The organism is Mesorhizobium sp. WSM4814 (genome assembly GCF_055811595.1).
In genome coordinates, this window is record NZ_JBVVQT010000003.1 from 327,103 (window position 1) to 384,773 (window position 57,671).

The 57,671-nt window shown below is 58.6% G+C and carries 48 protein-coding genes and 3 pseudogenes (2 of these 51 only partly in view); 23 read left to right on the top strand and 28 right to left on the bottom strand.

Annotated features, from left to right (window positions below; all coding sequences use genetic code 11):
* A pseudogene (locus AC0L2V_RS07915) lies at positions 1-540 on the top strand (FGGY family carbohydrate kinase); it begins 920 nt to the left of the window's first position.
* Positions 537-1,229, top strand: coding sequence for a class II aldolase/adducin family protein (locus tag AC0L2V_RS07920; RefSeq protein WP_287175330.1), 693 nt, complete (start codon positions 537-539; stop codon positions 1,227-1,229). Before AC0L2V_RS07915 ends, AC0L2V_RS07920 begins: the two are co-directional and overlap by 4 nt.
* A 26-nt stretch (positions 1,230-1,255) precedes the next feature.
* Here the strand turns inward: AC0L2V_RS07920 and AC0L2V_RS07925 are convergent, their stop codons facing one another.
* Positions 1,256-1,729: a phosphatidylglycerophosphatase A family protein gene (locus tag AC0L2V_RS07925; protein ID WP_473519826.1), complete on the bottom strand. Its 474-nt coding sequence runs from the start codon at positions 1,727-1,729 to the stop codon at positions 1,256-1,258.
* 331 nt (positions 1,730-2,060) lie between these two features.
* Here AC0L2V_RS07925 and AC0L2V_RS07930 point away from each other — a divergent pair, with 331 nt between their 5' ends.
* Positions 2,061-2,612: a CDP-alcohol phosphatidyltransferase family protein gene (locus AC0L2V_RS07930; RefSeq protein WP_473519893.1), complete on the top strand. Its 552-nt coding sequence runs from the start codon at positions 2,061-2,063 to the stop codon at positions 2,610-2,612.
* Between the two features lie 62 nt (positions 2,613-2,674).
* Here the strand turns inward: AC0L2V_RS07930 and AC0L2V_RS07935 are convergent, their stop codons facing one another.
* Positions 2,675-3,349 carry a protein-L-isoaspartate(D-aspartate) O-methyltransferase gene (locus tag AC0L2V_RS07935; RefSeq protein ID WP_473509634.1) on the bottom strand — a complete coding sequence of 225 codons (675 nt, stop codon included), beginning with the start codon at positions 3,347-3,349 and terminating at the stop codon, positions 2,675-2,677.
* A gap of 456 nt (positions 3,350-3,805) precedes the next feature.
* On the opposite strand from AC0L2V_RS07935, the gene AC0L2V_RS07940 reads away from it, so the two are divergent.
* Positions 3,806-4,798, top strand: a complete 993-nt coding sequence (locus AC0L2V_RS07940; protein ID WP_473519827.1) for a glycosyltransferase family 2 protein — start codon at positions 3,806-3,808, stop codon at positions 4,796-4,798.
* 190 nt (positions 4,799-4,988) lie between these two features.
* Here AC0L2V_RS07940 and AC0L2V_RS07945 read toward each other — a convergent pair whose 3' ends face one another.
* Entirely contained in the window at positions 4,989-6,287 is a 1,299-nt protein-coding gene (locus AC0L2V_RS07945) for a polysaccharide biosynthesis/export family protein (RefSeq protein WP_473519828.1), read from the bottom strand.
* A 483-nt stretch (positions 6,288-6,770) separates the two neighbouring features.
* Here AC0L2V_RS07945 and AC0L2V_RS07950 point away from each other — a divergent pair, with 483 nt between their 5' ends.
* From AC0L2V_RS07950 to AC0L2V_RS07965, 4 genes are all read left to right on the top strand, one after another.
* Positions 6,771-7,553, top strand: coding sequence for an FkbM family methyltransferase (locus tag AC0L2V_RS07950; protein ID WP_473519829.1), 783 nt, complete (start codon positions 6,771-6,773; stop codon positions 7,551-7,553).
* Between the two features lie 357 nt (positions 7,554-7,910).
* Positions 7,911-8,126: an exopolysaccharide production repressor protein gene (locus tag AC0L2V_RS07955; RefSeq protein ID WP_473519830.1), complete on the top strand. Its 216-nt coding sequence runs from the start codon at positions 7,911-7,913 to the stop codon at positions 8,124-8,126.
* Positions 8,127-8,706: 580 nt separating this feature from the next.
* Positions 8,707-10,575: a Wzz/FepE/Etk N-terminal domain-containing protein gene (locus AC0L2V_RS07960; RefSeq protein ID WP_473519831.1), complete on the top strand. Its 1,869-nt coding sequence runs from the start codon at positions 8,707-8,709 to the stop codon at positions 10,573-10,575.
* Between the two features lie 80 nt (positions 10,576-10,655).
* Positions 10,656-11,792 carry a glycosyltransferase family 4 protein gene (locus tag AC0L2V_RS07965; RefSeq protein ID WP_473519832.1) on the top strand — a complete coding sequence of 379 codons (1,137 nt, stop codon included), beginning with the start codon at positions 10,656-10,658 and terminating at the stop codon, positions 11,790-11,792.
* Between the two features lie 7 nt (positions 11,793-11,799).
* Here the strand turns inward: AC0L2V_RS07965 and AC0L2V_RS07970 are convergent.
* Positions 11,800-11,901, bottom strand: a pseudogene (locus AC0L2V_RS07970) (IS110 family transposase); the annotation flags it as partial.
* Positions 11,901-12,101 (bottom strand): hypothetical protein, encoded by a 201-nt coding sequence (locus AC0L2V_RS07975; RefSeq protein WP_473519895.1) that lies wholly within the window; start codon positions 12,099-12,101, stop codon positions 11,901-11,903. The gene AC0L2V_RS07975 and the pseudogene AC0L2V_RS07970, both read right to left, overlap by 1 nt.
* Between AC0L2V_RS07975 and AC0L2V_RS07980 the strand changes: the two are divergent.
* Positions 12,003-12,258 (top strand): annotated as a pseudogene (locus tag AC0L2V_RS07980) (transposase domain-containing protein); the annotation flags it as partial. The gene AC0L2V_RS07975 and the pseudogene AC0L2V_RS07980 sit on opposite strands and share 99 nt — an antisense overlap.
* A gap of 114 nt (positions 12,259-12,372) precedes the next feature.
* Here the strand turns inward: AC0L2V_RS07980 and AC0L2V_RS07985 are convergent.
* From AC0L2V_RS07985 to AC0L2V_RS08000, 4 genes are all read right to left on the bottom strand, one after another.
* Positions 12,373-13,332, bottom strand: coding sequence for a class I SAM-dependent methyltransferase (locus tag AC0L2V_RS07985; RefSeq protein ID WP_473519833.1), 960 nt, complete (start codon positions 13,330-13,332; stop codon positions 12,373-12,375).
* A gap of 2 nt (positions 13,333-13,334) precedes the next feature.
* A complete protein-coding gene (locus tag AC0L2V_RS07990; protein ID WP_473519834.1) occupies positions 13,335-14,300 on the bottom strand; it encodes a glycosyltransferase family 2 protein in 966 nt (321 codons plus the stop codon).
* The gene (locus AC0L2V_RS07995) at positions 14,297-15,577 is read right to left on the bottom strand and encodes an O-antigen ligase family protein (protein WP_473519835.1); all 1,281 of its coding nucleotides are present in this window, start codon (positions 15,575-15,577) and stop codon (positions 14,297-14,299) included. The genes AC0L2V_RS07990 and AC0L2V_RS07995 overlap by 4 nt, the downstream gene beginning before the upstream one ends.
* 288 nt (positions 15,578-15,865) lie before the next feature.
* A complete protein-coding gene (locus AC0L2V_RS08000) occupies positions 15,866-17,920 on the bottom strand; it encodes a hypothetical protein (RefSeq protein ID WP_473519836.1) in 2,055 nt (684 codons plus the stop codon).
* A 512-nt stretch (positions 17,921-18,432) separates the two neighbouring features.
* On the opposite strand from AC0L2V_RS08000, the gene AC0L2V_RS08005 reads away from it, so the two are divergent.
* On the top strand, positions 18,433-18,888 hold the full coding sequence (locus AC0L2V_RS08005) for a hypothetical protein (protein ID WP_473519837.1): 456 nt from the start codon (positions 18,433-18,435) through the stop codon (positions 18,886-18,888).
* A 151-nt stretch (positions 18,889-19,039) separates the two neighbouring features.
* Here the strand turns inward: AC0L2V_RS08005 and AC0L2V_RS08010 are convergent, their stop codons facing one another.
* The 7 genes from AC0L2V_RS08010 to AC0L2V_RS08040 form a co-directional block, all read right to left on the bottom strand.
* On the bottom strand, positions 19,040-20,179 hold the full coding sequence (locus AC0L2V_RS08010) for a hypothetical protein (RefSeq protein WP_473519838.1): 1,140 nt from the start codon (positions 20,177-20,179) through the stop codon (positions 19,040-19,042).
* Between the two features lie 207 nt (positions 20,180-20,386).
* Positions 20,387-21,868, bottom strand: a complete 1,482-nt coding sequence (locus AC0L2V_RS08015) for a lipopolysaccharide biosynthesis protein (RefSeq protein WP_473519839.1) — start codon at positions 21,866-21,868, stop codon at positions 20,387-20,389.
* A gap of 314 nt (positions 21,869-22,182) precedes the next feature.
* Complete coding sequence (locus AC0L2V_RS08020) at positions 22,183-22,320, bottom strand: hypothetical protein (RefSeq protein WP_473519840.1); 138 nt, start codon at positions 22,318-22,320, stop codon at positions 22,183-22,185.
* Positions 22,317-23,555 (bottom strand): glycosyltransferase, encoded by a 1,239-nt coding sequence (locus tag AC0L2V_RS08025; protein WP_473519841.1) that lies wholly within the window; start codon positions 23,553-23,555, stop codon positions 22,317-22,319. Before AC0L2V_RS08025 ends, AC0L2V_RS08020 begins: the two co-directional genes overlap by 4 nt.
* Before the next feature lie 61 nt (positions 23,556-23,616).
* Positions 23,617-24,864 (bottom strand): glycosyltransferase family 4 protein, encoded by a 1,248-nt coding sequence (locus tag AC0L2V_RS08030; RefSeq protein WP_473519842.1) that lies wholly within the window; start codon positions 24,862-24,864, stop codon positions 23,617-23,619.
* Positions 24,865-25,444: 580 nt separating this feature from the next.
* Complete coding sequence (locus AC0L2V_RS08035; RefSeq protein ID WP_473519843.1) at positions 25,445-26,422, bottom strand: nitroreductase family protein; 978 nt, start codon at positions 26,420-26,422, stop codon at positions 25,445-25,447.
* Between the two features lie 24 nt (positions 26,423-26,446).
* Entirely contained in the window at positions 26,447-27,613 is a 1,167-nt protein-coding gene (locus AC0L2V_RS08040; protein ID WP_091590114.1) for a polysaccharide pyruvyl transferase family protein, read from the bottom strand.
* A 657-nt stretch (positions 27,614-28,270) separates the two neighbouring features.
* On the opposite strand from AC0L2V_RS08040, the gene AC0L2V_RS08045 reads away from it, so the two are divergent.
* From AC0L2V_RS08045 to AC0L2V_RS08065, 5 genes are all read left to right on the top strand, one after another.
* Positions 28,271-30,940, top strand: a complete 2,670-nt coding sequence (locus AC0L2V_RS08045; protein WP_473519844.1) for an SGNH/GDSL hydrolase family protein — start codon at positions 28,271-28,273, stop codon at positions 30,938-30,940.
* Complete coding sequence (locus tag AC0L2V_RS08050) at positions 30,937-31,197, top strand: acyl carrier protein (RefSeq protein WP_292545968.1); 261 nt, start codon at positions 30,937-30,939, stop codon at positions 31,195-31,197. Before AC0L2V_RS08045 ends, AC0L2V_RS08050 begins: the two co-directional genes overlap by 4 nt.
* A gap of 8 nt (positions 31,198-31,205) precedes the next feature.
* The gene (locus AC0L2V_RS08055) at positions 31,206-32,768 is read left to right on the top strand and encodes an amino acid adenylation domain-containing protein (protein ID WP_473519845.1); all 1,563 of its coding nucleotides are present in this window, start codon (positions 31,206-31,208) and stop codon (positions 32,766-32,768) included.
* A complete protein-coding gene (locus tag AC0L2V_RS08060; RefSeq protein ID WP_473519846.1) occupies positions 32,768-33,916 on the top strand; it encodes an acyl-CoA dehydrogenase family protein in 1,149 nt (382 codons plus the stop codon). Before AC0L2V_RS08055 ends, AC0L2V_RS08060 begins: the two co-directional genes overlap by 1 nt.
* A 259-nt stretch (positions 33,917-34,175) precedes the next feature.
* Positions 34,176-35,327 carry a glycosyltransferase gene (locus AC0L2V_RS08065; protein ID WP_473519847.1) on the top strand — a complete coding sequence of 384 codons (1,152 nt, stop codon included), beginning with the start codon at positions 34,176-34,178 and terminating at the stop codon, positions 35,325-35,327.
* A 368-nt stretch (positions 35,328-35,695) separates the two neighbouring features.
* Here AC0L2V_RS08065 and AC0L2V_RS08070 read toward each other — a convergent pair whose 3' ends face one another.
* On the bottom strand, positions 35,696-37,063 hold the full coding sequence (locus AC0L2V_RS08070) for an exopolysaccharide biosynthesis polyprenyl glycosylphosphotransferase (RefSeq protein ID WP_473519848.1): 1,368 nt from the start codon (positions 37,061-37,063) through the stop codon (positions 35,696-35,698).
* A 392-nt stretch (positions 37,064-37,455) separates the two neighbouring features.
* Between AC0L2V_RS08070 and AC0L2V_RS08075 the strand changes: the two genes are divergently transcribed.
* The 3 genes from AC0L2V_RS08075 to AC0L2V_RS08085 all read left to right on the top strand — a co-directional run bounded on the left by AC0L2V_RS08075 (position 37,456) and on the right by AC0L2V_RS08085 (position 40,181).
* Positions 37,456-38,178 carry a Crp/Fnr family transcriptional regulator gene (locus AC0L2V_RS08075; RefSeq protein ID WP_473519849.1) on the top strand — a complete coding sequence of 241 codons (723 nt, stop codon included), beginning with the start codon at positions 37,456-37,458 and terminating at the stop codon, positions 38,176-38,178.
* Positions 38,179-38,673: 495 nt separating this feature from the next.
* Positions 38,674-38,967, top strand: coding sequence for a hypothetical protein (locus AC0L2V_RS08080; RefSeq protein ID WP_473519894.1), 294 nt, complete (start codon positions 38,674-38,676; stop codon positions 38,965-38,967).
* Between the two features lie 242 nt (positions 38,968-39,209).
* Positions 39,210-40,181: a Vgb family protein gene (locus AC0L2V_RS08085; RefSeq protein WP_473519850.1), complete on the top strand. Its 972-nt coding sequence runs from the start codon at positions 39,210-39,212 to the stop codon at positions 40,179-40,181.
* Positions 40,182-40,404: 223 nt separating this feature from the next.
* Here AC0L2V_RS08085 and AC0L2V_RS08090 read toward each other — a convergent pair whose 3' ends face one another.
* From AC0L2V_RS08090 to AC0L2V_RS08100, 3 genes are all read right to left on the bottom strand, one after another.
* Positions 40,405-42,555, bottom strand: coding sequence for a GDSL-type esterase/lipase family protein (locus AC0L2V_RS08090; protein ID WP_473519851.1), 2,151 nt, complete (start codon positions 42,553-42,555; stop codon positions 40,405-40,407).
* The gene (locus AC0L2V_RS08095; protein ID WP_473509673.1) at positions 42,552-42,962 is read right to left on the bottom strand and encodes a hypothetical protein; all 411 of its coding nucleotides are present in this window, start codon (positions 42,960-42,962) and stop codon (positions 42,552-42,554) included. Before AC0L2V_RS08095 ends, AC0L2V_RS08090 begins: the two co-directional genes overlap by 4 nt.
* Positions 42,963-43,493: 531 nt before the next feature.
* The gene (locus tag AC0L2V_RS08100; RefSeq protein ID WP_473509675.1) at positions 43,494-43,898 is read right to left on the bottom strand and encodes a hypothetical protein; all 405 of its coding nucleotides are present in this window, start codon (positions 43,896-43,898) and stop codon (positions 43,494-43,496) included.
* Here AC0L2V_RS08100 and AC0L2V_RS08105 point away from each other — a divergent pair.
* Together AC0L2V_RS08105 and AC0L2V_RS08110 are read left to right on the top strand one after the other, a co-directional pair.
* Positions 43,878-45,161, top strand: coding sequence for a hypothetical protein (locus AC0L2V_RS08105; protein ID WP_473519852.1), 1,284 nt, complete (start codon positions 43,878-43,880; stop codon positions 45,159-45,161). The two genes, AC0L2V_RS08100 and AC0L2V_RS08105, sit on opposite strands and share 21 nt — an antisense overlap.
* A 402-nt stretch (positions 45,162-45,563) precedes the next feature.
* Complete coding sequence (locus tag AC0L2V_RS08110; RefSeq protein ID WP_473519853.1) at positions 45,564-46,907, top strand: SGNH/GDSL hydrolase family protein; 1,344 nt, start codon at positions 45,564-45,566, stop codon at positions 46,905-46,907.
* Between the two features lie 65 nt (positions 46,908-46,972).
* Here the strand turns inward: AC0L2V_RS08110 and AC0L2V_RS08115 are convergent, their stop codons facing one another.
* Entirely contained in the window at positions 46,973-48,013 is a 1,041-nt protein-coding gene (locus AC0L2V_RS08115) for an EscU/YscU/HrcU family type III secretion system export apparatus switch protein (protein WP_473509680.1), read from the bottom strand.
* 84 nt (positions 48,014-48,097) lie between these two features.
* Here AC0L2V_RS08115 and AC0L2V_RS08120 point away from each other — a divergent pair, with 84 nt between their 5' ends.
* The gene (locus AC0L2V_RS08120; protein WP_473519854.1) at positions 48,098-48,901 is read left to right on the top strand and encodes a tetratricopeptide repeat protein; all 804 of its coding nucleotides are present in this window, start codon (positions 48,098-48,100) and stop codon (positions 48,899-48,901) included.
* A 493-nt stretch (positions 48,902-49,394) separates the two neighbouring features.
* On the opposite strand, the gene AC0L2V_RS08125 is transcribed toward AC0L2V_RS08120, so the two are convergent.
* The 7 genes from AC0L2V_RS08125 to AC0L2V_RS08155 form a co-directional block, all read right to left on the bottom strand.
* The gene (locus AC0L2V_RS08125) at positions 49,395-49,844 is read right to left on the bottom strand and encodes a hypothetical protein (RefSeq protein WP_473509684.1); all 450 of its coding nucleotides are present in this window, start codon (positions 49,842-49,844) and stop codon (positions 49,395-49,397) included.
* A gap of 13 nt (positions 49,845-49,857) precedes the next feature.
* Positions 49,858-51,207 carry a type II and III secretion system protein family protein gene (locus tag AC0L2V_RS08130; RefSeq protein WP_473509686.1) on the bottom strand — a complete coding sequence of 450 codons (1,350 nt, stop codon included), beginning with the start codon at positions 51,205-51,207 and terminating at the stop codon, positions 49,858-49,860.
* 57 nt (positions 51,208-51,264) lie between these two features.
* A complete protein-coding gene (gene sctV / locus AC0L2V_RS08135) occupies positions 51,265-53,427 on the bottom strand; it encodes a type III secretion system export apparatus subunit SctV (RefSeq protein WP_473509688.1) in 2,163 nt (720 codons plus the stop codon).
* The gene (locus tag AC0L2V_RS08140) at positions 53,424-53,735 is read right to left on the bottom strand and encodes a tetratricopeptide repeat protein (protein ID WP_473509690.1); all 312 of its coding nucleotides are present in this window, start codon (positions 53,733-53,735) and stop codon (positions 53,424-53,426) included. The genes sctV and AC0L2V_RS08140 overlap by 4 nt, the downstream gene beginning before the upstream one ends.
* Before the next feature lie 17 nt (positions 53,736-53,752).
* The gene (locus AC0L2V_RS08145; protein ID WP_091590145.1) at positions 53,753-54,151 is read right to left on the bottom strand and encodes a hypothetical protein; all 399 of its coding nucleotides are present in this window, start codon (positions 54,149-54,151) and stop codon (positions 53,753-53,755) included.
* Positions 54,152-54,189: 38 nt separating this feature from the next.
* Positions 54,190-55,164, bottom strand: coding sequence for a SctD/MshK family protein (locus AC0L2V_RS08150; RefSeq protein WP_473509694.1), 975 nt, complete (start codon positions 55,162-55,164; stop codon positions 54,190-54,192).
* A 119-nt stretch (positions 55,165-55,283) separates the two neighbouring features.
* On the bottom strand, positions 55,284-55,466 hold the full coding sequence (locus tag AC0L2V_RS08155; protein WP_135901656.1) for a hypothetical protein: 183 nt from the start codon (positions 55,464-55,466) through the stop codon (positions 55,284-55,286).
* Positions 55,467-55,677: 211 nt separating this feature from the next.
* Here AC0L2V_RS08155 and AC0L2V_RS08160 point away from each other — a divergent pair, with 211 nt between their 5' ends.
* Positions 55,678-56,538, top strand: coding sequence for a MurR/RpiR family transcriptional regulator (locus AC0L2V_RS08160; RefSeq protein ID WP_473519855.1), 861 nt, complete (start codon positions 55,678-55,680; stop codon positions 56,536-56,538).
* Positions 56,539-56,626: 88 nt separating this feature from the next.
* Positions 56,627-57,671, top strand: partial view of a LysM peptidoglycan-binding domain-containing protein gene (locus AC0L2V_RS08165; protein WP_473519856.1) — the 5' portion only. The gene runs 10,319 nt beyond the window's last position; 1,045 of the gene's 11,364 nt are visible here — the first part of the coding sequence; the start codon lies at positions 56,627-56,629; its stop codon lies beyond the right edge, outside the window.

The window sequence follows — 57,671 nt, forward strand, 5'->3', positions numbered from 1 at the left end:
AGTCATGTGGCAGGGCAGGGGCAAGAAGGAACTGCGGCCGACGCTGCGCTGGTCAGTTTGCTGATTGAGCGCGGCACCTTCGCATTGCCGTCGTTCGGCGACGATGACGGCCTGTTTCCAGGCAGCGCCGGGCGCGGCCGGTTTGAAGGGCCGCCTGCAGAAATCCCTGCAGAGCGCAAGGCGCTCGCGGTGCTCTACGCCGCGCTGCTGACGGTGGAATGTATCGATGCGCTGAGCGAAACCGGGCTGGTTGCATTGGATGGCACCTTCCTGCGAGACCCGCTCTACGCCACACTGGTTGCGGCACTACGGCCAAACGCCGAAACGGTCTACAACCTCGACTCCTATGGCACCGCCTCGGGTGCGGCGCTGCTTGGCGAACACGAAACGCGTGACACGCCGGCTCCGATCGCGCTCAGCCTGCCGACTGCCTTTGCCGGCGATCGTGAGACGCTCGCAGCCTATGCACAGCGGTGGCGCGACCTGGCGAAGCGAAACAACCTGCAACGGGCCAAGACCAGCAAAAGGAACGATCGATGACTGATGACAGCGCTCTGCGCCGCGAGATGGTGGATGCTTGCCGCCGGATGAACTCAAGCGGCATCAACCAGGGCAATGCCGGCAATTTGTCGGTGCGCTCTAGCGACGGTTTCCTGATCACGCCCTCGTCGCTGCCCTACGAAACGATGACGCCCGAAGACATCGTCGAGATGGGCTTTGACGGCACCTATGTCGGCCGACGGCCCTCCTCGGAGTGGCGCTTCCACCGTGACATTTTGAAAGAGCGGCAGGAGATCGATGTCGTGCTGCATTGCCACTCGCTCTACGCCACGACGCTGGCCTGCCATCACAAGACGATCCCGAGCTTCCACTATATGACGGGAGTGGCTGGCGGCACCACCATCCGCTGCGCGGAGTACGCAACCTTTGGCACGCAGGCCTTGTCCGACAATGCCTTGGTTGCGCTTAAGGATCGCCTCGCCTGCCTGCTCGGCCAACACGGCCAGATTTCGCTCGGCAAGACCATGGAAGCGGCGTTGTGGCTGGCGAACGAGGTCGAAACCCTGTCGCGCATGTATGTCCAGGCGCTTAGCCTTGGCGAGCCGCCGGTCCTTTCCGACGAGGAGATGGCGCGGGTGATCGAGCAGATGAGGAAGATGAGCTATGGCCAAGCGCCGGACCCGGAGGGAACGAACGACCTGGCGCGGCCACGCGACGCTGCGGTCTAGCGCTGCTCCGGCAGATTTTAGTGAAGTTACGGCAAACGGTGAATCAAATCGTTCAGCAAAAGCAGCGACGCGCCGGCGAAGACAGCCGCAGCCGCGTCGTCCAGCATGATGCCGAGTCCACCCCTTACCTTCTCATGCACGATGCCGATGGGCCAAGGCTTGGCGACGTCGAAGAACCGGAAAGCAAGGAAACCTGCTGCCCACCAGACCGGGTCGAGCGGCAGCATGGAAAGCGTTGCGGCGGTGCCGAAGGTCTCGTCAATGACGACGATCTGCGGATCCTCCGTCCTGGTATGGGCGACGACATGCGACGACGCCCATACTCCCACGGCGAAAAAGGCGAAATAGGCGAGCACGATCAGCCAAGGCGATGCAGGTATCAGGACCGCGGCAACGGCCACTCCTACGCCCGCGCCGGCGGTGCCCGGCCATACCGGAGATAATCCCGCGCCGGCAGAGGTCGCGAGCAGGTAAGCAAGCCTGGGCAGTAATTTACGCATGGCGTTTCGAACGGCTTCCCGGTGAATTGCGGATATGCGTTGTATCAGTCCTTCCGGTTACTTACGCTAATGCGGTCGCGCAAAAGCATGCCCTCGGGCGTGACCCGGTCAGGCCGCGACGCTTAGACCGCCAGTCGATTTGCGACAGCGGACACAGACGGACATTGCGCCGACCACCTCGATCGGCGCCGACCGGCTGGAACGAACCCTCAATTTGCCGGTTAAACGTCGATATCATCAGAGGAGCCAAGTCATCATGATCGCCGGTCTCATGAAACGCCGTATCGACCCGCTATGGGAGCACGCCGCCTCTCCGTTGATCGGGATCGGCATGACCCCGAACCAGGTTACGTCAGGCGGGCTGGTGCTCGTCGCCCTGTCGTGCGCCGCCTATCTGTACCACCAGTCGAGCCTCGCCTTTGGCCTTTGCCTGGCGTTTGCCTTCACCTTCGACGCGCTCGATGGGGCGGTTGCCCGTCGCAGACATCTGAGCACCAAGGCGGGTGGCTATTTCGACGCCATGGCCGACCGTTATCAGGAACTTGCCGTGTTTGCGGCAATAGGCTGGGTCGCCGACCTGTGGGCGATCGCCATGATCGCGTTCGCCGGCGGACTCCTCACCAGCTACGCCAAGGCGCGGACGGCGATCGAAATCCCCATAGAAAACCACGCGTGGCCGGATTTCTTCGAACGGATGGAACGCCTGGTGTTCATTTGCGTGCTGTTGGTCGCCGACGGCTTGGCGACCGCCATGGGCGCCGCTTCGCCCTGGATTCTGACGGGCGGGTTCGCGCTGTACGCACTCGTGGCCAACGCGACAGCGCTGCAACGGATCAATCGCGCATTTGCGATGCTCAAACGAGCCGACGCGAAGCAGCCGTGAGACGGCGAAATCCCATAAGGATGAGGCGCCTGGCGCTCCCTGCGTGCCCGTTGTCCCCCTCGTTAGACCGTTTCGAGCCGGCTGAAGCGAACCGGGATGATTTTGCGGGTCTTCAGTTGTCCTGCCGAATCCTTGTCGATGACCGTCAGCAACTGCCCTTGTTCAGGGCCTACAGGCATAACCAGGCGGCCCCCCGGCTTGAGCTGCTCGAGCAAAGCCGGCGGCGCCCGCCCCGCCGCGACGCTGACCAGGATCTTGTCGAATGGGGCGTGCTCTGGCCAGCCGCGAGACCCGTCCCCGACACGAATGCTAACATTGGATAGACCGAGGTCCTGCAGCAGAGCCTCGGCATGGCTTGCGAATTCCTCGATGATTTCGACGCTCCAAACGTGCCCGGCGAGTTCCGCGAGGATTGCGGTTTGGTAGCCCAGGCCGGTGCCGATCTCGAGCACCGCCTCGTGCGGTTGGAGAGCAAGGAGATCGGTCATGAGCGCGACGATGAACGGCTGCGAGACGGTTTTGTCGAAGCCGATCGGCAGTGGCATGTCCTGGTAGGCATAAGGCGCGACCGAGCTTGGCACGAACAGATGGCGCGGCACCTGCTGCATCGCTGCCATCACCCGTTCATCGAGCGCCGCCTTGCCGAGCTCCTCGCTTGCAAGGTCGGTATGGATTGCAATCATCTCGACCATGTGCCTGCGCAGCACTGCGAGGTGCTCTTCGTTCATTGGCTTCATGACCGTCGGGCTTTCTTCAACCAGGCTTGCTGCCAGATACGCTTATATCCTGTTCGTCACAGCAACGCCCGTCATCGTTTCCAGTTGCGGGTGGCACACGGCGACCGGAGGCAATTTTGGCCTTGCGCCTGGTCGATATCGGCGGCGGCCCTGGAGATCCGATGACATGCCGCCATAACGGTATGTCCTGGATCGCGGTGATTGAAGGATGAACGGCTGAATCGCGTGCTGCGTGGGCAGCCGGCGATCTCGACTGGGGCGGTTCCTAAATATCCAGCTAAAGTCCGGAAGCCGCTACTTTATCGCTTCCGGGAGTGCTGAGTGGAACTCGCCGGGGCCTCTGCCTTGCCGCTGGGCCGCCGCGGTTGAATCCTCATCAGCTAAAGTAGTGAAATCTGATGGAACTACCGGCCCTGATGTGCCATTTTACCACGTCGTGAGAGAAGACTAAGGCAAATGAGCCAGCACAATGCCACTATGATAGGCGTCGTGGTGCCCATGTTCAATGCCGAGAGAACCATTCTCCCGACGCTGACCAGCATCTGCCAGCAGAGCCACCAGGCGCTGGACATTATCGTAGTGGATGATGGGTCGACGGACCGGTCCGCGTCAATCGTGGCCGCCTATGCCGAGCAAGATCGGCGTATAAGCCTTTTCAGGCAGCCGAACGCAGGTGTTGCGCACGCACGCAACAGCGGCGCCGCTGCCACCGATGCGGAGTTTCTAGCGTTCGTGGACGCGGATGATCTTTGGGCTCCATCCAAAATCGCACTGCAACTGCGCGTCCTGCAGGAAGGAGGCTCGTCAGCTGGCCTGGCATATTGCTGGTTTGCGGAGATCGACGAGCACGGTCGGATATTTTCCTTCAAACAGCCCGATGCTGAGGGTCGCGTGCTGCAACGCATGTGCAGAAACAACTTTGTCGGTAACGGAAGTTCGATGCTTGTACGTCGCTCCGCATTCGAGCGGGCAGGACAGTTTGATCCTTCCCTGAGGGCGAGGAACGCACAAGGCTGCGAAGATTTTCTAATGTGCCTCAGAATAGCGGAGAATTACGAGTTTCGTGTCGTGCCACAACATCTAGTGGGTTACCGGAGGACGATCGGCAACATGTCGAGCGATGTCATGCAGATGTTTCGTTCGTATGAAATTGTCATAGCCGAGTTTCGTGAGAAATATCCGCAATTTGGGAGCGATCTCAATGCCCATCTGCTTGACACGATCAATGGGCTTGCCGTGAGAGCTTTGGTTCAAGGGCGGCTTTCCGCAGCCTGGTGCCTGTCGAAGAAGCTCTTTGTCCTGGAGCCGCGCACGGCCATTTCACGTCTGCCTCACACGGTCGACGTCTTCTGCCGGGGGCTGGTTCCTCGCTGGATCAAGGTTCGAGTGAAACGGATGCGAAACGCCGAGCCTCGGCCTCTTTATGAAAAGATTTACCTGGAGAGGTGAGCGCGTCCCTGTTCGGGCGTGCCGAGCCCGAACTGTGTGAGGCTAGATGCTTGATCCCAGGCTTTGATGGCGCACGCGGCAGTCACGTCATTGCGCGGACCCTGAGCGGCCACCAAAACGATCTTGGCCCGGACCACATTTCCATAGGACACGTGCAACTACGCGCCGCCTCTATACAATATTTAATTGTTTAGTTCGCGACCGCCGCTCCTGGTGGGGCCTCCAGCGTAATTGTGATGGTGTCACCCGGAGCAAGCAGAGTATCTTCAGTCGCCTCGGTCGTCGCTGCCCGTCCGTCAGTGGAGCGGGTTACACCGATCGTAATTCGGTCCCCTTCGCCTACAAGGTCGCTGCGCATCTGCATCACGTAGGCGATTTGTTTGGTCAATGAATCCATCTCAGCGCGCATTTGGTTCATCGCCGCGCGTTCAGCCTGCAAGTCAGCCAACAGGTCGATTCGACCCTGGTCGATAAACTTATCAAGACTGCGCTGCAAATCCCCTTGGTCGCGTTCAAGTTGAGCGATCTCAGCGTTGGTTTGCAAAGCGCGGGTCGCTGACAAGAGCACTGCGCGTTGAGCATTGTTGACACTAGTGATCTGGATCAGACCTTTTTCGAACAGCTTCTTGAGGCGAACAAGTTCCGCCGCATCTGCGGCTGCGCCCGCTTGATCCGCCTTCTGCTGCTCCTTCAAATAGCCCATTCGTTCCGCCGCCTTGGTTGCGGCCAACTTAATTGAAGCGCGCTCCTTCTCCTGATCCGCATAGACAGCTTCAAGATGCTTCCCCTCCTGCTGCAAAGCTTCGTCGCGACGAGGTTCGAGGCTCGGGTCACGTTCTGCGTCCGGAAGCTCAATCGCTCTGGCGCCGCTCAGCTGCGCCTCTATGCGAGCAGCTTTGATTTCGCTTTCCTGGTACCTGATACGCAGAATGTGGAGGCGGCCGCCAAGGTCCGCTGCTGTCATTTCAGGGTTTTGAAGCTCACCGCGACCGAGCTGGTAGCCGCCGCCAGCCGCCACGGCCTGTCGGACAGTCATGCCTGGTCTGAAGGGCTGAATCCCAGGAGAGGCAATGTCCCCGTCAATATAGACGGGTCGGTATTCCTCAATATCAACTACAATCTGATCCGGGTAAAAACCAGTCCAAGTCTCAGTGCCGTCGGCGGATCGTTGCGGAAGGGATTTTGGTTTTAAAACCTCAATTACCTCCTTGCGAACATCCTCTATTGTCTTCCCGAGAACGTTTAGGGGGCCTAAGGCGGGCAACACAATTACACCGCTTTGGTCGATCACAGCTCGCTTTTGCATCTCGGGATAGCCTATGACAGCGAAGCCGATCACGTCGCCAGTCTGCAGACGGTACTCGCTGACGTTGTACTCCTCTGCTCGGGCAAGGCCATTCGACGGATTCGCGTATGCGAACAACAAAAACACGCATGCGAGCGCAGCGCAGCTGCCTGCCCGTATCCAGCGCACCGATCTATTCAACATTCGCGATCACCCCGCAATGCTCAAGCATGACATCGACGCAGACCTTTTTCACAACGCCATTCCTTTGAGGCGAATTTACGCTCTGAACAACGGCAACAAGGCAGACGATATTACCAGATCGCACACTCTGATCGTCATCCGGCTGCAAGAATACAACTTCCGGCGGCCACCGCGATCGCGGTGATCACGCTTTTGCTATCGTTCGCGATGCTCTTGGTGTCGTGCTGCTTATTGGGGGACGCAGATGACAAGCCTAGAATTCATCCGCCGAGGCGAAGTTGCGCCATTTGCGCGACGTGATGAACAACCTATCCCGTATTTCGCGGTCGGAGGTCGACCGGATATCAGGCGGGCGGGTCATGCTAATGATAGTTTCGTCAAGACCCTAATGCTACTCTCCTTCGGAAGGGTGATTTAGGCAGAACGCGGGCCAACTTATTAACTTAATACCTTGCTTTGACCTCATCTCCTTAGGAGGGCAACGTGGACCGCGACTTGGTTTATGACGTCGGCATGCATAATGGCGATGATACGGCGTTCTATATGAGCCAAGGCTATCGTGTGGTGGCGATTGAGGCAGACCCTGCGCAAGCGGAAGCAGGGCGAAAACGGTTTGCTGCTGAGATCGAAAAAGGCCAAGTTCACGTCGTGGAGGCTGCGATTGGGCCAAGTCACGGACAAGCCTCATTTTGGATCAGTAGCAATCCCGAGCTCAACTCGTTCGATAGGCAAAATGCGGAGATGTGCAACAACACGTCTCATGAGATCCAGGTCACTTGCCGACCGATGAACGACATCTTGGCCGAGTTTGGAACACCCTATTACCTCAAGGTTGATATCGAGACTGCAGATCATTTCTGCTTGGAGGCACTTGACCCAAACGATCTCCCTCAATTCGTCTCGTTTGAGAAGAGCCGTTTGGAGGATCTGTTCTTTATGCACAATCTCGGCTATTCGCGTTTCAAACTGATTGCGCAGGAGGATCTTCGGCAGCTAAGCTATAGCCCCGATCAGGCAAAAAAATGGTCCCGAAATCTAAGACCATTGCGAAGTCGTGTTCGACGTATGCTGGGTCGCCGTGCACCAGAGAATGTTGCAAAGAAACAGTCTGCCTACGGCTCCTCGGGTCCATTCGGTGATGAGACTGATGGCCCGTGGCGGCAAATGAAGGAAGTTGCATTTACGTGGCTTGCCTTTGATCTTGGCCACACCGGTGATCCTGACCCTGTCTGGCATGATTGGTTTGATGTGCATTGCGCACGCTAACAAGGTATGGCCTCGGAGGGGATCCGTATGAAATAGCCCCCGAATGAACCGGACACGATCTCCATCTTGATAAGGGATAGGAGTAATGTCGTGTCTATGACTGGTAGCATTCCGAAGATTGAGATCCTGAACGGCCGCGAGCGACGGCGGCGGTGGTCGACGGCCGAGAAGCCGTGGATGGTCGAACGGGAGTTGGTCGCCTGGAAGCAAGCGTCCTGGCACCGTTTGGTGTGGCTTTATTCGCACCTGCTAATATATCGGTCGCTCTGACCCGTTCCGATATGTTATGATGGTTAACGCGCTGAGGCCTGGATAGCCAAGGAGCGCGTCACGTCAGCGGCTGCGAGTGGGACGGCGATGTCCTTTTTGCCTTTTTTGCGAGGCCTTATCATAGTACTGTTGGCATTCGGCATCACTACATATTTGCTCACCGCCTCCCTCTGGAGCACGTTTGTCCAAACGTTAATTTGTGGGATCTTGATACAGATCGGGTACTTTGTTGCTGTCATAGTGCTAGTGTGGCGCTCGGTCTCCAAAGAATCGGTGACTCCGAAATCACGCATCGCGCGATGAGCCGAAAGGGAACAACTGCCGAGCCACTTAGTAAGTGAGGCGGGCCCCCTCCGCCTTTATAGGCTCTGGCTGCTAGAGCAGGATGATCACCAAGATGACACTCCAAACCACGAAACAAAATGTGACTGCAGCCTGTCTTATTCTGGCATCGGAGAGGCTTTCCGCGAGGCGCCAGATGCGCGCAGGACCCTTGCGGTGATCGTTATCGCGCGCCTGTGATCGACGAGCCATTCCAATCGACATCCTTGTTTCCCGCAGGATAGGCTCAACCTGAGCCCCGGAATCTCTTGCTCAGATGTTTTGCCATTTGGCAACACGACTCAATTTCTTCCTTCAATTGGAGCTTACGACATGCAGCGGAATTGCGGCAGTCCGAGCATGGGCCGCGTGAGGTTTCGTTTATTGCATCGAGGTCAGGAGTCACGCCTTTGGCGAAGAGCGGGCTGATGCCCGCCCCGAGCGGTGTGGCTGTGCTCCGCGGGCATCGATACTGAATTTGCAGACATTCAGCCAGACAATGTGGTATGGTGTTCGTTACTGCCAATGCGCTGCCAGTCTCATCGCACGGGTTTGAAGGCTTATGCTCCGCGAAGTTGAAAAGCACCCGGATTCTGCCTTCACATTCGGCGGTCCTCAGTGGGGAACGATTGATCTCGAAACACTCGTGGCGGCAGCGCGACGGCAGTTGAGGTTCGTCCTTACATGCGCGCTCGCAGGACTTGTGCTGGGGCTGGCGTATCTTTGGGCCGAGGTGCCCTTGTACGAGTCGTCGGCCAGAATCCTGATCGACAAGAACCAGCCATCCATCGTAACGCAGTTGACAGAGAGCGGAAGCTCCGCACAGCTTGACCCGATGATGCTGAGTCAGGTCGAATTGTTGCTTTCCGATCGCATCGGGCTAAAGGTCGTTGACAGCCTCGGTCTTGCTACCAATCGCTCTTTCTTGTCGGCGCCATATTCATTGCTCAACAGTCTCACAGGATCGGTCGCTCGGTGGCCATTCATCGGCAGTTCCGAAGCAAGTGGAGCGCCGGTGAAATCGAGTGCCGCGCAAGGACCCGATCCTCGATGGCAGGCATTTGGCATTCTGGCTGAGAATATAACGGTAGCTCGTGTAGGGCTTTCATACATTCTGGAAGTCCAATTTCGGTCGCCTAGCCCCGAAATGGCGCAAAAAATAGCCAGTAAGTATGCAGAAATCTATATTTCTGACCAAGTCGGAGCCAAAGACGAATCGATTATCCGAGCTCGCGGCGCACTGGCGGAAGAGCTCGAGACGGTGCGGAAGCGATCGGTCGATGCCGAGCTCGCAATCCACAGGTTTCGAACAGACAATACGCTGACCAAGGAAACGCTGGTTACCTTGCGCCAGCTCGAACTTGAGGCGTCCTCTCTCAAGTCGCAATATGAGCAGGTCCTGCAGCAGTACCAAGCGAGCCTGCAGAACCTTTCGATGGCGTTGACGGAGGCGCGGACTATCTCGGAGGCACCAACCCCCAGCAGTCCGAGTTCTCCGAACAGGAGTCTTACGTTGGCGTTCTGCGTCGTGGCCGCCGGCATGGTTGGCGCCGGTGTGGGCGGAATTCGGGAGTACCGTGAGCGCTTTTTCCGCACGACGGCTCAAGTGCGCGATGAGCTCGGACTTCAGACGCTCGGAATGATCCCCTTGCTGGATGGGAAGCCAATTCACCGAGAGAAGCACGATCGTGCTGCCGGAGAGCCGTCATTCATCGAGGTGGGGAACAGCGCTTTCAACTGGGTAGAGCAACATCCGCGCTCGGAATTCGCTGAAGTGATGCGAACGGTGAAAGTCGCTGTTGACGTCGAGTTACCAAGGAAGAGCACCAAGGCGCTCGGCATCGTTTCTTGCCTCCCGGGAGAAGGGAAGTCTCTGGTCGCTGCTAATTTAGCGATGGTTCTTGCTATGCAGCGTTGTAAGACGTTGTTGATCGATGCCGATATCCACAACCCTGGCTTGTCCCCTATGTTAGCCAACGGCTGGGAACGAGGCCTGGCCAACTTGTTGGCTGGAGAATTCAATCCGAGAGACTTGCTGGCGCATCAGTCATTGCCATTGAGGTTCCTGCCCGGCGTGAACCAGAGCCAACAAAAGCTCGCAAACACTGTGCAGCCTATCGAGAAAATGGGGGACTTTCTGCTCAAGGTCGGCCCTATGTTCAATTACGTTGTCGTTGATTTGCCCCCGTTGGCTCCAGTCGCGGACGTGAGGTCCTTTATCCAGCACCTCGACGGCCTTGTTCTGGTTGTTGAATGGGGTGTGACCGCTCGTACGTTCGTGCGCGAAACCCTCGACAACAACCCGATCCTGGCGGATAAATGCATCGGCGTTCTGCTCAACAAGGTCGATATCAAAGGAATCAAGCGGTACCAAAAGTTCGGCAGCGCCGAATTTTACAGTGAACGCTATAGTCAGTATTACCAGGCCTAGTTGTGGAGCAGGCAGCCCGCCTACAGTATCCCCTCATATCGGCTAAAGGCGAGGCGGGCGGCCTTGGGAGTTCTTGACCCATGATATCTCAGCCTCCGCACGGCATCATCCTGATGACGTGCGAATATCATCCATTTCCTGGTGGCATCGGAACATACGCCGGACGGTTGGTCGACATCGTTCGTGCTGGTGGCCACGCTGCGACCGTCATAGCGCCTGCCTATCCTGACCTTCCTGCCGTTCCCCAGGAGCCGGATACCCATCGCATTCTGCGGCATCATCGGATTTCTCCATTCGGGGCGCTGCGGGCGCTTTCTATTCTGCGCAACGTTCCGAAGGACAGGTTGTTTTTGGCCGCCGACATACGCAGTGTACTAGTGACATTTGTGCTACGACCGTTCCATCGCAGAGGGTATCGAGCGATGATTCATGGCAGCGAAGTCAGCAAATTCAGGACCGGTTCTATCCTTTTTCGGTTTGTACGCCGCGCCTACGAAGGAGCAGAGGTCGTTTTCGCCAACTCACATGCGACGCTGCGGATCTTTTCCGAAAGTTTTGGAATGCCCCGGAAGGGTGTCGTCACCTATCTCGGCGTGGATCCCATGTGGTTTCAGCCAATCCATGGGAATTTTGAACACCCGCAACTTGCAGCTGTACCACAAGCTGCAAGCGTCATTTGCGCAGTCGGACGTGTCGAGCCTCGGAAGGGCCAGTTGGAAACTGTCCGGGCTATCGCGAGCGCGCGCGATGAATACGGATTAGACAATCCGATCTTTGTGATGGCTGGACGGGCCGAAGATCAGGCCTATGCCTCAAAGATATTGGATGAAGCGGCACGAGCTCGTGTTCCAGTGATCGCTACCGGTAGGCTGTCCGACGACGACTTAAAGCGCTTGTACCGCCGTGCGGCGTGCCACACATTGTTCGCACGAGAGCTACAGGGAAAGATCGAGGGCTTCGGGCTAGTGTTGGTTGAGGCCGGTGCGCAAGGGTGTCCTTCGATAGCGACGGCCGTCGGCGGCATACCCGAGGTCATGGGCTCCACTGGTGTGCTGGTGCCCCCGGAGGACGTGAACGCGATGGCCCGCGCGATAGCAACCTATGTGGCCAATGCAGAACTGCGTGAGCGCGACGGTGCTCTTGCCAAATCACGGGCACGCACCTTCGACTGGACAACCTGTGCAGGCGCGACGTTTCCGGAGCTGAAATGGGGCTGAGCCCGAGGACAAAGTAGCTGCTCAGCTTTTCCGGAGTCGGGAACCAATGAATATCGCCTAACGATGAAAGGATTGTTGAAGCAACCACGGAAGCCCGCGGTATTGTCATCAACCGGAGAGCTCGTGATCCTTGAGCGATTGTTTGGCGAGAGTTTTATCAAGCTCGGCGAGCTGCACCGATACACGTTCGAGCTCGTTGACGCCTTTGTTAACAATGCCGCCGAGCGCGTTCTGCGCGGGTATCGCTCTGGGGCGAAAGGCATGGCTCTTCGCCGCATCGCAGCGCGGTGGAGATCGCGGTGCGTTCATTCGCTGATCGTTACGGCAAAGATGTACGACATCGGCACTCAGGCTTGGCTGGCGGATGTCCTCGCCCGGACCCGAACATCCCCGTATCCAGACTACCGGAACTGCTGCCATATGGAATTGGAAGCCCGCCGGAAACACTCGGCAAGAGGCCGTCTGATGGCACGCCCAACCATGGTCTACACGATCGAATACGTCGCAACGCTGATCGGCGAGAACCTCGAACTCCTCCAGGAAATCGCCAGCAACTCAGACAATATCGCCATTCCCGTTACTAGCGTTGAGCACCCCGATATTCGTCGACAATGCTGCTTAATGAGATACTGGTTCCGGTGAGCCTTCCCAGGAAATAGGCCCCATTGCTGCCGTCAATCTTGTGATCCTCTCTGATCATGCCGTCCATGAGCGCGGCCAGCGCGAAGGGAAGACTAAAGACGTCACCAAGCCACCGGCTCCGGGTAAGGCCACGTATGAAATATTTCGCCGCCCAGTAGAGTGACAAGCCGGGTCCACCGAGCGCTCCGCGACTGATCGTTTCGAAATTCCGGAACAGCCAGCGATGTCCGACCTCAGTGAAGCGCGTAAAATCATATGCGCCCTCATGCACTTGCTGCATGAACGGTGTCTCGGCGTAGACGAGACCGCCGGGCTTGAGCACGCGAGATATCTCTGAAACGACCTGTTCCGGGTTAATCACATGCTCGAGGACCGCCTGAATGCAGACGCCGTCCACCGAGCCGCTGGCAAGCGGAATCTGATGAGCGTCCGCGATGAAATGCGTGTATGCGGACGGGTAGATGTCGAATGCAATCTGTCGAACGGCTTCGGTTTCATAAAGGCCATCAGTCCCAGCCCCCTTGGTTGCGGCGCCGATCATGAGCACGAGGGGGCGCTCAATCCCATGGGAGAGAACGTGATCGCGAAAGCTGACAACGTTGCGCGCGCTGAGATTCGCAGTTCCGAAGAGCCACCCCTTGGTGATCCTCAGCCAGTTCGGCCGCCTGTTTATGGCTGAGATCCCACTTGCCGTCAGCACATCGGCACGCACGAGACTGCAAGAGAAATCGATCAGTGCCGGCTGACCATGCACAACCGGATACTCGGCAGCTCGCGCGCCAGAGAGCTCTGATTTCGCCTCCGTGATGGTCGCGCCGCGGCGGTACAGAATAATCGGTACGGAAGGATTTCCCGGCTGCCGCATGAGATGCTCGACCTCTCCCCATTCCGCCAGCATCTTTAAGAGCCGTCAGCAAAGTCTTTGCGCAAGGCGCGGTAGAACAACAGCTTGGCTGCACGGCGCACCTGCGGATCCATGCCCCTCGGCAGGGCGCAAAGAAAAAAATAAACGTACACCCGCCAGGACAATGGATCGTGCCGCATCGCCCGAATGAGTAAGCGCGCTCCGAGTTTCTTTTCGCCTTGAGCCACGCAATCATTGCCGGCTTTCCCGTAAAAACGCGCGTTGCGTCGGCGCGCGAGGTGCGCAAGCTCCGGCCGTCGCATGACCCATTCTCGCGTGAGGCCCTCGGCTGCCGGCAGAAGCGCGTCGAGTCTGCGGGTTATGTTCGAGCCATGGCGCCGTTTGTAGACGAGTGCTTCGGCCACATGTTGAAATGTCCAACGCTCGGCTGCGCGCATACAAAACTCCGTATCCTCTCCAGCCCTGAATGCCTCGTTGAATAACCCAATATCTTCGACCATCTCCCGCCGCATAACCATGCTGGAAGGAATAATCGGCCCATCAAGCAGAAAATATGTCGGCAACGTATCGCATTGGCCCGCGCGATAGCGGCGAACGGCAACGTGTAAAGCATCGGAAAGATCCGGAGCGGAAAAATCGACAAAATCACCGTAGATAAGACCCGCCTTGCAGCCATTGTCAAAGATGGCCAATTGACGCTCAAGCTTGTCCTCAGCCCAGAGATCATCGCCGTCGAGAATTGCAATAAGATCGCCGGCAGCATGTCTGATGGCAAGATTCCTCGCCGATGAAAGCCCGATACCCGCCGTCGTCAGGACATGTACGCGCGGCTCCCTGCGAGCCAGCGCCGCGATGACCTCCGCCGAGCCGTCGGTCGAGCCGTCATTGACAATGATGATCTCTTTGATTCGGCTCGACGCGGTCTGATTGATCACGCTTTCCACTGCCTGCACAATGAAGCGTTCTTCATTGTGGCATGTCAGGATAACCGACACACTCATCTTGTGTTTCCTAGCAAGGGGCTCCCGAGAAATCGAGGATGCCTTATGCTCCTGGGGTGGCTCCTCCGTATCCTGTGTAATGATAGGCAAAGCCCGTGCCGCGTCAATTCAGGCAGGAGCGAGACAAGGATTAGCGTGACGAAAGCTCGTGTGCCGGAGGCTTCTGTTCCAACGTAAAAGGCGCAAGGAACAAGGATCACGAGGGGCAGAAGCCGTGCCTGGGCCGCTCCGATCAATCCGTGAGAAAGGGCCCAGCTTAGAGTACGGCTTAAGCGAAACCATGCAGCAATCCATATGGGAATGTAGAGGCTGAGCCCAATGATGCCGTTCTCGGTGAGGATGCGTTGAAACTCGCCATGTATCCCCAGCCGCAACTCGTCAGGAAGTCCGCTGAACTCCGTATCGATAATATTCTTGAATTGGTTCGTGCCCACGCCCATGAGTGGATGTTCGGAGATGAGTTGTCTGGACAGAATGAAAGCAAACGCGCGCTGGACATTGCTCGGGGTGTCTCCAGGGGCATATTTCCCTGTCGCGGCCAGATAGTCGTATTGCCCCATGCTCAGCGGATCGAGGATGGTCTGCATTTGCTTCTCGACATAGGCGTTATCTATCGTGGTCGACAGCACGAAAAGTGCCACGAAGCCGGCAGCGATCGCTGGTACCATGGCAGCGAGCCGTCCTCGCATCAGAAGCGCGGCGGTCAGAAAGAGATAGATCAAAAACGCCTTGCGTTCCCCAGATAGCACGAGCAGGGGAAGTATCCCCGCCCATACAAACCAAAGGGTGCGCCGCTTGCCCCGGTTGACGAAGAGGAGGAGCCCTGCGAGCGCAATTGGAAGGAAGGTGAACGCGAGCCTCGGATCGACCAGATGCTTCCAACCGACCGAGTAGCCATGGGCGACATGCCAGGTGATCGTATAGGCGAGAATCAGCACCATGCCGAAAAGCAAGATGTTGACGGCCTTCTGCGTCTCGAGCCATCTAGCCTCCTGTGCGATGGCGAACGCAAAGGCGCCCACAATGGTCATCTGCAACAGCTCGCGCAGGCCGTTCTCTGCGTCCACGCTGAAGGCCGAGACCATGTGCCAGCCCAGGAAGGGCAGGAGCAGTAGAAAACCGGCTGAAAAAGCCAGATTTCGCCAACGACCCGTCGCCATGCCAATCACGAGCATCAGCAATACGATCAGCTCGAACGGACGCAGCAATACAAGACCCGTCTCGAGCCTGATTGGCAGGAAGAGGCTCAGTATCGCGAATGTGAGGAGATAACGCATCACAGCCCCCTCGCGGCGCGATATTCTTTTAGCATGTTCTCTTTTCCGGAGACAGAACTTGTTGGATGTATCAATGCCAGCGGGCGAAGAAAGACTTCGCCATGCTCCAGCCGACGACCCCATCGTTCCGCCCGCTGTGGCAATCGCATATCGAAGAGGTTTCCGCCTGTTGGGAAAACTCACTCTCCTCGCTTGCGGTTTCGTTGCGGGTAGGATTACTAGTGGCAGAGCCCATCAGGCAGTCCGACGGAGAGTGATGACGCATCCTGACGGCGCGCACTCAATGACCTAGCCGACGGTCTCGCTCTGCGGGGTCCAGGCTTCTGGCTGGTCGAGCACAGAGACCGCGCGAACATGGCAGCGAATCTTATGCCCGACATCCCGCGAGCTGAGTTCATAGCTTGTGCCGGTTTCGCCCACGATCGGAACGCCGTCACGATACCATAGACACTCTATTTGCGACGCAATAACGTTCGGTACGACGGTCAGCGCCTGGCCCGGTGAAGCCTGGCCCGAGAAGGCCGGCAATGCGCTGAAGCCCGTCGGGACCCTAGCCAGATCCGTTTCCGTCTGCCGGACCCTTATATAGTCAATGACCATGTCATACGCCTGCGACGGGTCCGGTTGAGCGCGCCCCTTTTTTTCATCGTAAGCGAAATCCACCATGATGTATTTTTTCGCTGCGAGTTCCGGTGTCGTCGGAACGCGCGCCACTTCATAGCCGTCGATCACGAAATAAGTATGATCATCTTCGATCTGCGCGTACCAAGTATGAAATTCGCCATCGTATACGTCGATCGTGCTGGGAAAACCACTTGATGGATCGACTTGATCGCCGGCAATTTTCCGGCGCACGTCGCGTGGCGTGATATGTGGATCTGCATAGCCGAGTCTGGGTTTATGCACGTGCTGGCTGATGTTGATATAGGCCCCATTGAGGCCGTCATACTCCCAAAAGTCCGTCTCAAGACGATTGCGTGTCCGCCAGAATAGATGCTCCCTGCCATACGCCCAAAAAGCAGGAAAAAATCCAGGGCGGGGCGCTGCGATCTTCGGCAGTCTGGCGCGGATCTCAAAGATCCCCTTTCCCCAACACCGCCCTTGGCCATTATTGTTCACGGAAGAGAACGCACCTGTTCTCCAACGGCCCTTATGCAAGAGCCGGAGCGCCAGCGTCTGGCTGGCGGCGTCGTGCACATAGGAGGAGGGGGACGCCGAGATCCGCTGGGTAATGGCGTCAACACCGACGGTCGTCAGATGGGTCGGCGCATACCAGATGCTGCCTTGCGCGCCTTTGGAATCATCGACTACCGTGTTGGAATCGAAGTCGTCAAAAAAAACCGTTGTGTAACCGTGGATCGGGGGCGCCGCCTCACCACGATGAGCATATCGCTCATTGCCGATGGCCGCCCACGACGCCCACGAGGCTGAATCGAACTCATAACGTGCCGGTTTGTCATTCGCATCCACGGCTGAAGGAGGGCTCTGGCGATAGGGATGAACGTCGGCTAGCGCGGATTGCCGGCCGACGCGCCACATGCCCCATCCCATCAGCTTGTCGACCTGCGAGTCATTCAGTTCGCTTTGTCCGATGATGACGCAGTCGATCGCGACATCGGCCCTCATCGGATCGTTCACATCGCCCATGAAGCTCTGCGATTTCACACGGTTGGGTGCCAACGCATAAATCGTCTGGCCGGCCGTCTTGACCCCATTCACCACAGCCTGCATCACGAATCCGCGGCGGTACCCGACCATGACATTCCAGTCGTCAAAATCCGTCGAGCATTGCCCCTCCTCACTCTTATACTTGCCGTCATGGAGCTGCGAAACGAATGTGCCTGCCGAGGGCTTGAAACAGATCCGCGGCTGGCGATGCACCGGGCCACCCTCCGCCCCATTGACGCAAACAACGGAAACGTTTTTCGCGTCGGCGTTGACCGCCGAATTGCACCGGGCGATCACCAACCACCAGCGGTGAAGATACGGGGCATCGTTCTCGGCGGGCCAGGTCAATGCCTGTTTTGTGCCCTTCTTGAAGAGAACGCCGCCGTTATTCGGAAGCTTTGTCGGGCGCAGGGAAGGCTCGGCTTGCACCGCAGCCACCGGTCTCACGCCGCCGGATTGCCATGAGGAGACTTCGCCTTCGGCCAGATCCTCCTGAAACCAGGATTTCACAATCATTTCCGGGAACAGACCAGGATGCCAGGAGTGAGTTTTCGGCTGCGAGCCTTGCGCCGGACCGGCGGCGAGGGCATCCCGTCCTGGGCGACCGGAGGCCGCCAGCACAAGGGCGGCGCATGCGGCCCGCGCCAGGTCCCGGCGAGAAAGGCGGTTGGTCATTGTCGTGCGCCAATAATTGCTGGTTTCGGGATGAGACTCCGCATGGACACCCGTTACTTACTATCGCGCTTCTCCTCACAAGCTCCGCAGCATATCATAGGTTTCAGTTTAGCCTTTCAACGACAGCCAGGGAAGTGGGTCGCGCCTGATGCGATAACGGAGAAAGCAGATGCAGACCGCTGACAGGATCGGTGCTTCGCCTCCCACCAGGCCGGGCAAAGCTCTTCCGCCCAATGCGCTTCTATTGAATTGCTTTGGCCGAGGTGGGTCAAGCATTGTCTGGAATATCATCGGCAGTTCGCCGGATGTGTTGATGCGCAAGTACGAATGGCATGTGAGAGTGTTCGGACGTTTCTACAAGCTGCGCAAGGCTGCGTGCCATGTTGGCGGGGTCGTCAACTGGGCGTCTGTTCCCTTTCTCTGGCGGCATATGCGCGCAGCGACTGCCGTGTCGCTCCGCCACGGCGAGCGCAACGAAAAGTCCCAAGCGCGCTACGTCGTTTTTGAAGGTGATGGATTACTACATCGCATTCGACGACGCGATTGCGCGCGGCTTCATGGAAGCTCGGAACCTTGTGCTTACGCGGTATCCATTACCGATGTGCGAAGGGCTCATACGCAGCGGTCTTAGCGAGGCGCGCGCGATCAAATGGTACAATGATGTGACTAGCCTGATGTTCAAAGCCTCGGGAAAGCCTGATTTGCTATTGCTTCGATTCGAGGACTTGATCCAATCACCGGATACCTTTGTAAAAAGCCTTTACGACGCGCTCGGCATAGCAGCAGCGGAGGACGGAAGGATCCGGTTTAAGGTCAAATCATTTGGGACGGAGCGGACGACGAACACAAACGCCACAACTGGCGAAAAGCTGCGGATAAGGTTGGATGAAGCACCCGATCACATCGCACTAGACGTCAACACCCGAGCGGTTGCCCGCATCGATTGTTCAGCACGACAGCGGATTTGACAGGCACCCGCGCAACTGCGGAATTGTTCGATTATGGAGCTGATAATTTCTGAGTTTGTGCGGTTTACGGCGTTTGCCGATTGGCCCGGAACAGGCACGGGATAGGCGTAGACAAGTTCACGGTATCCAGTCCTTAGCGCCCGGCAGCCGGTCATTGAAATCGGTTTGTTGCCTCCAACAGCAATCTGCGTATGCCGCTGCCGCGCGCAAAGTCGAATATCAATGAGAGAAAAGGCAATCGCCTGCGAGTGAAGGAGGCCCATCGCCTCAGAATGCGCTCCAGACGGAAGCCCATCCGACCTTGAACAGCGTTGTAGTGGAATTCGATCTCCTTTCTCTTCTCGAGCGCAAGTCCCGGGTAGGGCTGCCAGGTGGCCTTGGCCGCATCGAGATCGAGTTGCGGAAAGGAGGGCAGAGAAAACTCCGCCTGTAGCAACTTCATACTTGGTTCTAGCCTTGATAGGAGGTCGGCCCTCTCATCGGGTGAAAGGTATTCGTGATTATTGTCGGGATTCGTCACTCTCCGATCAACCAATGCATAGATCTTGCGTTCCAGCACCCGCTCAGAAAACAGGATATGCTCGTTTTTGAGGCGCTTATACTCCAAGACATCTCGGCTCAGGCGTTCATTCGCCCGACGATAGGGCCGTACGAATGCGGAGAGATACTCGATCCCGACGACATTCTTCATGAAATCATCGATCAGATTCGGCAGCGCCGACTCGTAGACGCGTACCAAACACGCGCTGCTTCCAAAGACTTCGCGCCAGATGGACAGGCAGTGACGATAATCCAAACTATCCTCGATCGTGTTTAGAAAGTCGATGACATCTCCGGTGAACAGAACACCGCGCTTGACGTGCTGATTATACATTGACTCAAGCCAATGATCCGGTCTTCTCACATAACACAGCACGCGGCATTCCATCTTCGCCGGAATGGAAGCACGCAACCGTTCGATCAAATTGCGCTCCTGTGATAGGGCGTCGGCGCTGGATTTATTGGCCATGAAACGCGCAAGGTATCTGATCAAATAAAGGTTTTCAGAACTTGCAATGATCGTGTGCGCTCCGTCTCGTTCGGCCGCCCTCAGATGATGCAGGAAGAATGCCTGGAAGTTGTCCGTGCCGGATAGCAAATAGCTGTTGATAACACTGTTGAAATTGAACTGGCTTGGAGGTGCAGCATAGTAAATTCTTCTCTCGCGGAGCTTCTTTGCATTCGCGGAAAGGAAATATTGTAGCGCAGTTGTTCCTGTCTTGCTCGTGCCAATGTGGAGGATAAGCTTCATCTGGCATTTCCTTGCCTGATAGCCGGCATACATGACACCGGCTTCACAAACGGTCTCGCCCCTGAGCCGGTTACAGTAAGGGGGCGTCGTGACTGAACTCCGTCGACTGTATCGTCAAGCCTCCGTACCTTCATGATGCATTCCATATCCTCTGATGGTCTGTCGCAAGACACGCCGAGAGCGCAGGTATTGTGGGGCTATGCAAATCTAATGCATTCGGTTTGTTTGCTTGGATGTTAGCGTTTGCAGAACTTCCGCGCCATATTTCCCGAAGAGGAGCGACGCTCTCAGATAGACAGTGACAACGGACAATGTCCCTGTAACGAAAAGCCCGGTCGCGAGCACAAGATAGTCGGGCGATCCGGCAAGCAGCATTTTGACTGCCGAGCCGGTGGCGAACACCGCAGCGGCGAATGCGACAGGCGGCACATGGACGAGCGCGAAATCCAGAGCTGATAATCCTGTCATCCGACAACCAACCGCCGCATAAAGGATGAAACTCGTCGCGATGGCGCCGGACACTGCAAAGGCCACCGCGTTCACGCCGTAGGGCGCTGAGAGCAATGCGAACGAAGCGACAAGTGACATATAAACGAACGCCATGAAGGCTGTTTGGTAACTTTGGCCTGTCGCAAGCATCACGGCTCCGGAAACTCTATAACCTAGGCGGAAATACATTACTACAGAGAACGCGGTAATAGGAACGACGGCATCCATCCACTTTTCGCCGAGGACAGTCAACACAACCTCTTTTGCAAAACAGCATAGAAACGCACTGGTAGGTATAGAGAGCGCAGCAGTCAAAGCATACGCCTTGAGCTGAGCGCTGCGTAGTCGCGCCTTGTCGTGATGAACCTTCGACAGAAGTGGGAAAACGACGCTCTTGTTCAGATTGCCGAACAGATTTGCCGGCATTGCGATCAGATAATATGCTCGCGAGTAAATGCCAAGCTCTGCAGTACCGATCAACCGTGCCACAATTATATTGTCTATATATTTGGCAGTGAAGCTCGATATACCGGCCAGCGAATAGCCCAGGCTCTGGCTGCGGATATCGCGGTAGGACTGCATGTCGAAACGGGGACTCACGAGATAGTCCCTGGCAATGAAAAAATAGATGCTGGCCAGGATGAACGCCTCGGCCATGTACGCGACCACCAAGGCCCAATAGCTGAGCCCAAAATAGGCAAGCGGAATGGCCAGGCCGACGTGGGAAGCAATCCATGCGACCAGCCTCGCCATGGAGGATATTTTGAATTTCAGGTGCCGCGACAGAAGGGCCTCGGTGGTCAGATTGAACGCGTTCGCGACCATCATCACCGCAAGGACGCGCGAAACGAGGACCAATTCCGGCACACGAAGAAAATCGGCAATCTGCCGTGCAAACACCCATTGAAGCAAGCCGAGAACGGCAGCCATCATCATGGACAAGGAAACTACGGTTCCGACATGGCGCTCCTCGATGTCCCGTCGCTGGACCACGACTTGCGACATGCCGAGATTGGCAAGGTTATTGCCGATGGCTGCTATGATCATCGCAGCGCCGACAATGCCGTACTCTCGGGGGGAGAGCAGGCGCGCGAGAACGGCCGTGACCAGGACATGCAATAAGATTCGGGCCAGCAGAGTTGTGCCCGACCAGGAAAGTCCCCGGGCAGCCTCGCGTGTCAAATTCCGGTTTTCGTTCACGCGCCTACCACCCTGACTTGAGAACAAGGCGCTCAACTACTTGAGACGGCTCAATGCAACGACAAGCATCCTGTGCATCCCAGTGGCGCGCACCATCTCAAGCGCCAACGACAGAAACGGCAATCGCCGACGCGCTATGGACGCCATCCGTTTGAAAACACGCTTCAGCCGGAGGTCCATCTGCGCCTAAGCCACTTCATGATGGCATTCGCAGCTCACCAGCGCTACGCCCGAAAACATCCCGTCAAACCGATAGATAGCGGTGGTAGTCCGGTGTTGTTCCCGCTTGGGGTACCAATATTGGAGGATGATCCTCATCTGGTTTGTTCCCTCGGCGGCAGCTCCTTGCCCCCATTCAAACGCAGAGGCGGCAGCCGCTCACTGAACCCGGTCTTGTTGCCTTCAACAACAAGCGGCGGATGCCGCTGCCGCGCGCAATGGATGAGCTTCATGTGCGATTCACACTCTGGACGCGGAGCGAAGAGGTCCCTTCCTTGAGAAGAGCCGCGTAGAGCTTCATTTGCCCTTGGGCAGCCCTCTCCATGCTGAAGCGCATTGCGATGGTGTTCACTGCTTGCTCTCCCATGTCATCGCGCTTGGCCTTCGATAGGCCGAGTGCGCGACGAAGGAGTCCGCAATACTCAACATGCGAGCGAGCCACAAAGCCGCTGCACTCATGCTCCACAATGTCGGACGCACCGCTGACATCGGTGACTATCGGCACCACGCCGCAGCTCATGGCCTCGAGCAGGGCGTTTGACATGCCTTCCGACACCGAGGTGGAAAGATAGAAATCTGCGTCCCACAGAAAAGGAAAGACATCTTCGACCGCGCCGGCGAATATGACCCTGCCGGAAAGGCCCAACCGGGCCGCCTGTTCCTCGAGCGCGGCGCGGCACTGGCCATCGCCCAGGATGGTGAGTTGCGCCTTTGCGTCGGCGGGAAGTGCCGCGAACGCATCGATCATGTGCTCGAGGCATTTTTCCGGATCGAGGCGGCCAAGGCAGATAAAGCGTCGGCTGCCATCGGCGTTCGGCTCGCGGCGCGGCTTGCGGGGCAGATCGATCCCATTCGGAATCATATGAATGCGATCCGCGCCGATGCCATGTCTCTTCAGATCACTAGCGATTTGGCGGCTATTGGCGATGAAGGCCGTGACGTGACGTTTAATCAAGGCGGACGCCCAGCGACCGATGATTTTCTTTTCGCGCACAGAGTCGAGATCGAAACACCGTCCGCCCCGGCCCAATTTTGCGAGAACCGGTTTGCGCAGGAGGGCCCCTGCCAATGCCGCCGGAACAGCGTGAAGTCGGGCATGGATGATATGGACGACATCGAATTCGTCGCGACGGCGCAGCATCCAGATCATAACCTGGACACACCACGACAGGAACGACAGCATATGCCGCCCGCCCAAATACGGAGCCGCGCGCAAACGAAGGCGATGGATGGGCACCCCGTCGATGGCGGACCGTTTCGGGGTCGAGTGCGACAGTCTGGGTGCCAGAATGGTTGCGGAAACGCCGCTTTCGATCAGCACCCGAGCAAATCGCCGCGCCTGTTGTTCGCCGCCGCCATATGACTCAGGAAAATAGGTTGGGAGCACGAGCAGAACACGTGTGCTGGGAAGAGCTTCGGCTCGCGGCGTCTTCATCGGATTAGCGGCGGGAATTTCTGCTACAATCATATCAATCCGCCGAATTTGCCGCCAACAAATCCGGCAATCTGCCCGATCTCTGTAGGGCACTTCATCGCGGAAGCGCCAGATTTCGAACAGGAGGCCTAGTCGACGCTCCCTTGCTCGCCAGATGCTGGTTGAGAGCCTGGCGGTAAATGGAGTCGATCCGCTTGCCCATGCGATTGGCGTCCCAGTTCGAGAGGTCCGTCGCTGCGGCACCTTGGGCGAGGCAAGCCAGTTTTTCGCGATCCTCCAGGAGGGCGGCCGTGGCGTCGGCCATGGCGCTCAAGTCGTCCGGGGGTGTGATCACGCTATTGGTGCCAGGACGGAGCACTTCGCGAAGACCTGGCAGATCGCAAGCGACGCAGGGCTTGCCGCCGGCGAGATATTGCATGAGCACGCGGGGCAATCCCTCCCGCATGGAACAGAGCAGGCAGAGATCCGCGAGTGCGATCAGCCGCTCGGGGTCGTCGCGATAACCGGCAAAGACCACGCGGCGTTGGAGCCCCAGCCGGTTGACTTGCAATTCGGCGATCGAACGAAGCGGCCCATCGCCTGCGAGCACAAGTACCGTGTCGGGTAAGCGCGCGGCGATTTTCTTGAAAACCTCTAGAAATTCCGCGTGTCGCTTGCGTTGCTCGAATGCCGCAATCATCAAGAGCACAGGCGGGTGCGGCGCGTCCGGTGTCAAGCGTAGCAAATCGCGCCAATCGTCGGGCGGACGGGCGTTGCGGAAACGATCAAGGTCGAATCCGGAATGGACGACATAATGTTTGTCTGGATGTCCCACTCCTGCGCTCAAATATAAGTCACGGACGCCCTCGCCCACGCTAATGAACGCACTGGTGACTGGTGCTGCAAGCTTTTCCAATGCGAGATAGACAAACCGCTCGGCGACGCCGACATTGACAAAAGGCACGATATGCACGCCATGAACGATCGCTGGAACGCCCGCCGCCCATGCGGCGAGCCGCCCGAGAATGCCTGCCTTGCTGGTGTGCGTATGCACGATGTCGGCATTCAACGCGCGGAATCTCCGGGTGAGCGCCAACAATGCCCGCATGTCGGAGACAGGCGAAATGGACCGAGTCAGGCCCGGGACGCCAATGAGTTCCACCCGGGGGTCCACTTTAGCTATGATTTCCGGCTGGACCGTCTCGCCATGTAGCAGGACAACATCATGCCCCCCTTGCGCGGCCCAATTGCAGGAATGGACAGTATTCTCATCAGCACCGCCATTGATGAGACGAGTGATGACATGAGCGATACGCAGTCGACGCCCCAAGTCAATCTTGCCTTCCGCGTCCTGTACTTTCATATCGCCGCACCGATCGCGCTGAATCCATCCGTTGGGTGCGTTCCCACGCCCAGCCGCGCTTTTGGTCCATGCGTCCCGATATCGGTGCTACTGCATTGGAGTGACATGCCACGCCTCGGTGGGTGCATGCCGTATGGAGATGAACCCCGAATCCTAAGTGTGCCCTTCCTTCTTGGGCCATGGCACTTGCAGTCCGTAAGGAGGGTTATTCCAACGGCTTCCAGTCGATCAGATCTAACTTGCTGGATTTAAACGTCTCGGAGAACTGCCGCTGTTACCCCGGGCACAGCGGAGTGATTATTTTGTGGTATACCTTGTACCAATATTTCTGCCTCACCGCGTTTGCGCGAAATCGGATCGGAACCGGACTCGTTCAAAAAAGTAGTGGAGGCAATGCTTTAAGGGACTTATGGGAGGGGCCGGACCCGCAGCTTGCGGATTTTTCGCGTGCTCCACGTTACTTATTGTCGATGTGCGGCGGCAGCTGGTTGGGGGCGCGCGAGCGGGCAGTCGATCGAGACGTTGTCCCTTCCCCGAGAAGCCAGCTTGGTTCGATCGCTCTGCAAGTGCCAGCAGAGACTTACTCCTCGGTTACAAACGAGACCACCTCATCAATCGGCCTGCGCGGCGACCTGGCAAATCTGATGGCAGTACCTGCCATAGGGCCAAGGGCGACGCATGCAATCAATCTCTCGCCTGCTCGAATTCGACCTACGTCACGAATTTGCCGTTCAACTCGACTATCGACCGCAAGATTGAGTGGGCAAGCCACGAGCCGAAGTGCCTCCGCGGCCAACAGGAAATGCATTAGGAACAGCGCACCATCGACATAAATCTGGTTTCGTTGATTGCTTCCTCGCCAGGCCCTTGTGTCTGACGTGACAATGGCCAGGTTTGATATGGACTGTGAAAAGCCTCGCGCCCCGCCCTGCAGGGCGAGTATCTGATCGATTTGATGACGGCCCTGGTAGAGGTATACTCTTGTCGCCTGCCTGTTGCATTGGGATGGCGCACCTTGGGCCAAGCGTACCAACTCCAGCAATGTGGTGCGATCTATTAATTGTTCGTCAAAGTATCTAACCGAGCGACGACACTGAAGTCCTTCCAGGAGTGTGAGGGCTGGCCCCCCAATTGGCAGAACGGCGCTTTGAACCCCGCCGGTGAAGGCGCCTCCATCAAGCCCATTGAAACGCTCGACGAATTGACGAACTTTCTCAACAAAGGGCTGCTCAGGCTCTCCTGGTGGATGAAGGTCAACATAGGCGCGAAGTGCGCCGACTGCCATTTCAAGCGGAAACGCCCCTAGCGAGGTGTCGTAGGAGGACACCTCATTCATAAGTCGCTTGATTTTTTCCTGGCCAAAACCGGGCCTCCTGTCCTTTAGAGAAAGGCCCTTCTCAATCGAGTGAGCGTCCACGATTATTCGGTAATATAGCCGCTCTTTCTTGGGAACCAGCAGCGAATCCCCGTTGTAACGTAGGTAATTTCCAACGTCATATACGTAGGAGATGATTACCTTCGCTTGAGCAGACAGAAGAATTTGCAGTTTTCGAAGCATTTTTATAACATCTTAATTTGTTTTTCACTTGGCCGCAGGCAGGGCCCTGTCCAGAAACGTACGGCCAATCTCAGCTAGTTCCCGGAGTCGGTTGTCTATCTTCATGTAGTCGTGAACAAGTTTTCCGAGATTTTCGCACATGTCCAGCAAATTGTCCCTGGCACCCTTGCGGTGAATACACACGTACTGAGAGGGAATGCCCATCAGCGTCATCAAAGCTTCATTCTTAGTGGGGAAGCCGATGGCGGGCCGCCGACTGTCCAGGCAAATTAACGGGCACCGGTTCCGCAGAGCAAATAGTGCCCCATGCATGCGCTCTGACAAGCAGTAGGAGAATTGTGATGCCAGATTTGCCCACTCGAGGGGATCTATAGGCTTTTCGGTGAGATCGATGTCTGCGAGGTGATTGCGATCCGATACCGATACAATCTGCACGCCGCGCGCCCGCAGAGAGGTCGTAGCCTCTGCATAGAGCTCGTGCTGGCCGGCTATCACCAACGCCCGGGGCCGATTGAAATCCACGCCCCAGGAAGCCAGCTTTACGCGCAGGCTTTCATGAGTGGCATTCGAAGTTAGATCGTGAGTGACTGTCGGGTCTGGGGTCAATGTCACACGATCCGCGAGGCTTGGATCTGCCCAGAGGACCATCTCTCGTGTCCGCTCGTCCCGCACGCCGATCGCGACAAATTCGTTCAGGCATTTGGCCATCAAGTATCGATTGCGGCGCGGCATTTCGGTCCATTTGGTGCTGCTGCCGGTGCTCGCCGCATATGCTATCTTCGAGCACGCCACTTCTGGCCAGTAGACATTGGGAAATGGGGGACATAGTGGGTTGGTCTGAAGCTTGATCAGCCCACCGAGACGGGAGACGTAGTCGATCTTCCAAACCTCATCGCTACCCACCACAACCGCATCATAGCGGTCGCTTACGTAGCGAAACGTAGGTGACCTATCCTCCGAGTAGAACCTCTTAGGGCTGAGCAGCAGTCCATCGGCGAAGGCGGCAAGCGTTCGCTGGCGTGCGTTTGTCGCCGGCCCATAGCCAGTCTCCAGTCGTCTTGGATAGCGGTGGTCCACGATCTCCGCCGGCGAGCCGGGACGCAGGTCCGAAATGCAGCGTTGGAGGGCGAGGCTCTGAAGCTGCGCCCCCTCGTTGTAACCGGTGTGCAAAGTTAGTGTGCCAATCAACATTTAGCAGGTCCGTTGCTATCAACGGCAAGTTGTCCCATCAAGTAAAGTATCACACCAGCACGTAGGCAACAATTGCCTCCTCGGCCGAATTGTATTTAACGATCTCAAGGAATAGAGGCTGTTTTCAGGGGCGTTTGACTTTGACATACCTTCCGACACCGAGGTGGAAAGATTGAATTCAGCCTCCCACAGGGATGGAAAGACATTTTCGACCGAGCCAGCGAAAGTGACCCTGCTGGAAAGGCCCAACCGGGCCGCCTGTTCCTCGAGAGTGGCGCGGCATTGGCCATCGCCAGTATGGTGAGTTGCGCCTTTGCCTCGGCGGGAAGTGCCGCGAACTCGTCGATCATGTGCCCGAGCGTTCCGGACTAAAGATGACCAAGGCAGATAGAGCGTCGACTGCCATCGGCGTTCGGCTCGCGGCGCGGATTGCGGGGCAGTTCGATCCCATTCGGAATCGGCTTTCAATCGGTCAGATTTAGCTGGCTGGATTTAAGCGACTTAGAGACGGGTCGCTGTTACCTCGGGCACAGCGGAGTGATTTTGTCGTGATAAACTTATGTACTGGAACTTCTGCGTTTGCGCGGAACCGGACTCGTTCAAAGAAGTCAAGGCAACGCTCCAAGACCGGGCGCTTACCCGTCAGGAGATGGGGCCATGGGAGGGGGGACCAGCAGCTTGCGGATCTTTCGCGTGCCCCAAAGCTACTTCTTGTCGATGTCCGCCGGCAGCTGGTTGAGGCGCGCCAGCGTGCATTGGGCCAAGACATTGTCTCTTCCCTGGTCGGCGGATCCTACGGAGACTGAGTCGAGAAGCATCCTGGCTTGGTTCGCCATAGCCGGCCAGCTGGCCCTCTTCATCGCGCTGGTCTATCTCCTCAGGCTCGAGACTAATGCGCTTGTCCGCGTCCTGCTCGTTGCCCTCGCCGGCTGGTGCGTGCACTACTTCCTGCCACAGCGTTACCGGCTGCCGTTTTTCGTGCTGCTCTCGTTCGCGGCTATCGCCGCAGTCTTCGCGAACCTTGGGCCCAACTGGCACCATTGGAGATTTGAGGGTTTCATCGATGCCGCCTGGATCGCCGCCATTGGGCTCGTACTGATCGGAATTGTCCACCTACCCATCGCTTTTGGATGGAGAGTGCTGGCGCTGGTTGGCGCCGGCTGCGGGCTCGCCGCCGCACGAATGGACTGGATTGCGACTCCCTGGACGCGCGCCGTCTGGCCCGTGCTCGCTTCCATGTTCATGTTCCGTCTCATTGTCTATGCGTATGAAATGCGGCGTGACCAGAGGATGGCGACGGTTTCGGAACGTCTCGCGTATTTTTTCATGTTGCCGAACGTGTGCTTCCCGCTCTTTCCGGTCGTAGATTTTAGAACTTTCCGTAGCAGCTACTACAATGCTGACCGGCACTACATCTATCAAACGGGCATTCAGTGGATGTTCCGCGGCGCTGTCCATTTGATATGCTACCGTATCATATACCAGCGGTTTGTGATCGATGCTGCGGACGTACACAATCAGATTGAGCTTTTACAATTTATCATATGGCCATTTTTGCTTTACCTGAAGGTTTCAGGAACTTTTCACATAATCACCGGAATTTTGCATTTATTTGGATTTAATCTTCCAGAAACCCACAATCTGTACTTTCTTTCCTCAAGTTTCACAGATTTCTGGCGTCGAATAAATATATACTGGAAGGATTTCATAATGAAAATTGTATACTATCCATTGTATTTTCGTTTTCGACGCTGGGGAGAGAGCGTAGCGCTGGTCAGCGCGACCCTCCTGGCGTTCGTCGCGACTTGGCTGCTGCACAACTATCAGTGGTTCTGGCTACGTGGCACCTGGGTATTCACCTGGAACGACTTCCTCTTCTGGATGATCCTGGCCGTGCTTGTGACGATCAATGCCCTCTATGAAATGCGGCACGGTCGCACGCGGCGCCTGCGTGGCGGGGCGCTCAGCTGGAACGGTGCGCTGCAAACTGCGGGCCGGACTATTGGCGTATTCGTCGTCATCTGCCTCCTTTGGTCCTTTTGGAGCGCGAGCTCGGTCCCGCAATGGTTCTCGGTCTTCGACACTGTGGGCGTGAAAGACCCTGGCATAACGACGCCCGCCCTCGTACTCGTCGCGGTGGCAGCTATCGTTGGCATTCCTGCGCTTGGGCTCGCGCGCGGCGGCGCTGACCGCCAGTACAGTTTCCGACGGTCGGTTGCGTCGGTCGGTGTCTGCGGGTTGATCGCGGTTTGCATCTCGCTCCCCGTGGTTCACGATCGCCTCGGCGAGACGGTCAGCACCGCAATGGCCGATATTAGAACGCCGAAGCTGAATAGCCGTGACAATGCGAACCTGGAGCGCGGCTACTACGAGAACCTCGTCAATGTCGGCGCATTTAACCCGGAACTGTGGATTGTCTATGGCCAACGACCACCCGACGGATGGGAAGGGTTAAACGAGTCGCCGCTGATCGAGTTCACGGGTGCGCTTCCCACGACCTATCTGCGTCCAATCTCCCAGGCAGACTTTAAGGGAACGCGGGTCCACATCAACCGCTGGGGCATGCGCGATAAGGACTACGAAAAGCTTCCTTCTCCCGGCACCCTGCGAATAGCAATCGTCGGCTCTTCGCACGTCTTCGGTGCGGGCGTCGCGGATGAGGAGACTTTCGAGGGCCTGCTGGAGCAGCGGCTGAATGAACAGGCGGCCGACAGCGGGTATCGACACTACGACGTGTTGAACTTTGCCATCGGGGATTATTCCAGCCTGGACATACTGGCCATCATCGAGGATCGGGTGCTTTCATTCAAACCAAATTACATTTTCTACTTTGAGCACAGCGGGCTTGTTCCGCGGATGATAGAGAAGGTCGTGAAAGCAATCCAGAATGGCTCCGCATATCGCTACGACTTTGTGCGCGACATTGTACGCGAAAGCGGAATAGATACCAGCACCGACCCCGACGTGCTTACAAGAGAGCTCAAGCGCTATGAGGAAAGACTTCTGCGTGTGATCTATTCTCGAATCGTCGAAACCGCGAAGCGAGAAGGTGTTGGGGTCTCTTGGATCTATCTTCCCAGGCCGGACGAGGGGACCAGTCCCGAGCTGGAGAGGCGCCTCGCTGCCGAGGCTGGATTCAACGTTCTCGATCTTTCCGGTGTGTATGACGGGTATGATTGGCGGACCCTTCTTGTGGCACCTTGGGACAAACACCCAAACGCCACCGGCCATAGGCTCATCGCGGAAAAACTTTACGAGGTCCTGCAGCAACACCAGGATCTAATTCCCCTGAACCTGGCGGTTGCTCCGCCAAAGGAGGACCGATGAACGCGATCCAGATCAGGACGATGGCCAGGGATTTCATATTGAATGAGTTCCTGCCCGGTGAAAGGCCGGAGAATCTGACGGATTCAACGGAGCTGATAACGGACGGCATTCTCGACTCGCTGGCGACGCTTAAGCTCGTTGCCTACCTGGAAAAATCCTGCGGTATCGAAATCGCCCCTGACGAACTCGTGCCGGAGAACCTGAACTCCATCGCCCAAATTGCCAATTTCGTCCAGTCGAAGCAGGCGTCCACATAGAGCTCGCCATGACGGTCGCTGCCTTACACGAGTATCTGGAACAGAGCGCGAAGCGGTATCCCCAGACGTGCGCCGGTGTCGAGGCGAGCTCTGGGCGCCAGATCACCTACGGCGAGCTCGACGCTCTGTCGGACCAAGTCCGCGACCATCTGCGTCGGATCGGCGTCCGGCCGGCGGACCGCGTCGGCATTTGCCTTCCAAAATCGATCGCCTCGCTCGCTGTTCTGTTCGGCATCCTGAAGGTGGGCGCGGCCTATGTGCCCGTCGACTCTCTGGCACCGCCTGCGCGTAACGCGTTCATATTTAACGACTGCGGCGTGCGCGCGATTTTCGTGGAGGCGTCCCGGGCCGAAGCTTTGCGCTGTGAGTTGGCGCGCTTGGCTGCGGAACCTAGTCTCTTGCCGCTCGATTGGTCCGTCGGTCCTTCGCCGCTCGCGGCGTACCTGGCTGGCGTAGAGGCCGGCGGCTTGGCGGTGGAGGACGAATCGGCGCGGCCGGGGCCGGACAACCTCGCTTACGTGCTTTACACTTCGGGCTCGACCGGCCAGCCGAAGGGCGTGATGCTGACGCATCGTAATGGCTCGAGCTACGTGGAATGGTGTTCCGAAGTCCTCGCCCCTGACGAGAACGACCGCTTCTCCTCCCATGCGCCTTTCCACTTCGACCTGTCTATTCTCGACATCTTCGTACCGCTGAAGCACGGCGCGACCGTATTCCTCATCGGTGAGGAGCTCGGCAAGAATCCGGCCCGGATGGCGTCGATTATCGCGGAGCGGCGGTTGACCGTCTGGTATTCCACGCCCTCCGTACTCACGCTTCTGGTCGAGCACGGCAGCCTTGATGCTCGCGACGACCACGCTCTTCGGTTCATTCTATTTGCCGGCGAGGTTTTTCCGGTCAAGCATCTGCGCAGGCTAAAGGCTGTGGTCCCACGCGCACGCTACCTGAATCTCTACGGCCCAACCGAAACCAACGTCTGCACCTACTACGAAATCCCGCAGACGATCGCCGAAGACCGCTCGGCGCCGTTTCCGATCGGGCGCGCCTGCTCGCATGTTGAGGCGCGGGTGATCGATGCGAATGGTCGCAATGTGCCGCGAGGCCAGGAAGGCGAGCTCGCAATCAGCGGTGCTCCCGTGATGCTGGGCTATTGGAACATGCCTGAGCGAACAAGCGCCGCTTTTCATGTCGATTCAAGCGGTCGCTGGTACCGCACCGGCGATGTAGTGATCGAAGGCGATGGCGGAGTCTACACCTTCCGCGGTCGACGCGACCGGATGGTGAAGAGACGGGGATATCGGATCGAACTCGGCGAGATCGAGACGGCGCTCTATCGCCATCCAGCGATCTCCGAGGTGGCGGCGATCGCTCGCTCGGAGGAGTCGGGCGTCTCCATAAAGGTGTTCTATGCCTCGCGCGACGGCCATGCGCTGTCGCTCATCGAGCTGAAGCGGTTCTGCGCCCACAACTTGCCGGCCTACATGGCCCCGGACTGGTTCTCGCATCAGCAGTTACTTCCCAAGACCTCGACAGATAAAATCGACTACCAGCATCTGATGAGGATGGAGTAGTGGATTTCGCGCTGAACGAGGAGCAGCATATCCTGCGTGGCCAGATCCTTCGCTTCGCGCAAGATAAGCTCAATAAAGATGTCAGGCAGCGCGACCGAGACCAAGTATTCCAGCGCGAGTTGTGGGGGGCTTGCGCGCAGATGGGCCTGACCGGCCTGCCAGTCCCCCAGGCCTACGGGGGACCCGGTTTCGATTCCCTGTCCACGGCCATTGCAATCGATGCGCTTGGCTACGGCTGCGAGGATTCCGGCTTGGTCTTCTCGATCTGCGCCCACCTTCTGGCCTGCGTGGTGCCGATTTGGAAGTTCGGCACTGAAGAGCAGAAGAATCGATATCTTCCGGGGCTCTGTGATGGCACTTTGATCGCAGCCAATGCGATGAGCGAACCGGAGTCGGGCTCCGATGCATTTGCGATGCAAACCCGGGCGGAGCCTCATGGCGACGGCTTTCTAATCAACGGCACGAAGACCTTCGTGAGCAACGGGCCGGTGGCAGATGTTGCCGTCGTCTTTGCTGTCACTGACCGCGCCAAGGGGTATTTCGGCGGCATCACGAGCTTCCTCGTGGACCGCGCGCTGCCGGGCTATCGGGTCGCGCAAAAGTTCGAAAAAATGGGACTGCGGACGTCTCCGATCGGGGAGCTCGTCTTCGAGGACGTATTTGTTTCGAAGGACGCTGTTCTCGGTGGAGTGGGCGGCGGCTCCAGGCTGTTCGCTCATAGTATGGACTGGGAGCGGGCGTGCCTGTTCGCCAGTCATATAGGCACCATGGAGCGGCTTCTGGAAAAGGCAGTGGCCTATACGCGCACCCGACGTCAGTCCGGCCAGGCCATCTCCAAGCACCAGGCGGTCGCCCATAAGATCGCCGACATGAAGATGCAGGTGGAGGCGGCCCGACTGCTCGTCTACAAGGCGGCCTGGGGGCTTGAGCGCTCCCAGTCCGTTTCCCTCGACGCCGCTGTTTCGAAGCTCTTTGTGAGCGAATCGCTAGTTCGCACCACGCTCGATGTCGTCCAGGTCTTCGGCGGCTATGGTTTCTTAAGCGAATTCGAGGTCGAACGTGCCGTGCGTGATGCCATCGGCAGCAAGCTCTATTCCGGAACTTCTGAGATACAGCGCAACATTATTGCTGGCTGGCTGGGGCTTTGATGACGGCTGTGGTCAGAACCTGTCCGTGAAGAGGCGGCGTGTGCTGCCGCTGGGCCTGCCGTCAGTTCGCGAAGAAGGGCGACGCTCGATTTTGGTAGGGCAACCGGAGAGTGGTACTATCGCAACCCATGTAGCCACTGGGGCGAGGGCGCTTTTGTCGTTCGACTTGTGTGCGCCCGCCCAGCCCGTGGTCTCCGAACTTGCGGCTCAGAGGCGAAGAACCAGACCTGCCGCGACGCGTGAAAGATAGGCTTTGTGGATGCGGCTTCTCTATATACATTCTGCGCACGTCCCGGCGCCGGCCGCCAATGCGGTACAGGTCGCAAAGATGTGCCATGCATTTCGGGTTGCCGGAGCGGAGGTCCTGCTAGCGCTTCCACGCGCCTCCATGAATTCACGGGATCATTATGAAAAGATCGGGCGCGAATACGGATTCGCTACCGAGTTCCCATTCCGCGTTCTCCCTGTACCCTTTTGGTCTGTGCCCGGCCGGGAGCTTTTTTTTGCTGTGCTGGCGCTGCTTGCTGCGGTCTGGCTGCGGCCGCATGTCGTCTTTACACGCTCGGCTACTGTAGCGCTTGTTTCTGCCGGACTTTTCGGGTTCACGACCGTTTTTGAGCTTCACGACCCGATTGGCAGTTTGAGCAGACGTCAGCGTCAGCGCCTTGCCAAACTGATAGACCTAGAGAAATTCCGTATGCTGGTCGTCACGTCGCAACGTCTGCGGGACGACAGCATCCGCCTCTTTCCTCAACATGCGGGAAAATTTCTCATCGCGCCCAATGGCGCGGATCCTGTTCCGCCGAATGTCGAGCCATGCAGCCTCAGCGGCAGGTTCAAGGTTGGTTATGTCGGACACCTGTATAGGGGAAAAGGCATGGAGATAATAAGCGCTATTGCGCCTCGATGCGGTTGGGCGACGTTTCACATCGTCGGGGGAACACCAGGCGATATAGAGTATTGGACATCGAAGCTGGCCAAATGCCCGAACATAGTGTTTCACGGCTACGTTCCTCACGCCGCGACATGTGCCTACTTGGCCGAAATGGACGTTGTACTCGCGCCCTATCTTAGAGATGTAGAGGGCCAGGGCGGCGGTCGAAATATCGCTGAGGGAATGTCGCCGCTCAAGCTCTTCGAATATATGGCGCATGGCAAACCCATAGTGTCCTCCGACCTGTCAGTTATACGAGAAGTTTTGAGGGATAGCGTCAACAGCGTTCTGGTGTCGCCAGACAACCCGTCCGACTGGGTCAAAGCTCTTCAGCGCCTGCGCGAAAGCAAGGCTCTTCGGGATCAGATTGGTCAGCAGGCGAAGGCAGACTTTCTGGCCAGGTACAGCCGCATCGCACGCGCAACCAACATTCTAGAGGAAATCAAGAGCCGGATGCCATCGAGCGGAAGCTCATAGGACTGCACAATTTCTCGTGTTGAAGGGCGGCTGCGCCGCCAAGCAAGCCTGCTTTCCGTTCGCCGCAATGAGCCCGTGGTCCGTCCTGAACCGTTGAAGGGCAAGATCCGACTGACTGCCCCTGAGGTTCCGTCATGTGTTGCTCCGACCATCTCCCCGCGTCGCGTTGATTTTCGCATTTGTGCTAAATTTAGCCTGCGAGATGCGCAACTGTCCGGCGACTGAACCGGCGCGAACCCGATTGTGAGGCTCGATGTACTCGCTGGCGGCGGGATCGCCCGAGGCATCAGAATCAAAATTATCCGGTCAATCGGTCGGAAGATGGAATACATATATCAATTTATCTTCCCTGAGAAGATGCTATTACTTCAATAGACATTACGATCCGAAAACATCAGTAGAGCAGTTCTCCAAATTATCTTAATGTCGAGAAGCATGCTCCAGGATTTTATATACCAGAGGTCATGCTCAATGCGTTTTTCCATCCTCCAGAGTTCCTTCGTTTCCCCTCGAAAGCCATTTATCTGAGCCCACCCTGTTAGACCGGGTTTTACATGATGGCGATAAGCATACCTCGCAATGGCCAAAGTATAGGTGTCGTCATGAGCGACGGCGTGCGGTCGGGGCCCAACCAGGGACATCTCCCCCCGAAGCACGTTTAATAATTGCGGCAGCTCGTCGATGTTTGACCGGCGCAATATTCGGCCAAGTCGGGTAACCCGCGCATCATTGCGCTGAGCCTGGCGAATTTGTTTACCGTTCTCTTGCACCGTCATCGATCGGAATTTGTAAATATTGAACGGCTTACCGCCAAAACCTCGTCGCATCTGCCGGAACACCACAGGGCGACCGTTCTCGAGCGCTATGGCACATGCGACCAACGCCATCAACGGACACAGGAACAGCAGTAGCAGGGATGCAACAGCAATGTCGAACAACCGCTTGAGCAGGCGTTCGGCAGGCCTCAACGGCACACGCTGGACTTCGAAGGCTCGCTGCCAGCCGGTGTGCAGCGGGCTACCAGCCAGAATTCTATCTATGTAGGCGTCGGCGAAAAGATAAATCGGCAGCGGGAGGCGGGACATTTCCTCCAGGATGCGTTCGATCAACTTCCGCTGGTCCCAAGAGCAAAAGAGATAAACTGCCCCATACGAGCCGTTACGGAACGCAGCTTGTGCAGCTGCGACGGCGGAATGCACCGATCGTGCTGCGATCGTGCCATCATCGTTCTCGATGTTCGAAACACCACAAACCGCGATGCCCTGTTGCCCAAGCTTGTTGATGATCCCCTGTTCCTTTCCCGGAACGCCAGAGTGAAACAGATAAACTGTGCGCAACACGAGTTTCTCAGCCACCAGAAGCCGTTTCAGCCCACGCGCTAGAACCGCGTGGCCAGGCAGCAGGATTGCGAATCCGACCGCAAACGCCAGCGTCAAGGAGCCGCGCGAGAACGTCGACGTCGTCTTCGTGAGAAAGGCGAGCCAGAGAATTGAAAAGAAAACAAACAGCCAGCCGCTAAAGAGTGTCTTGATCCTGCAGTGATCGTCCAGGATGCCACTAACCGTGTAGGCGCCCCTGGCGGTCATGAATGCGACCAGCAACAGGCCGGCGGTAACACTTAGGCAGATCGAATCCCAGACATCCGGCGGCCTCACCTCGAAGGCCCTATGATAGAGCTCAATTGACGCAAGAAGTATTGTCTGTCCAAGGAGGAAATCAGCAGTTGCGAGAAACACGCAAACTGCTCCCACGGGGAGCCGTAGCGGCTCTACGCTCCGCTTCCAGAGCGCACGCGACGCCTCGGTTGGTGCATGCCGCATAAGACGACCCCCCGAATCCTGTTGCATCCCTTCTCCTCTATGGGTCATGGCACACGCCATCCCATAAGGAAGGAGGGGGTTATCCCAACGGCTTCCAGTCGGTTAGATTTGATTTAAATGTCTCAGAGACATGTCGCTGTTACCCCGGGCACAGACGAGTCGCTATTTTATCGTATTCTAATGTGTTAATATTTTCTGCCTTGACGCGTTCGCGTGAGAACGGACTGGAGGTCGGACTCGTTCAAAACAGGTGGTCCAGGCAATGCTTTAGGGGGCTGGGGCGCTTACCCTATCAGGGAGAGGGAGCCATGGCAGAGAATGGCGCTGAGGTTCGAGTCAAACAGCTGAACAACATACGCTTATTTCGGCAATTTGGACAAGATACTCTTAGTGAAATGGCGAAAGCAGCCATCCTACGGAGGGTTCCTAAGAATAAAGTCTTAACTCACCTTGGGGATATACCGCGTTATATTTACTATATAATTCGCGGAAAAGTTCGTCTTAGTGTCCCCCTCTCAGACGGCCGAGAATTCATCTTTTCCGATCTTGGTCCTGGTGACACTTTCGATTTGACTAGATTGTTCATCGCGCGACACAGTAACATGAACGCTGCGTCAGTCGTGGACAGCGACTTGCTCCAAATCGAAGCAGCTTTCATGGCTAGTGTCTTCGACAAGCACCCGGATCTCGCACTGAAAGTGATCCCGTACTTGTGCCAAGCAACGCACGACGCGCAAGAGCGAGTGATCCACAGTGCGTCGAATGCCCTATCCATTCGATTGGCGAGCACGGTCTTGCGATTGATTGAGACCCCGCACAGCACGGCTACCGTGAATGGAGCTCAGAGAATCCACATTTCGCAGACCGACCTCGCGGCAATGATCCCGGCGTCTCGAGCGAAAGTGAATCGTTGCCTGAGAGAATGGGAACGGCGGTATCTGACCCAATACGACCGCGGCTCGCTGACGATTCTCAATCGCACCGCATTAGAGTCTGTTGCTCTTGGCTACTCGCGTTTGATCGTTCAATGATGCCTTGCCCGTGTGCTCGGCATCTCCACGCCATCCTCCGGGAACCTCGGATCGTTCGGTAAAGTCCTTTACGTCGGCGTCGTAGGTCGCCGCACTGGACACTGCCGGCGAGATGGCAACGCACTCGCGCAGCCCCGTGCGTCCCCACGGGCCGTCGGCTCCCGGTGGAATTGGTGCGTCGCCAGACCGGCCGGCGCAACCTCCTGGCCCAGATGCGGCTCGGCAGCTTGCGAAATGAGGCAGCTGAGGGTCGACTGTTTGCCCAAGCGGTCAGCTTGCTGCTGGAACGCGTCGGCAAAGAATTGTGGCTCGGCGTCAGGAGCCGCCCAGCCAGCTGCCGCAAGCGACCGGCAATCGCCGGCGCTTTTTTGTGCCGCCCGAGATTGGCCACGCAGAGAGCACCGCCATTCTTTTGCTGTGCGCGATGCGACTTTGCTGTTGGGGAATCCGGGATTATTATCGGCTCCGCCCATGTACATCACGTCGGTGGAAAAAATGGATCTGCAAGCCTTCAGAGGTTCGATTGCGAAATCACAGCCGCCCGCCGGCTTGAGTCCTGCCCTGCAGGCGCTGTGGTGGGATGCAAAGGGCGATTGGGATAAGGCGCACGAGCGTGCGCAACTGCGCGACGATACGGCTTGTATGCGCGTGCATGCCTACCTGCATCGCAAGGAAGGCGATCAATCCAATGCGGAGTATTGGTATCGTCGCTGCGACGCCGCGCCGTCGACGTTGACGCTTGATGAGGAATGGCAAGAGTTGGCGCGGGAACTTTTGCGGCAAAGCTGACGCCTTCGGCACGCCAAGTCCAATTGCGGGCCGCGGTTGCGTCGTCGTAACGCAGGTTTCCCACGATGCTACCGCCTATCGACGATTCTGGGCTTGCAGGCCTAGGCGAGGGCAGGGGCTGCACTAGCTCCTGACTTTGATCAGCAAGCGGCACGGCGAGCCCGCCATCTCCGCAGTGGCGCGAAAAGGATATTTGGATCGCTCGCTGTGCAAATTGAAACGCGCGATGTGAGGAGTTCGCCATGTTTCGTAGGATTGCGTCGGCGCTGTTCGCCGCGCTGCTCTGCTCGGTGGCCGCGCGTGCCGCCTCGGAGGAGGTCCGCTACTATCCCGTTCCGGAGGGCGCCGGCCCGCACGATGTCGCTCCGGCGCCGGATGGCTCCGTATGGTACACCGCCCAGGCACAGGGCGCGCTTGGGCGACTCGATCCTGATACAGGCGCCGTCAAGCACATCACCCTTGGCGACGGTTCGGCGCCGCACGGCGTGATCGTCGGTCCCGACGGCGCCGCTTGGGTGACCGACGGCGGCCTCAGCGCCATCGTGCGCGTTGATGCCGAAACGGAAGCGGTGAAGGCCTTTCCGCTCCCCGAGGGGCACGGCTACGCGAACCTCAACACCGCTTCCTTCGACAAACACGGGAGGCTCTGGTTCACCGGGCAGGAGGGCATCTACGGCAGGCTCGATCCGGCGAGCGGCAAGGTCGAGGTCTGGAACGCTCCGCGCGGTCGCGGCGCCTACGGGATCACAACCACGCCGTCCGGTGAGGTCTACTACGCCTCGCTCGCCGGCAACCATATCGCCAGGATCGATGTTTCGACCGGCGAGGCTTCCCCGATCGACCCGCCGACCGCGGATCAGGGCGCCCGCCGCGTCTGGTCGGATTCCAAAGGCCGCATCTGGGTCAGCGAATGGAACGCCGGCCAGGTTAGCGTCTTCGATCCGGCCGCAAATGATTGGCGCAGCTGGAAGCTGCCCGGAGATGAGCCCCAGGCCTATGCCGTCTATGTCGATGAACGCGACAAGGTCTGGCTCACCGATTTCAGCGCGAACGCCATCGTCCGCTTCGACCCGGAAACGCAGACCTTCGCGAGCTTCCCGTCCGACCGCGACAACGCCAACGTGCGCCAGCTCAACGGGCGCTCCGGCGAGGTATGGGGTGCGGAGTCCGGTACCGACCGCCTTGTCTTGATCGAGACCGAAACGGGCGAATAAAGCAAAAGAGGTCTAATGCATGTCGCGCAAAAGCATGCCCTCGGGCTTGAACCGAGGGTGTGCAGCGGTTTTGCGATAACGACATGCATAAAAACAACAACCTAAAGCGCGTCGCATGAGGCCCGGCCAAACGCGACGCGCTTTAGCCAACGACGAAGGGCAATTTGCGCGAAGAGACCGCATGTCAGCGACTGTCTTTGACATCGCGTCGGCAGATGCCGCTCTACACGAAGAGAAAATCGCTGTTCGAGATGCTTGCGACGAGGACACCGTTTAGCGAAAGCGTGTCACTGTCGGAGAAGACGATCAGCGTGTCGCTCCCGACCTGCCGGAGTTCGCTATATCTTTGGTATCCTGAAATCTCCAGGAGATCATCGCCGGAAAGGTCGAAGTCGGCGATGGTGTCGTGGCCATGGCCGGCGGCGAAGACGAAGCTGTCGTTTCCCGTTCCGCCGGTGAGGATATCGGTGCCAAGACCACCGACGAGCCGGTCCGACCCGCCGCGGCCGTCCAGCCGATCTGCGCCGCCGAGGCCTTCGAGCGTGTTGGCTGCGCCGTTGCCGACCATGGTGTTGGCGAGTTCGTTGCCTTTTGCCGCCAGATTGGCAGCCGACCTCAGGAAGAGGTTTTCGACGTTGTCGGCCAGGGTCCAGTTTATATAAGCATGCGTCTCGTCGAAGCCGCCATTGTTCTCTTCGATGGTTTTGTCACCGGCATTGTCGACATGGAAGACGTCATCACCCGCGCCGCCGACAAGCGTGTCGGCGCCCGCTTTTCCGTTCAAGATATCGCTGCCGCCCATTCCATAAATGACGTCCGCACCGGGACCGCCGGTAAGCGTATTGTTGCCGTCGTTGCCTACGATTGACCCCGGCGGCGGCTCGTCGAGTGGATCGATCCAGACGAAATCCGCACTGCTCAAGGAGGCGCTGGTCACGCCTTTGAGGAGAACAGTGTCACTGTCGGAGAAGACGACCAGCGTGTCGCTCCCGACCTGCCGGAGTTCGCTATATCTTTGGTATCCTGAAATCTCCAGGAGATCATCGCCGGAAAGGTCGAAGTCGGCGATGGTGTCGTGGCCATGGCCGGCGGCGAAGACGAAGCTGTCGTTTCCCGTTCCGCCGGTGAGGATATCGGTGCCAAGACCACCGACGAGCCGGTCCGACCCGCCGCGGCCGTCCAGCCGATCTGCGCCGCCGAGGCCTTCGAGCGTGTTCGCTGCGCCGTTGCCCACCATGGTGTTGGCGAGTTCGTTGCCTTTTCCCGCCAGATTGGCAGACGACCTCAGGAAGAGGTTTTCGACGTTGTCGGCCAGGGTCCAGTTTGTATAAGCATGCGTCTCGTCGACGCCGCCATTGGTCGCCTCGATGGTTTTGTCACCGGCATTGTCGACATAGTAGACGTCATTACCCGTGCCGCCGACAAGCGTGTCGGCGCCGACCCCGCCGATGAGTTGGTCGGAGCCGCCGCGGCCCTCCAGCAAATCATCGCCAGCCAGCCCATCCAGCACATTGGCTCCCTCGTTTCCGCCGAGTTGGTCGGCAAAGGAAGAGCCTGTAAGATTTTCGATGCTGGTGAAGGTGTCGCGGTCGCTTCCGATACCGGTCCCGTCCAGGCCGAGATGTTGTTCCAGGGCGGCCATCCAATGTGAGGCGATTTTTGCATAGCCCCCGGCAGTCGGATGCAGCCCGCTGTCAAGCGGCGGCGCGGTGATGTCATCCGGTGTCAGATCACGCATGTCGACAAAGGCGATCTTGTGCCCCTGGGCGGCCAGTTCAGAGATCAGACCGGGCATTGCATCATTATACGCATCGACACGGTCTGCACGCGCTTGCGACTGTTGGCCGACGCGAACGGGAGGCAAGGATCCGACGAAGACGGTCAAGGCGGGATCGCTGGAGGTCAGGCTGAGCAAAAGGCTGCGCAAATCCTGCAGCATCGTTGGTACGCTGTCGGTCGAGCTGTCATTTGTTCCGGCAATCAGCAGGACGGCGTCGGGTTTCGTAGCGGCCACAACATCGTTGTCGATGCCGTTCAGTTGATTGAGCGTCCAGTTGCGGTGACCCTCGTGATCCCGATCGCCCATGCTGGCGGGTCCGTTGGACGAGGAACCGACGAAGTCGATCTTCACATTGAGTGCCGCCAACTGTTCCAGCATGAACTTCCGATACCCGCCGCTTTCGGTATCGGAAGAGCTCGCGATCACTCCATAGGTAATGGAATCGCCCAGCGGCAGTATCGACAGCACCTTGTAAGCATGGCCGGAAGCCAAATCGGCGATGACTCCACGGGACGAAGCGCCGTAGTTGACTGCGTCCGAACCGGCACCGCCGATGAAAGCGTCCGGACGGCTGCTGTCATAGAACACCGTCATGGTATTTTCTCCCCCTGGCAAAGCTGCTCACGGGCATGACCGCCTGGGCCGCAGCAGAAAGGCTCGAGATCGTCATAGCTGGTCGGCCGGTCGAGACCGATGCCGTAGAGGCCTTTCAGCCTGAACTCGTAAGCAAGCAACCGCGGCGTCTGCCCGAACCAGCTGTTGGTGCCGCCGACCAGGCCGATCGTGCAATTGCCGGCGTCCTCGTCCCGGATATTGCTGTTTGCGCCGCGTTCGAGCTGCCGATCATCCGTGTTGTGGCGTCCCCATTCGAGGGCGAGAACACGAGCTTTCCTCCGCCCGACGAACTGGTGCAGGAAAAAGGCTGAATCGAAACCAGCGCCGATCGCGATGACACCATGGTGCTCGTCGGCGACCTGTTTGGCCCGGGTGTCGAGTACCATTGTCCATGGCCTCTTCAGCCACTGACCCTGCACCTGACGCCGATGCGATCGGTTTTCTGCAGGTCAGCGAGACAAATTCAATGTTGCATCGCACTCTTAGGCACTGCAACATAATATTTGCCACTACTTTGGGTAGATTGGCAACATTTTTTTGAGCCTGCAATACCCTGGCTCGACACCGGGCACGGTGACGCGGGCGGCGATCGCTGTTGCTGTTGTTGTACCAAATTGCGACAGGTCGGCAATTTAACGCGGGCATTTATCGGTAATTGGCACAAATTGCGCGCGCGCATTGAGCCAGGGGCATCTTGAACTTTCGTCGTTGCCTGTGCGTTTAGGTTGTAGTACGCATCCTGTTGCAGTGCAGCAATATCCGGCGGCAACGTGCGGCGTGAGGGCTCATCCCGTCCCCCGGAAGGTGAGCACCGAAAACCGAACAGGTGAGGCGAAAATTCCGGAAGACGGGAGAAGCATGGGATGAGCATCGGAGCGGGCAGCGCCCGGCGTTGGCCGTCAGTCGGCATCGAGCGTTCACCCGTTGAGCGTTATGTCCTTGCAGCCCTTCTTTTTTTCCCGTTCCTGTGCGGGGTCGTTCCGATCCTGTTGTACGAGAAGGCGGCGTCCCGCGTGGCGTGGCACGATCCTGCCCTCGCCACGGTCAGCGCCATCGGGTTGGCTCTGCTTTGCTGCCTTTTTGCATTCGTGCGCTATCCCGCCGAGGCGCGGGCTGCGCGCATCATCGTGGTCGGCCTGGCGATAACGCTGGGCCTCTTCAGCTTCGGGCTTGGAGACGAACTCGGCATTGCCGACGCGGCTCGCGCCGACGCGTTGGGCAATGCACTCACATATGGTCGCCTGATCGCGCTTGCGGCGGCGCTTCTTTCGATCCTGCGGCCATCCTTTGCCATTTTCCCGATGGTCTATTTCGCCTTTCACAAGGATGTCACACGGGCAGTTTCCGATGCTGCGGAACTGGGCCGCAACGACTATGCGCCGTTGATTGAGGTCGGTCTCTTCCTGGCCTGTGGCCTGTTGGGCCTTGGTCTGCTGCAGAGCTTGAGCCGGCTGAAGCCCTTCACCAGGAACCTGCCCAGCCTTGACGAACTCGGAACCAGGAATTTCGCGGCCCAGGCTGCCGGAATACTGCTGCTGGCCGGGATCGGCGCCCATTTTGGCAACTACTTCATGTCCGGGATGGCCAAGGTCACGCTTGACGGAGGGCCGTTGAGCTGGATCCTCGAGAACCCGACCAGTTCCATCATGCTGGCCGGGTACGGCTTAGGCGCGGCCCCGTTGGGCTTTTCCGAATCGCTGCTCGCGCATGCCTATGAAGCAGTCAGGGCGGTCCAGATTCCGATGAATGTCGTTATCCTTGCTGCGCAGCTTCTATGCTTTCTCGCTTTTTTGCGCCGGCGGTGGCTCATCGGACTGACCGCATTCTTCGATATCATGCATATCGGGATCTTCCTTCTGAGCGGCGCCCTTTTTCTGCACTGGATCATCTTGAACAGTCTGATCGTCGCGGCTCTGACGAGAATGAAGGAAAGTTCGTTTTCCACGACTGCCATCGTAACCGGGATTGTTGTCACCATTTTCGGCGACGCGGTCTTTTATAACGCGCGGCTCGGCTGGTACGATTCAAGGCAAATCCGGCAAGCACATTTCGAGGCGCTGACGAAAGAAGGTGACTGGGTGCGGGTCGCACCGAGCTTTTTCCGCGACGCCTCCTATCTGCTCTATGCCCGTCACTTCGGCTATCAGGAATATCGTCGTGAATCCGGCCACGTTCCGACCTCAGCCTGGGGCCAGATCGGGATCAGGAACGTGGGGCCGAAGTCGTCGGAAATTGCCTCGTCCAACTACGAGATCATGAAGCTTACGAACGAGTGCGCCTATCCAGTCGAACAGCCGATCACGCCGCCTGACTACGATGCGGCCCGCCCGGCGCCGTTTATTCTTGGCCAGCACAATCGCGCCGTGAACCTGGCGAGCTCGGCTGTTGCGGTCGGTTATAACTTCTATCCACACCATCATTATTCCATGCCGTTCCTGCACCGCGCTTTTGAGGCGCTGGAGCCTCGCGACATTGTTGCGTATCGATACCTGGTCGATACCGTCTGCCTCGATGTGGCGGATGGCAAGGTCGTGCGGCGGGTCATGACCCAGACATTGGGCCCCAGGATCGATGTCCGCCAGTGAATCCGGCGAGGGCGCTGCGATGGTTGCCGCCGACCGATCTCCTCCTGCCAATTTCAAGGGTTTGCAATTAGCCACAAGCCACCACGTCTTCGTCATCCCAGGGTCTGCGCCGCGTCGCTTCGCTCCTTGCTTTGCCCTGGGATGACGAAGGGAGGGATGTTTCAGCCAATCCTAGAGGTTTGCGATTTGCCACTGAAATTGGCTGAGAGAATTGTCGACGGTCGCTGCCGATCGGCCCAACTGTCAAAATTACTGTCCAGAGGAACTAGTTTCCACGCTCGCAAATCCTTGCTCCTGACGCTGGTCCAAAATTGCCACGGAAGTCGAATTTCATTCCCTAGGCAGCCCGTCATAATGAGCCCGGCGGCGGCATTACCAGCATGTCTCGAGGAGGAGATAAAAATGCGGCTCAACAGGCCTTTGGTTTTCACGGATAAGGTTTCATCGGAGCTTTCTACCGCCGCAGGGAGGAAACGGCGTCGACGTCAGATCATCCTGATATGTGCAGCTGCGGCGGCCGGTTCCGCGATTGCAGGTTTTTCGGCACAAGGCGCCGAAGAGGCAGCCTGGATCACCACTTGGGCTGCCGCACCTGCTCCGCGCTGGTCGGATGATCTTCCTGCGCCTTTCGGAGTGCCGGAGGTATTGGAGAACCAGACCGTCCGCCAGGTCGCCCGCATCAGCGTTGGCGGCAATAGCGTGCGGGTCGTGCTGTCGAATGCTTTCGGCGAAAAGCCGCTGACCATCGGCGCCGGCAGCGTCGCAATAGCAGGCAAGGGCGGCAAGGTCGATCAGGCGACCTTGAAGCCTCTGACCTGGGGCGGCAATAGTTCTGTGGTCGTTCCGCCGGGAGCTCCGATTCTCAGCGACCCCATCGCTCTCTCGGCAGAAGCGCTTTCCGAAATCTCGGTCAGCATTTTCCTGCCGAAGAAGACGGCGTTGTCGTCGGTGCATTGGGATGGCGTGCAAACCGCCTACATCTCCGGCCCGGGCAATTTCGCAAACGACGCGGCATTCAAGGCTGACAGCACACTCAAATCACGCCTGTTTCTGAGCGACATTTGGGTTGATGCCGCGCCGGAATCCCAGGCGGTCGTGTTTTTCGGGGATTCCATCACCGATGGGAATTGCTCGACCCCCGACGCCAACAATCGCTGGCCAGACCATATCGCCAAGCGATTGCAGGAGGCCAACCGCGAGGTCGCGGTGGTCAACGAAGCCTTTTCGGGCAATCGCGTGTTGACCGACGGTATGGGTGTCAATGCCTTGGGACGTTTCGATTCTGATATACTGAGCCATCCCAAAGTCTCGACCGTCGTCCTTATGATGGGCATCAACGATATCGGCTGGCCCGGCGAAAATGCAATCACGCCGGACGACAAGGAACCGACGGCGCAAGACATCATCACCGGATACAAACAACTCATCGATCGCGCGCACGCCCATGGCATACGCATTGTCGGCGCGACGTTGACCCCCTTCGCCGAAACCTTCAAAGGACTTCCCACCGAGGGTTACTACACGCCCGAGAAAGAAAAGATTCGCGTCGCGGTGAACGAATGGATCCGCACCGGCGGCGGCTTCGATGGCGTGGTCGACTTCGATAAGGTGATGGAAGACCCGGCCAAGCCGGGGTATCTGCGCGACGACTACGACTGCGGCGATAACCTCCATCCCAACGACGCGGGATACAAGGCAATGGCAGACGCGGTCGATCTCGACGTCCTGTTGGGTTCAGCCAAGTAGTCGGCTGTCGCTGCTGACCTTGCCGCGCTGCTCAGGCATTGCGGCAAGGTCGGTTCGCGCATGGCTCAAGTGAGCCCGAGCCGGACAAGATGGCGTACGACCGGTGGGAACATCTCCTGGCCGATGTAAGCTCCGGTGTTCGTATTTTCGAAGAGTGGGCCGGCGACGGCCGCATCCTCGATCACCGGAATACCTGCCTGGCGTGCTTGAGCCGTCATCTCGTCAGCCGCTCGGCCCTGGCCCTTGCCGACGACCGTCGGCACCGGCGTTTCACCCCTGACGTAACGCAATGCCACTGAGCGGTCACCGGACACGAAAACGATGACCGCGTTTTTCACGCCCAGCTTCGCCGGTTGCATCACGGCCTCACGCCGCTGTCGCTGCTGTTCATGTCGAATCAACGGATCGCCTTCGAGGTCCTTGTTTTCGCGCTTGTATTCGGTTGTCGTCATGCGCATGTCGCGCAGGAACAGCCAGCGCTGAATAGGAACATCGATCACGCCGATGACGACAAAGGCCAGGGCGGCGGCAATTCCAAGCGGTGTCAGCACCGCTTTGATAATTGGCTCCAGGCATGACGGAGCGCATCCCGGTGCATCGAAGAGCGGCTGCAGCCACGCGATCAAAAGGAAAGCGAACAGGCCGGCCAGCAACACCACCTTGGCCAGGCCTTTGGTGAACTCGACGACGTTGCGCAGCGACAGGATCTTCTGAAGACCCTTCGCCGGGTTTATGTGTTCGAATTGCGGCTTGAGCGGCTCAAACGAGAAGACCGGCCCGAACGTTCCCAGCATGCCGAAGACCACGGCGAGAACGACAACGATTCCGACCAGCGGCAAGGTGGCAAGCATCAGCAATGACAACGAATGGCGGATAGCCTGCAGGCTGACTTCAACGAACGAATCGCCGGGGGTGGTCACGGTCTGCACGAGTTCCGAAAGGTGCCCGAACAGCATCGGCCAGGCGAAATAAAGATAGCCAAGCGCTGCGAAAAGCGTGAAGCCGGAGGCCAGGTCGCGGCTCTGCGAAACCTGGCCTTTGCGACGAGCGTCGCGAAGCTTCTTGTCGGACGCCGGTAGTTTCTTTTCCTCAGCTTCTTCGGCCATGTTGCAATCTTATCGCACTGTTGTGGTTCCAGTCGGCCAGGGCCGTGTGTAAGGTGCGGCGGGCTTGAATACGGAGAGGTGGATATGCGGCTGCACATCGTGTTCTTGCCCGTCGTCGCCATGCTGGCGGTGACCGGTTGTCAGACGACCAAAACCGACACCGAGCAGGCAAAGGCACAGGGCCCGTCGTCGCAATCGGAGCGTCTGATCAAGCTTGCGGACGATATCCATGCGCAGGGAGACAGTGGCACCGCAATCGCGCTCTACCAGCGCGCGGCAGCGATGCCGGATGCCAAGCCGAGCGCCTTCGTCAAGGCGGGCGAGGCCTATATGCGAGCGGGCTATCCCGCCGAGGCGGCTAAAGCCTATCAGGCCGCGCTGGCAAAAGCGCCCAATGACGGAGGGGCAATGCTCGGGCTTGGCTCGGCGATGATGGAAACGGGCGATATCGATGCCGGCATGCGCGCGCTCGCGCAGGCCGCGCCGCTGGTCAACACCAGCAGCGCCTATATCAGGCTGGGCGTGGCGCAGACATTCGCCGGCCAGACGGCGGAGGCGCAGACCACTTTTGCTCAGGCGTTGAAACTTGCGCCGGGGGATCTCGACGTCGAGAGCAACATGGCGTTGGCCGCGGCGCTCGAAGGCAATTCCGCCACAGCACTGCCGCTGGTCCAGAAGATCTCCGCCGCACCCAATGCGCAGTTGCACCACAAGCGCAACGTCGTCGTGGTCTACGGACTTCTTGGCCAAGCCGACCAGGTCAGGGCCTCGCCGCCGATCGGCCTGGCGACCAAGGAGGTGAATACCTTGCTTGCGCGTGCCAGAACCATCCGGTCGAAGGGCAGCACACAGGCAAGGGCGAAAGCGCTCGGCTCTATCCTCGGCTAGAGCAATTCCAGGAAATGTGTGAAACGATTTTCCCGGGAAAAGCGCATAGCGCTTTCCCTGGGGAGTTGCGCCGAACCGCTCCATCTCCTTGTTTTTGCGTTTCTGTGAAAAGATGAACCGCTCTAGTGCCTCTGCACAGCGATTTTGACAGGTTGGGCCGATCGGCAGCGACCGTCGACAATTCCTCTCAGTCAATTTCAGTGGCAAATCGCAAACCTCTAGGATTGGCTGAAACATCCCTCCCTTCGTCATCCCAGGGTTGCGCCGCGTCGCTTCGCTCCTTGCTTCGCCCTGGGATGACGAAGACGTGGTGGCTTATGGCTAATCGCAAACCCTCGAGATTGGCAGGAGGAGATCGGTCGACGGCAACCATCACAGCCTCCTTCAGGCTCAGTCAAAGAACCAAACCCTCTGTGACGCGCAACCAAGCGGATAGCTGGTGCATGTCGCGACGCGAGGCGCTTTAGTCCACCGCGGGCAAGGCCGCATCGGCTCACTCGACTGGCAGCGTTGTTTGCGGCGTCGGCGGCCCGCTGTTGGCTCCACCGATCGGCGCCTCTTCGCCATTGAGGTAGCGCCGGGCGGCGTTTGCCGTCGGCGCCGCCGCCGCCGCCCCCATGCGCCGGCCCTCGACGAGGTCGCGCTGCCTTTCGGCCATGCGTTGAAGATTGTAGGCGTTGGCGCAGCCGGGCGGCAGGTGGGAGCCGACGCCGCGGACGATCGTCAGATCGGTCGCAGCCGCAGAACGGTCGTCATCGGCCGGTTCGTTCAGACATGCGTTGGGAGCAAGCACGGAGCCGCCGACGCCCTTCTCGGAACCGCCGGTGTCGGTCGACACATAGCTGTAGCCGGGAGAATAGTCCTGCGGCTGTTGCCGGATGTTGGCGCAGCCGACCACAAGCAGCACTGGAACAACTGAGCAAAAAGCGATGCGAAATGGCATGTCCGGTTCCCCGCTACTTGATGATCAGGCCCATCGCCGATGCGTCATTGGCGCGTTTCCTGTGGCGCTTGGCTGCCGGACGGTCGAGCGGTGTGGCGAGGCTGTCGCGCACCGGCTCGACCAGATAGGGCGTGATCAGGATCACCAATTCCGTCTCTTCGCGCTGGAAGCGCTGTGACTGAAAAAGCGGGCCAAGCACCGGCACATCGCCGAGAACCGGAAACTTTTCCAGATTACGCGAGGTCCGCTGCTGGAAAAGACCGGCGATCGCAAAGGTCTGGCCGCTCGCCACTTCGACCGTGGTGTCAGCCCTGCGCACGACGAAACTCGGCATGGCAAAGCCATTGGCGCTGACTGAGCCTGCTTCCGACAAGGAACTGACTTCCGGCTGAACATGGAGCGCAATGCGATCGCGGCCGATCAGCGTAGGGGTGAACCCGAGGGAAACGCCGAACGACTTGTATTGAACGGTAACGACGTCCGTTCCTTGCGGAATCGGAACCGGGATTTCGCCGCCGGCAAGAAAGCTCGCGGTCTGACCGGTCATCGCTGTCAGGTTCGGTTCGGCCAGTATCTTGACGACGCCGTTGCGTTGCAGCGCTTCGATGAGGATGTCGAAGTTGATGCCCTGCGCCTGGTCCATGCTCAAACCAAGATTGCCGGTGCCGGAGGGCACGCCATTGTCCTGGAACATGTTGAATTCAAAACCGCCGCTCCTGTACCCGACAGACCAGTCGACGCCGTACGACTGCAGCTCAGTGCGCGAGACTTCGGCGAAACGGACCCGGATGTTGACCTGCTGCGACCCCTGCACGGTCATGTTGTTCAGCGGCGGCTGTTCCGGCGGCGAGAACGTGCGGGCGATATTGTCGACATCCGTTGCCTCCTCGACGCCTCCTGCCTCGCCGGTCGCGACAATGCGGGTCCCGAAAATCGAGAGATTTGTCGCCGAGTTCGGCTGCATCGCGGCTTTCGCTTCGTTCGCAGGCGCGAGATCGGGGGTGACGCGGAACTGGGCCGTTGCCTCGACCCGCTCATCGGCCGTGATTGCAATGAGGTTGGTCAGGCCGGGCTTCAGGCCGAAGACATAGACCATCCCCGGCGACACGACCTGAAGGTCGGCGATCGTGGTGTCGGCGATCAGGACGGATTCGACGGGTTCATTGAAACGCAGCAGGCGTCCTTGCCCGACCGGCAGGTCGACCGTTGGCCGGCTCGGCAATGGCGACACATCCTGTGCCGTCGCGTCGGCATATGTGAACAAGAACGCCAGCAAGACGCCAACCGTCGCGATAGCGAGCCAGCGCATCCGCCCGGCGAAAGTGGCGGATCGAACGCCTGCTGCGGTATCGTGAATTGTCATGCCGTTCCCCTGTTGAGCATGTAGTTCCCCCAATTGTCCCAATCCGCCCGGCTGGCATCATGAGGCTGCCTCTTGTCCGGCTTTCGCCTCAGCCGATGGCAGCGACCGAGAGACGTTGCGTGCCATGCCCGAGCGGCCGGATATCGTGGCCAATGGCTGGACGTTGAATTCCTGTGCGAGTTCCCCGAAGGACAGGACCGGAAGTTCGATGGCATTGTGCGTGAGCAGGCTCCGCATATGACGGCGTACATCCATCGCCGCGAGGACGACCGGTGAGACATCGGTGGCGTTCTGCGACAAGGCTCGTTCGATTTCGGCGATCAATGCCTGTGCATCGTCATCCGAAAGGTTCAGGAACGTGCCGGTCGATGTGCTTTGCACCGCGTTTCGCAGGATATCCTCGGCCGAGCGCTGCAGAACATAGGCTGCGATGATGTTATTGCGGCCAGCGAAGCGGAAGCTGATCTGGCGTTTCAAGGACGTGCGGATATATTCCGTAAGCAGAACGACGTCTTGTTCGCGTTGACCCCATTCGATCAGCGCTTCGAGGATCAGGCGCAGGTTGCGGATCGGCACGTTTTCGCCGACAAGTCGCCGAAGCACCTCGGCGATTTTCTGCAGCGGCACGATCTCCTGCGCCTGTCTGACCAGATCCGCATAGTCCGGCTCCATGTCCGACAGCAGCCTGCGCGTTTCCTGGATCCCGACGAAATGGCCGGCATAGAGCCGAAGTGCATTTCCGGTCCATTTGGCCGCTGTTTGCGCTGGCGTGGAGAAGACGAAGCCGGCTTCCTTCAACGCCGAAAGGTGGCGATCGTCGACCCACATGAATTTGCGGTGACCGGCAATCGGAGAACCCTTTTCGTAAGTCACATCGAGCAGATCGAGATGCGTTGGGTCCGCTTCGACAAGAACGCGGTCGGCGGGGATTTCGGCATCCAGGATAGGTGCGCCCTCCAGATCGATGCGCATGCTTCTCGCTGAAAGCTTCTCGTCGACCTGCAGGCCGATGGCCGGAACGTCGACACCGAGATCGCCGAAAAGCTCGCGGCGCACGCCATCAGCGAGCGTGGCGAATTCGGGTTCCGGGACCGAGCGTCCGAGTTCGGTTCCGAAGCGCACGACGATGCGGGATGAAGAAGGCAGTGCAGCCACGGACGTTGATGAAAGCGACGCCGGTTTTCCAGCTTGTTCGGCCACCGCGGTCTGGTCGATATCCCTAAATTCGGCTTCCCGCGCGGTGCGGCGGTTGATGGCATAGGCGCCCGCGCCGAAGCAGGCACCAAGGATCAGGAACACAAGGGGCGGAAAGCCCGGCACTACGGCAAGGCCGATCATGATCACCGCGGCGAGTGCGAGCGCACGGGGGTCGCGCAGCAGCTGGCTGGTAATTTGCTTGCCAAGGTCGCTCGTGCCGTCCGAGCTGCCGACGCGCGTCACCATCGTGCCGGCGGCCACAGCGACAAGCAGTGCCGGTATCTGCGCGATCAGCCCGTCACCCACCGTGAGCAGTGAGTAGGTCACGGCGGCGTCGCCCAGCGACATATCGTGCTGCAGCGTTCCGATCGCGAAACCTCCGATCAGGTTGACCAGAATGATGACAATGCCGGCGATGACGTCGCCCTTGACGAATTTCATGGCACCATCCATCGCGCCGAACAGCTGGCTCTCACGCTCAAGCTGCTGGCGCAGCCGGCGTGCCTCCGCCTGATCGATGTCTCCGTTGCGCAACTCCGCATCGATGCTCATCTGCTTGCCGGGCAGGGCATCGAGCGTGAAGCGCGCGGCAACTTCGGCAACGCGTTCCGCACCCCGCGCAACCACGATGAACTGCGCAACGGTGATGATCAGAAAGATCACCAGGCCCACGGCAATACTGCCGCCGACGACGAAGCTACCGAAGGCGGAAACGATCTCGCCTGCGTCGGCCTGGAGCAGGATCAGTCGCGTGGTCGTGATCGTGATCGCCAGCCGGAACAAGGTGGCGATGAGGATGACCGATGGCAGCGACGAGAACTGGAGCGGATGAGAAACGTAAAACGAAGCCAGCAGGATAAGCACGCTGACGGCGATATTGGCGGTGATGAGAATGTCGACGAGGAAGGTCGGCAATGGAATGAGCATCATCACCACTGCAACGAGCATCAGGATGGCAATGACCAGATCGCTGCGGCGTGACAGCTTGGCAAGAAAGTGCAGAAGGCGCTCCGATACCGTCATTCGGCGGCTCGATGCGACAGGAAGCTCCGCAAGGCATTGTGCGCCTCGGCCTTGCGGCCGGCCACAAGCAACGCCCGGCTCTTCAGCAACGCCAGCGTCGGATGGTCCATTCCCTCCAGCGTCTCCAGCCTGGCAATGGTGGTAAGCGCCTTGTCCGCTTCGCCATCGAGTATGAGCAGATGCGCCAGCGTGCGCAGAACGCCGGCATTTCCCGGCGACAGCTGCGCCGCGATAAGCAGATATGCCGCGCCCCGCTTTGCCTGCCCGTGACACCCGTAGAGATAGCCCAGGACATGCAGCAGATGCACTGTGTCATCCGGATCAGTCAGGTTTCGATTCCTTCCTGTATCCGGCCAAGCAGATCGCGATGACGCTCGATTTCATCCTCCATCAGCGTTCTGGCAAGTGTCTTGAGTGGCTCGCCTCCCTCAAGGCCGGCAACCAGATGCGTTACAAAATGCTGGAGAATGGGTACCGAGCGACGCAGGATTGCAGGCTCGGGAATATTCGGCATGACGAAGTTGATGAGCGCCTCGTCGAGCGATTCGCCCGCCGTACCCCGAGAGGACTGGAATTCCGCGGTTCCTGGCTTTTCCGTGCCAGCGGCCGATGTCGTCCCCGGGGCCCGGCTTGCGGCCTTGTCGACGCCATTCATCCGCCGACGGTTGATTGCCTGACCGCGCACGCCTTCCGCCTGCCGCACCTCGCGGCCGGTTGTGTCCATCCTTGCCGTATCGAATCGCGGCCCTTCAAGCCGGCGGTTCACGGATATTTCAGCGCGACCGTGGCGCCGCCCTTCGTCAGGAGAAGTTCCGTCTCGCCAATGCGCTTGATGGTCCAGCCGTCATTGGTGAATGCGCCTTCATGATAGCGTGCGCCGTCGGTGGCGATGACATAGGGCCGCTCGCCATACCAGATCGCCTGCAGCCTCAGGCGCGGAGCCTGCTCGGCGTTGCCGACCATGACATTGGAGGCGAGGGTGATGTGCGCGCCGAACGCCTGGTCGAACCAGGATTGCGTTTCGGTCCAGGCAGCATTCTTGTCATTGGCGATCATGCCCGAGACCACGAGCCGTCCAGGTGATTGCTGAACGGTCAATGTGCTGATGCCAGATTGCTCGAGGCGCAGCTTGAGCTGGCGTTCCGCGTCGGCGGCGCTGAGTGTCGGCGATGAATCGTCCAGGACACTCTGCGCGGCCTCGCCGGCGAAGGCCACTGTGATCGGTTTATCGGATAGCTTTTTGCCAATGTCCGGCTCGGCGAAGGAGAATCCATTGGCGGCGACGGAAACAGCGAAGACAGCAAAGAGAACGCTGCCCGCAACCAGCAGGGGGCGATTGGAAACAGACCAGCGATTCGGCGGGCGTTCCGGGTTGACCAGCCGGATATGGGCATCGCCGATGCTTATCGACAGCGGCAGCTTGCAGCGGCGGCCCTGGCCTTCACGGATGGTCTCGCCGGTGGCGAGCGTGACATCGCCGCCGACGGCTTCGATTTCAATCTGACTGCCCTTGCGCCGCAACCTTGCGTGGACCGGCGCGATGCCGGCGTCCCTGAGGACTATTTCGGACTCCGTGCTTGAGCCGACCGTATACAGAGGCTCCACCAGGCTGAGTTGGGCGCCCGCGTGAAATCCGTGCGTTACGCTGAGCGCAACGGAATGTCGCGATGCCGGGGTGCGGCCGTTAGCCCAATCTTTGCCGCTAGCCCAATCTTTGCCGTTAGAATGAGCGGTCATGCCACTTCATCTCCCGCTGATGACAATTCAGACGCAGCCTGACAACGGCATCGAAACGTTCGTGCCGTGGACGTGCGCCGCCGGATGCTTGCGGCGGCGCATGGTTCGAGAATCCCGTCTTAGGCCTTTTCAGCCGACTGGCCGAGCGTCTTGGCGGTGCTCATCAGCATGTCATGTTGGGACTTCGCGATCTCTTTTGTGATCTCGAGGCCAAACATGCGCTCCTGATGCTTGATCATCTTGTCCAGGTTCTGTTCCGGTGACCCGGCAGAGCCGGACGTAATGGGAGGGGTAGCAGCCATCAATTGTCTCCTTGAGGGATCATTCAAGTTTCAAACTCCGGAATCACGTCGACGCCGGCAGGTTGCGACACCAGCTTAGGGCAGCATGATCGAAATTGAAAGTCCACTTGGAATATATGAACCAGTTCGGTTCCAACTGTTGCATTGCCACCATAGGAGGAGTAACCTGCCATCGGGGGAAATGGGGTATGGCAGAATGGAACAAGGTCCTTTGGCGGAGCTGTTGGTCGAGCGCTTCGAGAATATGCCGCCGCAACTGCGGGTGGCGGCGCGTTTCGTGCTGGATCATCCTAAGGATGTCGCACTGATGTCGATGCGCGAGCAGGCGCACCAGGCCGGCGTTTCGCACAGCACGATGATGCGGTTGGCGCGATGGCTTGGCCTTGAAGGCTACGAGGATATGCGCAGCCTTTATGCGCGCGCGCTGCGTGAGACAGGCGCCGGTGAGCCGGCGCGACACGGTGCCGACCAGGGTGGCGTTCCCGGATATTCGACTGCAGGGGTCGTCGCCGACACGCTCGCTGCGCAGGTCTCAAGTCTGGGTGAGTACGGCAATGCCTCGCAATTCATCGCCGCCGCCGACCTCCTTGCACGGTCACGCAATCTGTTTGGTCTCGGCTCGCGCTCCTTCTATCCGGTCGCCAGCCACTTCGTTCACATCATGTCGTTTCTGGCCGGCGGCGACCGCAAGGTGACGCTTGTCGGCGAGATCGGCGGACATGGTCTGGATGCCTTGCAGGGGGCGGGGCGCGGCGACGTGCTCCTTGCTGTCGGGATGTCGCCTTATGAACGCATGACGATCGACGTGGCGCGCCAGTCGGCCAGGCAGGGTGTCGGCGTGGTGGCAATCACCGATAGCAGCGTGTCGCCGCTGGCCCGCATCGCGCGCGAGACCATCATCGTTACGGCAAATTCGCAGTCGTTCTTTCGCAGCATGGCGCCGGCGTTCGCCGCCGTCGAGATTCTGGCGGCGCTTACGGCTGCGCAGTCTGAAGTGAATGCTGCAGAACGAGTAAGAAAGTCGGAAGAGCAACTCGCTGCTTTCGGCATTTATTGGAAGCCGCCCCGTTAGGAAACAGGGCTTCCACCGTCGGGCGCGGGGGCGTTGACGGCAGGCAGACTGCCTGAACCAGGACTGGACCGGCTTCGGAGGTTGTTTGATGATCCGCCCGATTAACACCGTCAAGTCGCCGCCGCCGCCCAGGGTCGATCCAAAGGCCCAGGCCGAGCAGACTACGCGGCTGCGGGCGGAAGCCACGAAATTGCAAAACGAAATCCGGCTCGCCAACAGGATGGGCGAGGTCGACGCGGCCGCGGGCGCCCGCCAGCGGCTGACGCAGGTCAATGCGGAACTGACGACGGCGCAGCCGACTGCCCCGGCGCCGCAGCCGACTCCGCCGGCGCAGCCAGGACCGGAACTGCCTGCCGCGGTGACCATGGCCAACGGCGGCGTCACAGCCGCGCCAGCGCTTTTCGCGATGCAGGATCTCGGCGGCGGCGGCGTCGTTTCGCCGGAAGTCAAGGCGCTGGAAGTCAAGACGCCGGACGTCAAGGCGTCAGAAGTCAAGGCGCCAGAAGTTAAGGCGAACGACATCCTCAAGGCGATCGATAGTGGCAAAAGCATCGACAACATCGCCGCCGAGCAGGGCGTGGCTCCCGAGGATGTGGTGGCGGCTCTGAATGCCGGCGGCATGACGGCGGTAGCGACCGAGCATGCCAACGGCGACACCCGCACGGTGGTGATCACCGCCGGAGACCGCACGATCACCGAAAACCAGGATTATCAGCACGGCGGCTACTACACCCAGGAGACCGGCCCCGGCATGCAGGCGACGTCATCGCCGATCCGTGACGATCTCGGCCGCAAGGAAACCACCAGTGTCGACGCGCAGACCGGCGCGATCACGACGACGCTCGTGGACGATCTCGGCGACGGCGCGGTCACCGAACGCACGACCAATCCCCAGACCCGTGAAACCATAACCACCGAAACCAGTGGTGACGGCGCCGTCACCGTCACCAGCAACCTGCCGAACGGCTCGACCGTGCAAACGGTGACGCCCGCCGGCGGCCCGTCATTGCCGGTAACCACGGTTACGGCTCCGGGCGGCGAAGTGACCACCTTGGCGCAATCGCAGGCGGCGGACGGCTCGGGCGTGCCGGCGATCGAGGAACAGCTTGCCGCCGGCAAAAGCATCGACGAGA

Bases quoted from the DNA above. Each gene is read 5' to 3' on its own strand.
- AC0L2V_RS08095 (WP_473509673.1), bottom strand. From the start codon at position 42,962: ATGGTACTCGACACCCGGGCCAAACAGGTCGCCGACGAGCACCATGGT.
- AC0L2V_RS08075 (WP_473519849.1), top strand. From the start codon at position 37,456: ATGGCAGAGAATGGCGCTGAGGTTCGAGTCAAACAGCTGAACAACATA.
- AC0L2V_RS08110 (WP_473519853.1), top strand. From the start codon at position 45,564: ATGCGGCTCAACAGGCCTTTGGTTTTCACGGATAAGGTTTCATCGGAG.
- AC0L2V_RS08035 (WP_473519843.1), bottom strand. From the start codon at position 26,422: ATGCTTCGAAAACTGCAAATTCTTCTGTCTGCTCAAGCGAAGGTAATC.
- AC0L2V_RS07955 (WP_473519830.1), top strand. From the start codon at position 7,911: ATGTCCTTTTTGCCTTTTTTGCGAGGCCTTATCATAGTACTGTTGGCA.
- AC0L2V_RS08080 (WP_473519894.1), top strand. From the start codon at position 38,674: ATGGATCTGCAAGCCTTCAGAGGTTCGATTGCGAAATCACAGCCGCCC.
- AC0L2V_RS08115 (WP_473509680.1), bottom strand. From the start codon at position 48,013: ATGGCCGAAGAAGCTGAGGAAAAGAAACTACCGGCGTCCGACAAGAAG.
- AC0L2V_RS08045 (WP_473519844.1), top strand. From the start codon at position 28,271: ATGGGAGGGGGGACCAGCAGCTTGCGGATCTTTCGCGTGCCCCAAAGC.
- AC0L2V_RS08005 (WP_473519837.1), top strand. From the start codon at position 18,433: ATGGATTACTACATCGCATTCGACGACGCGATTGCGCGCGGCTTCATG.
- AC0L2V_RS07995 (WP_473519835.1), bottom strand. From the start codon at position 15,577: ATGCGTTATCTCCTCACATTCGCGATACTGAGCCTCTTCCTGCCAATC.
- AC0L2V_RS08050 (WP_292545968.1), top strand. From the start codon at position 30,937: ATGAACGCGATCCAGATCAGGACGATGGCCAGGGATTTCATATTGAAT.
- AC0L2V_RS08090 (WP_473519851.1), bottom strand. From the start codon at position 42,555: ATGACGGTGTTCTATGACAGCAGCCGTCCGGACGCTTTCATCGGCGGT.
- AC0L2V_RS07960 (WP_473519831.1), top strand. From the start codon at position 8,707: ATGCTCCGCGAAGTTGAAAAGCACCCGGATTCTGCCTTCACATTCGGC.
- AC0L2V_RS08025 (WP_473519841.1), bottom strand. From the start codon at position 23,555: ATGATTGTAGCAGAAATTCCCGCCGCTAATCCGATGAAGACGCCGCGA.
- AC0L2V_RS07935 (WP_473509634.1), bottom strand. From the start codon at position 3,349: ATGAAGCCAATGAACGAAGAGCACCTCGCAGTGCTGCGCAGGCACATG.
- AC0L2V_RS07945 (WP_473519828.1), bottom strand. From the start codon at position 6,287: ATGTTGAATAGATCGGTGCGCTGGATACGGGCAGGCAGCTGCGCTGCG.
- AC0L2V_RS07920 (WP_287175330.1), top strand. From the start codon at position 537: ATGACTGATGACAGCGCTCTGCGCCGCGAGATGGTGGATGCTTGCCGC.
- AC0L2V_RS07930 (WP_473519893.1), top strand. From the start codon at position 2,061: ATGACCCCGAACCAGGTTACGTCAGGCGGGCTGGTGCTCGTCGCCCTG.
- AC0L2V_RS08120 (WP_473519854.1), top strand. From the start codon at position 48,098: ATGCGGCTGCACATCGTGTTCTTGCCCGTCGTCGCCATGCTGGCGGTG.
- AC0L2V_RS08150 (WP_473509694.1), bottom strand. From the start codon at position 55,164: ATGACCGCTCATTCTAACGGCAAAGATTGGGCTAGCGGCAAAGATTGG.
- AC0L2V_RS08130 (WP_473509686.1), bottom strand. From the start codon at position 51,207: ATGACAATTCACGATACCGCAGCAGGCGTTCGATCCGCCACTTTCGCC.
- AC0L2V_RS08065 (WP_473519847.1), top strand. From the start codon at position 34,176: ATGCGGCTTCTCTATATACATTCTGCGCACGTCCCGGCGCCGGCCGCC.
- AC0L2V_RS08020 (WP_473519840.1), bottom strand. From the start codon at position 22,320: ATGAAGCTCATCCATTGCGCGCGGCAGCGGCATCCGCCGCTTGTTGTT.
- AC0L2V_RS07940 (WP_473519827.1), top strand. From the start codon at position 3,806: ATGAGCCAGCACAATGCCACTATGATAGGCGTCGTGGTGCCCATGTTC.
- AC0L2V_RS08000 (WP_473519836.1), bottom strand. From the start codon at position 17,920: ATGACCAACCGCCTTTCTCGCCGGGACCTGGCGCGGGCCGCATGCGCC.
- AC0L2V_RS07975 (WP_473519895.1), bottom strand. From the start codon at position 12,101: ATGAACGCACCGCGATCTCCACCGCGCTGCGATGCGGCGAAGAGCCAT.
- AC0L2V_RS08040 (WP_091590114.1), bottom strand. From the start codon at position 27,613: ATGTTGATTGGCACACTAACTTTGCACACCGGTTACAACGAGGGGGCG.
- AC0L2V_RS08030 (WP_473519842.1), bottom strand. From the start codon at position 24,864: ATGAAAGTACAGGACGCGGAAGGCAAGATTGACTTGGGGCGTCGACTG.
- AC0L2V_RS08105 (WP_473519852.1), top strand. From the start codon at position 43,878: ATGGTCTATTTCGCCTTTCACAAGGATGTCACACGGGCAGTTTCCGAT.
- AC0L2V_RS08085 (WP_473519850.1), top strand. From the start codon at position 39,210: ATGTTTCGTAGGATTGCGTCGGCGCTGTTCGCCGCGCTGCTCTGCTCG.
- AC0L2V_RS07990 (WP_473519834.1), bottom strand. From the start codon at position 14,300: ATGAGTGTGTCGGTTATCCTGACATGCCACAATGAAGAACGCTTCATT.
- AC0L2V_RS07985 (WP_473519833.1), bottom strand. From the start codon at position 13,332: ATGCTGGCGGAATGGGGAGAGGTCGAGCATCTCATGCGGCAGCCGGGA.
- sctV (WP_473509688.1), bottom strand. From the start codon at position 53,427: ATGACGGTATCGGAGCGCCTTCTGCACTTTCTTGCCAAGCTGTCACGC.
- AC0L2V_RS08145 (WP_091590145.1), bottom strand. From the start codon at position 54,151: ATGGACACAACCGGCCGCGAGGTGCGGCAGGCGGAAGGCGTGCGCGGT.
- AC0L2V_RS07925 (WP_473519826.1), bottom strand. From the start codon at position 1,729: ATGCGTAAATTACTGCCCAGGCTTGCTTACCTGCTCGCGACCTCTGCC.
- AC0L2V_RS08010 (WP_473519838.1), bottom strand. From the start codon at position 20,179: ATGAAGCTTATCCTCCACATTGGCACGAGCAAGACAGGAACAACTGCG.
- AC0L2V_RS08125 (WP_473509684.1), bottom strand. From the start codon at position 49,844: ATGCCATTTCGCATCGCTTTTTGCTCAGTTGTTCCAGTGCTGCTTGTG.
- AC0L2V_RS07965 (WP_473519832.1), top strand. From the start codon at position 10,656: ATGATATCTCAGCCTCCGCACGGCATCATCCTGATGACGTGCGAATAT.
- AC0L2V_RS08155 (WP_135901656.1), bottom strand. From the start codon at position 55,466: ATGGCTGCTACCCCTCCCATTACGTCCGGCTCTGCCGGGTCACCGGAA.
- AC0L2V_RS08055 (WP_473519845.1), top strand. From the start codon at position 31,206: ATGACGGTCGCTGCCTTACACGAGTATCTGGAACAGAGCGCGAAGCGG.